This window comes from Streptomyces sp. SP18BB07 (genome assembly GCF_036322545.1).
Taxonomy (GTDB): Bacteria; Actinomycetota; Actinomycetes; order Streptomycetales; family Streptomycetaceae; genus Streptomyces; species Streptomyces deccanensis.
Map to the genome: position 1 here is coordinate 171,383 of NZ_JAQYWT010000342.1, position 55,298 is coordinate 226,680.

General features: G+C 69.6%; 62 protein-coding genes and 2 pseudogenes (2 of these 64 running past the window's edge). 49 read left to right on the forward strand and 15 right to left on the reverse strand.

What is annotated here, in order from left to right; all coding sequences use genetic code 11:
• From dndB to PUR53_RS31805, 11 genes are all read left to right on the forward strand, one after another.
• Nucleotides 1-8, forward strand: the final stretch of a protein-coding gene (gene dndB / locus PUR53_RS31755) for a DNA sulfur modification protein DndB (RefSeq protein WP_329910479.1). The gene continues 1,123 nt to the left of window position 1, outside the view; the window shows 8 of its 1,131 coding nt (coding positions 1,124-1,131); the start codon falls outside the window, past its left edge; its stop codon occupies nucleotides 6-8.
• Nucleotides 5-1,501 (forward strand): DNA phosphorothioation system sulfurtransferase DndC, encoded by a 1,497-nt coding sequence (dndC, locus tag PUR53_RS31760; protein ID WP_329910481.1) that lies wholly within the window; start codon nucleotides 5-7, stop codon nucleotides 1,499-1,501. Before dndB ends, dndC begins: the two co-directional genes overlap by 4 nt.
• Nucleotides 1,488-3,479, forward strand: a complete 1,992-nt coding sequence (gene dndD / locus PUR53_RS31765; RefSeq protein ID WP_329910482.1) for a DNA sulfur modification protein DndD — start codon at nucleotides 1,488-1,490, stop codon at nucleotides 3,477-3,479. Before dndC ends, dndD begins: the two co-directional genes overlap by 14 nt.
• Nucleotides 3,469-3,849 carry a DNA sulfur modification protein DndE gene (dndE, locus tag PUR53_RS31770; protein WP_329910483.1) on the forward strand — a complete coding sequence of 127 codons (381 nt, stop codon included), beginning with the start codon at nucleotides 3,469-3,471 and terminating at the stop codon, nucleotides 3,847-3,849. The genes dndD and dndE overlap by 11 nt, the downstream gene beginning before the upstream one ends.
• A 297-nt stretch (nucleotides 3,850-4,146) precedes the next feature.
• A complete protein-coding gene (locus tag PUR53_RS31775; protein ID WP_329910484.1) occupies nucleotides 4,147-4,617 on the forward strand; it encodes a hypothetical protein in 471 nt (156 codons plus the stop codon).
• The gene (locus PUR53_RS31780; RefSeq protein ID WP_329910485.1) at nucleotides 4,614-5,015 is read left to right on the forward strand and encodes a GIY-YIG nuclease family protein; all 402 of its coding nucleotides are present in this window, start codon (nucleotides 4,614-4,616) and stop codon (nucleotides 5,013-5,015) included. Before PUR53_RS31775 ends, PUR53_RS31780 begins: the two co-directional genes overlap by 4 nt.
• A gap of 9 nt (nucleotides 5,016-5,024) precedes the next feature.
• Nucleotides 5,025-6,755, forward strand: coding sequence for an ATP-binding protein (locus PUR53_RS31785; protein WP_329910486.1), 1,731 nt, complete (start codon nucleotides 5,025-5,027; stop codon nucleotides 6,753-6,755).
• 178 nt (nucleotides 6,756-6,933) lie between these two features.
• Nucleotides 6,934-9,117: a hypothetical protein gene (locus PUR53_RS31790; RefSeq protein WP_329910487.1), complete on the forward strand. Its 2,184-nt coding sequence runs from the start codon at nucleotides 6,934-6,936 to the stop codon at nucleotides 9,115-9,117.
• Nucleotides 9,118-9,387: 270 nt separating this feature from the next.
• Entirely contained in the window at nucleotides 9,388-10,194 is an 807-nt protein-coding gene (locus tag PUR53_RS31795; RefSeq protein WP_329910488.1) for a hypothetical protein, read from the forward strand.
• The gene (locus PUR53_RS31800) at nucleotides 10,184-11,341 is read left to right on the forward strand and encodes a helix-turn-helix domain-containing protein (protein WP_329910489.1); all 1,158 of its coding nucleotides are present in this window, start codon (nucleotides 10,184-10,186) and stop codon (nucleotides 11,339-11,341) included. The genes PUR53_RS31795 and PUR53_RS31800 overlap by 11 nt, the downstream gene beginning before the upstream one ends.
• A 120-nt stretch (nucleotides 11,342-11,461) precedes the next feature.
• Nucleotides 11,462-12,397, forward strand: coding sequence for a DUF5655 domain-containing protein (locus tag PUR53_RS31805; RefSeq protein WP_329910490.1), 936 nt, complete (start codon nucleotides 11,462-11,464; stop codon nucleotides 12,395-12,397).
• A gap of 96 nt (nucleotides 12,398-12,493) precedes the next feature.
• Here PUR53_RS31805 and PUR53_RS31810 read toward each other — a convergent pair whose 3' ends face one another.
• Nucleotides 12,494-13,240 carry a DNA-methyltransferase gene (locus tag PUR53_RS31810; RefSeq protein ID WP_329910491.1) on the reverse strand — a complete coding sequence of 249 codons (747 nt, stop codon included), beginning with the start codon at nucleotides 13,238-13,240 and terminating at the stop codon, nucleotides 12,494-12,496.
• A 578-nt stretch (nucleotides 13,241-13,818) separates the two neighbouring features.
• Here PUR53_RS31810 and PUR53_RS31815 point away from each other — a divergent pair.
• From PUR53_RS31815 to PUR53_RS31865, 11 genes are all read left to right on the forward strand, one after another.
• The gene (locus PUR53_RS31815) at nucleotides 13,819-14,964 is read left to right on the forward strand and encodes a C40 family peptidase (RefSeq protein ID WP_329910492.1); all 1,146 of its coding nucleotides are present in this window, start codon (nucleotides 13,819-13,821) and stop codon (nucleotides 14,962-14,964) included.
• 94 nt (nucleotides 14,965-15,058) lie between these two features.
• Nucleotides 15,059-15,367, forward strand: a complete 309-nt coding sequence (locus PUR53_RS31820; RefSeq protein WP_067020063.1) for a DUF6112 family protein — start codon at nucleotides 15,059-15,061, stop codon at nucleotides 15,365-15,367.
• Complete coding sequence (locus tag PUR53_RS31825) at nucleotides 15,367-16,056, forward strand: hypothetical protein (RefSeq protein ID WP_329910493.1); 690 nt, start codon at nucleotides 15,367-15,369, stop codon at nucleotides 16,054-16,056. Before PUR53_RS31820 ends, PUR53_RS31825 begins: the two co-directional genes overlap by 1 nt.
• A gap of 27 nt (nucleotides 16,057-16,083) precedes the next feature.
• Nucleotides 16,084-17,475 carry an SCO6881 family protein gene (locus PUR53_RS31830; RefSeq protein WP_329910494.1) on the forward strand — a complete coding sequence of 464 codons (1,392 nt, stop codon included), beginning with the start codon at nucleotides 16,084-16,086 and terminating at the stop codon, nucleotides 17,473-17,475.
• A 135-nt stretch (nucleotides 17,476-17,610) separates the two neighbouring features.
• Nucleotides 17,611-19,083: an SCO6880 family protein gene (locus PUR53_RS31835; RefSeq protein WP_329910496.1), complete on the forward strand. Its 1,473-nt coding sequence runs from the start codon at nucleotides 17,611-17,613 to the stop codon at nucleotides 19,081-19,083.
• 34 nt (nucleotides 19,084-19,117) lie between these two features.
• Nucleotides 19,118-19,570 (forward strand): DUF6238 family protein, encoded by a 453-nt coding sequence (locus PUR53_RS31840; protein ID WP_329910497.1) that lies wholly within the window; start codon nucleotides 19,118-19,120, stop codon nucleotides 19,568-19,570.
• A gap of 27 nt (nucleotides 19,571-19,597) precedes the next feature.
• The gene (locus PUR53_RS31845; RefSeq protein ID WP_329910498.1) at nucleotides 19,598-21,169 is read left to right on the forward strand and encodes an ATP-binding protein; all 1,572 of its coding nucleotides are present in this window, start codon (nucleotides 19,598-19,600) and stop codon (nucleotides 21,167-21,169) included.
• Nucleotides 21,166-21,687, forward strand: coding sequence for a hypothetical protein (locus PUR53_RS31850; protein WP_329910500.1), 522 nt, complete (start codon nucleotides 21,166-21,168; stop codon nucleotides 21,685-21,687). Before PUR53_RS31845 ends, PUR53_RS31850 begins: the two co-directional genes overlap by 4 nt.
• A 28-nt stretch (nucleotides 21,688-21,715) precedes the next feature.
• The gene (locus tag PUR53_RS31855; protein WP_329910501.1) at nucleotides 21,716-22,414 is read left to right on the forward strand and encodes a hypothetical protein; all 699 of its coding nucleotides are present in this window, start codon (nucleotides 21,716-21,718) and stop codon (nucleotides 22,412-22,414) included.
• Between the two features lie 143 nt (nucleotides 22,415-22,557).
• Nucleotides 22,558-23,703, forward strand: a complete 1,146-nt coding sequence (locus PUR53_RS31860; protein ID WP_329910502.1) for a hypothetical protein — start codon at nucleotides 22,558-22,560, stop codon at nucleotides 23,701-23,703.
• 97 nt (nucleotides 23,704-23,800) lie between these two features.
• Nucleotides 23,801-24,574 carry a hypothetical protein gene (locus tag PUR53_RS31865; RefSeq protein ID WP_329910504.1) on the forward strand — a complete coding sequence of 258 codons (774 nt, stop codon included), beginning with the start codon at nucleotides 23,801-23,803 and terminating at the stop codon, nucleotides 24,572-24,574.
• A 995-nt stretch (nucleotides 24,575-25,569) separates the two neighbouring features.
• Here the strand turns inward: PUR53_RS31865 and PUR53_RS31870 are convergent.
• The gene (locus PUR53_RS31870) at nucleotides 25,570-26,520 is read right to left on the reverse strand and encodes a hypothetical protein (RefSeq protein WP_329910505.1); all 951 of its coding nucleotides are present in this window, start codon (nucleotides 26,518-26,520) and stop codon (nucleotides 25,570-25,572) included.
• Nucleotides 26,521-26,832: 312 nt separating this feature from the next.
• Entirely contained in the window at nucleotides 26,833-27,015 is a 183-nt protein-coding gene (locus PUR53_RS31875) for a hypothetical protein (RefSeq protein ID WP_329910507.1), read from the reverse strand.
• 192 nt (nucleotides 27,016-27,207) lie between these two features.
• Here PUR53_RS31875 and PUR53_RS31880 point away from each other — a divergent pair, with 192 nt between their 5' ends.
• The 20 genes and pseudogenes from PUR53_RS31880 to PUR53_RS31975 all read left to right on the forward strand — a co-directional run bounded on the left by PUR53_RS31880 (nucleotide 27,208) and on the right by PUR53_RS31975 (nucleotide 42,382).
• Complete coding sequence (locus tag PUR53_RS31880; RefSeq protein ID WP_329910508.1) at nucleotides 27,208-28,485, forward strand: hypothetical protein; 1,278 nt, start codon at nucleotides 27,208-27,210, stop codon at nucleotides 28,483-28,485.
• Nucleotides 28,486-28,652: 167 nt separating this feature from the next.
• Nucleotides 28,653-29,330, forward strand: a complete 678-nt coding sequence (locus PUR53_RS31885; RefSeq protein ID WP_329910509.1) for a hypothetical protein — start codon at nucleotides 28,653-28,655, stop codon at nucleotides 29,328-29,330.
• A 114-nt stretch (nucleotides 29,331-29,444) separates the two neighbouring features.
• Complete coding sequence (locus PUR53_RS31890; protein WP_329910511.1) at nucleotides 29,445-31,229, forward strand: type IV secretory system conjugative DNA transfer family protein; 1,785 nt, start codon at nucleotides 29,445-29,447, stop codon at nucleotides 31,227-31,229.
• A complete protein-coding gene (locus PUR53_RS31895; RefSeq protein ID WP_329910512.1) occupies nucleotides 31,226-32,242 on the forward strand; it encodes a hypothetical protein in 1,017 nt (338 codons plus the stop codon). The genes PUR53_RS31890 and PUR53_RS31895 overlap by 4 nt, the downstream gene beginning before the upstream one ends.
• Before the next feature lie 259 nt (nucleotides 32,243-32,501).
• Nucleotides 32,502-32,747, forward strand: coding sequence for a hypothetical protein (locus tag PUR53_RS31900; protein ID WP_329910513.1), 246 nt, complete (start codon nucleotides 32,502-32,504; stop codon nucleotides 32,745-32,747).
• A complete protein-coding gene (locus PUR53_RS31905) occupies nucleotides 32,744-33,913 on the forward strand; it encodes a DnaB-like helicase N-terminal domain-containing protein (RefSeq protein WP_329910514.1) in 1,170 nt (389 codons plus the stop codon). Before PUR53_RS31900 ends, PUR53_RS31905 begins: the two co-directional genes overlap by 4 nt.
• Nucleotides 33,914-33,956: 43 nt before the next feature.
• Nucleotides 33,957-34,553, forward strand: coding sequence for a hypothetical protein (locus PUR53_RS31910; protein WP_329910515.1), 597 nt, complete (start codon nucleotides 33,957-33,959; stop codon nucleotides 34,551-34,553).
• A gap of 1 nt (nucleotide 34,554) precedes the next feature.
• Nucleotides 34,555-34,728, forward strand: a pseudogene (locus PUR53_RS31915) (DNA cytosine methyltransferase); the annotation flags it as partial.
• A 79-nt stretch (nucleotides 34,729-34,807) separates the two neighbouring features.
• Nucleotides 34,808-35,131, forward strand: a pseudogene (locus tag PUR53_RS31920) (DNA cytosine methyltransferase); the annotation flags it as partial.
• 10 nt (nucleotides 35,132-35,141) lie between these two features.
• Complete coding sequence (locus PUR53_RS31925; RefSeq protein WP_329910516.1) at nucleotides 35,142-35,618, forward strand: hypothetical protein; 477 nt, start codon at nucleotides 35,142-35,144, stop codon at nucleotides 35,616-35,618.
• Between the two features lie 287 nt (nucleotides 35,619-35,905).
• Nucleotides 35,906-36,496, forward strand: a complete 591-nt coding sequence (locus tag PUR53_RS31930) for a DUF4913 domain-containing protein (protein ID WP_329910517.1) — start codon at nucleotides 35,906-35,908, stop codon at nucleotides 36,494-36,496.
• Entirely contained in the window at nucleotides 36,493-37,260 is a 768-nt protein-coding gene (locus tag PUR53_RS31935) for a glycosyl hydrolase (protein WP_329910518.1), read from the forward strand. The genes PUR53_RS31930 and PUR53_RS31935 overlap by 4 nt, the downstream gene beginning before the upstream one ends.
• Complete coding sequence (locus PUR53_RS31940) at nucleotides 37,257-37,745, forward strand: hypothetical protein (RefSeq protein ID WP_329910519.1); 489 nt, start codon at nucleotides 37,257-37,259, stop codon at nucleotides 37,743-37,745. Before PUR53_RS31935 ends, PUR53_RS31940 begins: the two co-directional genes overlap by 4 nt.
• Nucleotides 37,742-38,410, forward strand: coding sequence for a hypothetical protein (locus PUR53_RS31945; RefSeq protein WP_329910520.1), 669 nt, complete (start codon nucleotides 37,742-37,744; stop codon nucleotides 38,408-38,410). Before PUR53_RS31940 ends, PUR53_RS31945 begins: the two co-directional genes overlap by 4 nt.
• Nucleotides 38,407-38,559 carry a hypothetical protein gene (locus PUR53_RS31950; protein ID WP_329910521.1) on the forward strand — a complete coding sequence of 51 codons (153 nt, stop codon included), beginning with the start codon at nucleotides 38,407-38,409 and terminating at the stop codon, nucleotides 38,557-38,559. Before PUR53_RS31945 ends, PUR53_RS31950 begins: the two co-directional genes overlap by 4 nt.
• A 22-nt stretch (nucleotides 38,560-38,581) precedes the next feature.
• Nucleotides 38,582-39,127, forward strand: a complete 546-nt coding sequence (locus PUR53_RS31955) for a hypothetical protein (RefSeq protein ID WP_329910522.1) — start codon at nucleotides 38,582-38,584, stop codon at nucleotides 39,125-39,127.
• Between the two features lie 49 nt (nucleotides 39,128-39,176).
• On the forward strand, nucleotides 39,177-40,013 hold the full coding sequence (locus PUR53_RS31960) for a winged helix-turn-helix transcriptional regulator (RefSeq protein ID WP_329910523.1): 837 nt from the start codon (nucleotides 39,177-39,179) through the stop codon (nucleotides 40,011-40,013).
• A gap of 119 nt (nucleotides 40,014-40,132) precedes the next feature.
• Complete coding sequence (locus PUR53_RS31965) at nucleotides 40,133-40,981, forward strand: DUF317 domain-containing protein (protein WP_329910524.1); 849 nt, start codon at nucleotides 40,133-40,135, stop codon at nucleotides 40,979-40,981.
• Between the two features lie 19 nt (nucleotides 40,982-41,000).
• Nucleotides 41,001-41,858 carry a DUF317 domain-containing protein gene (locus PUR53_RS31970; RefSeq protein WP_329910525.1) on the forward strand — a complete coding sequence of 286 codons (858 nt, stop codon included), beginning with the start codon at nucleotides 41,001-41,003 and terminating at the stop codon, nucleotides 41,856-41,858.
• 35 nt (nucleotides 41,859-41,893) lie between these two features.
• Nucleotides 41,894-42,382, forward strand: a complete 489-nt coding sequence (locus PUR53_RS31975) for a hypothetical protein (RefSeq protein WP_329910526.1) — start codon at nucleotides 41,894-41,896, stop codon at nucleotides 42,380-42,382.
• A gap of 4 nt (nucleotides 42,383-42,386) precedes the next feature.
• Here PUR53_RS31975 and PUR53_RS31980 read toward each other — a convergent pair whose 3' ends face one another.
• On the reverse strand, nucleotides 42,387-42,653 hold the full coding sequence (locus tag PUR53_RS31980) for a hypothetical protein (protein ID WP_329910527.1): 267 nt from the start codon (nucleotides 42,651-42,653) through the stop codon (nucleotides 42,387-42,389).
• Nucleotides 42,654-42,872: 219 nt separating this feature from the next.
• Between PUR53_RS31980 and PUR53_RS31985 the strand changes: the two genes are divergently transcribed.
• From PUR53_RS31985 to PUR53_RS32010, 6 genes are all read left to right on the forward strand, one after another.
• On the forward strand, nucleotides 42,873-43,220 hold the full coding sequence (locus PUR53_RS31985) for a DUF317 domain-containing protein (RefSeq protein WP_329910528.1): 348 nt from the start codon (nucleotides 42,873-42,875) through the stop codon (nucleotides 43,218-43,220).
• A gap of 108 nt (nucleotides 43,221-43,328) precedes the next feature.
• Nucleotides 43,329-43,601 (forward strand): hypothetical protein, encoded by a 273-nt coding sequence (locus PUR53_RS31990; RefSeq protein ID WP_329910529.1) that lies wholly within the window; start codon nucleotides 43,329-43,331, stop codon nucleotides 43,599-43,601.
• A gap of 50 nt (nucleotides 43,602-43,651) precedes the next feature.
• Complete coding sequence (locus PUR53_RS31995) at nucleotides 43,652-43,864, forward strand: hypothetical protein (protein ID WP_329910530.1); 213 nt, start codon at nucleotides 43,652-43,654, stop codon at nucleotides 43,862-43,864.
• A 93-nt stretch (nucleotides 43,865-43,957) separates the two neighbouring features.
• Nucleotides 43,958-44,287: an esterase gene (locus PUR53_RS32000; protein ID WP_329910531.1), complete on the forward strand. Its 330-nt coding sequence runs from the start codon at nucleotides 43,958-43,960 to the stop codon at nucleotides 44,285-44,287.
• A 105-nt stretch (nucleotides 44,288-44,392) separates the two neighbouring features.
• A complete protein-coding gene (locus PUR53_RS32005; RefSeq protein ID WP_329910532.1) occupies nucleotides 44,393-44,629 on the forward strand; it encodes a MarR family transcriptional regulator in 237 nt (78 codons plus the stop codon).
• 32 nt (nucleotides 44,630-44,661) lie between these two features.
• Entirely contained in the window at nucleotides 44,662-44,895 is a 234-nt protein-coding gene (locus PUR53_RS32010) for a hypothetical protein (protein WP_329910533.1), read from the forward strand.
• A gap of 14 nt (nucleotides 44,896-44,909) precedes the next feature.
• On the opposite strand, the gene PUR53_RS32015 is transcribed toward PUR53_RS32010, so the two are convergent.
• The 10 genes from PUR53_RS32015 to PUR53_RS32060 form a co-directional block, all read right to left on the reverse strand.
• Entirely contained in the window at nucleotides 44,910-45,917 is a 1,008-nt protein-coding gene (locus tag PUR53_RS32015) for a restriction endonuclease (RefSeq protein ID WP_329910534.1), read from the reverse strand.
• Between the two features lie 215 nt (nucleotides 45,918-46,132).
• On the reverse strand, nucleotides 46,133-46,537 hold the full coding sequence (locus tag PUR53_RS32020) for a hypothetical protein (protein ID WP_329910535.1): 405 nt from the start codon (nucleotides 46,535-46,537) through the stop codon (nucleotides 46,133-46,135).
• Nucleotides 46,538-46,644: 107 nt separating this feature from the next.
• Nucleotides 46,645-48,414 (reverse strand): relaxase/mobilization nuclease domain-containing protein, encoded by a 1,770-nt coding sequence (locus tag PUR53_RS32025; RefSeq protein ID WP_329910536.1) that lies wholly within the window; start codon nucleotides 48,412-48,414, stop codon nucleotides 46,645-46,647.
• On the reverse strand, nucleotides 48,414-48,872 hold the full coding sequence (locus PUR53_RS32030; RefSeq protein ID WP_329910537.1) for a plasmid mobilization protein: 459 nt from the start codon (nucleotides 48,870-48,872) through the stop codon (nucleotides 48,414-48,416). The genes PUR53_RS32025 and PUR53_RS32030 overlap by 1 nt, the downstream gene beginning before the upstream one ends.
• Nucleotides 48,873-49,075: 203 nt before the next feature.
• Nucleotides 49,076-49,384, reverse strand: a complete 309-nt coding sequence (locus PUR53_RS32035; RefSeq protein ID WP_443080382.1) for a hypothetical protein — start codon at nucleotides 49,382-49,384, stop codon at nucleotides 49,076-49,078.
• 19 nt (nucleotides 49,385-49,403) lie between these two features.
• Nucleotides 49,404-50,441, reverse strand: coding sequence for a DUF2637 domain-containing protein (locus PUR53_RS32040; protein WP_329910538.1), 1,038 nt, complete (start codon nucleotides 50,439-50,441; stop codon nucleotides 49,404-49,406).
• Nucleotides 50,438-51,004 (reverse strand): WhiB family transcriptional regulator, encoded by a 567-nt coding sequence (locus PUR53_RS32045; RefSeq protein ID WP_329910539.1) that lies wholly within the window; start codon nucleotides 51,002-51,004, stop codon nucleotides 50,438-50,440. Before PUR53_RS32045 ends, PUR53_RS32040 begins: the two co-directional genes overlap by 4 nt.
• Before the next feature lie 117 nt (nucleotides 51,005-51,121).
• Nucleotides 51,122-51,829 (reverse strand): ATP-binding protein, encoded by a 708-nt coding sequence (locus PUR53_RS32050; protein ID WP_329910540.1) that lies wholly within the window; start codon nucleotides 51,827-51,829, stop codon nucleotides 51,122-51,124.
• Entirely contained in the window at nucleotides 51,829-52,848 is a 1,020-nt protein-coding gene (locus tag PUR53_RS32055; RefSeq protein ID WP_329910541.1) for a hypothetical protein, read from the reverse strand. Before PUR53_RS32055 ends, PUR53_RS32050 begins: the two co-directional genes overlap by 1 nt.
• A 1-nt stretch (nucleotide 52,849) precedes the next feature.
• Nucleotides 52,850-53,170 (reverse strand): transcriptional regulator, encoded by a 321-nt coding sequence (locus PUR53_RS32060; RefSeq protein WP_329910542.1) that lies wholly within the window; start codon nucleotides 53,168-53,170, stop codon nucleotides 52,850-52,852.
• A 412-nt stretch (nucleotides 53,171-53,582) separates the two neighbouring features.
• Between PUR53_RS32060 and PUR53_RS32065 the strand changes: the two genes are divergently transcribed.
• A complete protein-coding gene (locus tag PUR53_RS32065) occupies nucleotides 53,583-54,482 on the forward strand; it encodes a helix-turn-helix domain-containing protein (RefSeq protein ID WP_329910543.1) in 900 nt (299 codons plus the stop codon).
• 42 nt (nucleotides 54,483-54,524) lie between these two features.
• Here PUR53_RS32065 and PUR53_RS32070 read toward each other — a convergent pair whose 3' ends face one another.
• On the reverse strand, nucleotides 54,525-55,298 hold the 3' portion of the coding sequence (locus PUR53_RS32070) for an amidohydrolase family protein (protein ID WP_329910544.1). It continues 423 nt past the right edge of the window; 774 of the gene's 1,197 nt are visible here — the last part of the coding sequence; its start codon lies off the right edge, out of view; its stop codon occupies nucleotides 54,525-54,527.

Here is a 55,298-nt window from a genome sequence, read left to right on the forward strand (position 1 = left end):
AGTCATGAGCACCCCCAAGGCGGCGGCGCCTTTCCAGGACCGGCCCCTGGCGAAGGTCGTCGAGGAGTTGACGGAGGAGATCCGCGAGCTCTACGTCGCTGATGAGGTGCCGTGGGTAGTCGGGTACAGCGGCGGCAAGGACTCCACGGCCGTCCTCCAGCTGGTGTGGCTCGCGCTCAAGGACCTACCGGCCGAACAGCGCACGAAGCCGGTGCACGTGATCAGCACCGACACCCTGGTGGAGAACCCCGTCGTCTCCGCATGGGTAGGCCAGTCCCTGGACACCATGCGCACCGCCGCGCAAGAACAGCAGCTGCCGATCGAGTCGCACAAACTGACCCCGGAGATCAAGGACACCTTCTGGGTCAGTCTGATCGGCAAGGGCTACCCCGCGCCCCGCCCGAAGTTCCGGTGGTGTACTGAGCGGTTGAAGATCAAGCCATCAAACGCCTTCATCCGGCGCGTCGTGCGCCGGCACGGCGAGGCGATCCTCGTGCTGGGAATCCGCAAGGCGGAGAGCCAAGCACGGGCAAGGGCGATGACCCGGCACGAGAGGGGGCGGGTCCGCGATCGGCTCTCGCCCAACGGCAACCTCCCCAACTCCCTCGTCTACAGCCCAATCGAGGCGTGGTCGACCGATGAGGTCTGGGCGTTCTTGATGCAGTACCCCAATCCGTGGGGCCACAAGAACAAGGACCTACTGACCATGTACCAGGGTGCGTCGGACGACTCCGAGTGCCCGCTGGTCGTCGACGACAGCACGCCTTCGTGCGGTGACAGCCGCTTCGGCTGCTGGACCTGCACGCTGGTGGAGCAGGACAAATCGATGACCGCCATGATCCGCAACGACGACGAGAAGCAGTGGATGCGGCCGTTGCTCAAGCTCCGCAACGAGCTCGACGACGTCACCAAAGAAGCCAAGACGCGGGACTTCCGCCGCATGAACGGCAACGTGCAGCTGTTCGGCGACCGGCCCATCCCCGGCCCCTACAAGCAGTCAGCCCGCGAGGACTGGCTACGCAAGCTCCTCGCCGCCCAAGCCCAGGTCCGCAAGAAGGCACCTGAGCACGTGCGCAACATTGAGCTGATCTCGATGGCGGAGCTACAGGAGATCCGCCGGATCTGGGTCTTCGAGAAGCACGAAGTCGAGGACTCCCTGCCGCAGATCTACGAGCAGGCAACCGGCGAGAAGTTCCCAGGACTGCCGCTCGACGAGCAGCTCGTCCTGGGCGCCGAGGAGATCGGCCTGCTCAAAGAGGCCTGCGAGGACGATCCGATCCACTTCTCGATGACCCGTGAGCTCCTCGCGATCGAGCGCCAGTATCGGACCATGACACGGCGGGCCGGCCTTTTCGAGGCCCTGGAGAAGGCGATCAAGAAGGGCTACTACGAGGACGCGGACGACGCGCTGCGGTTCGCCAAGCGGCTGCAGGCAATGCGCGAGAGCGACCCGACACAGACGACGGCGGACGAAGAGATCACCACCGATGCACCTGCATAACCTCACCCTGCACGACTTCGGCGCCTACCAGGGCCGGCAGAGCCTGGACCTTCGGGTGAAGCCCAAGCGCCCGATCGTCTTGATCGGCGGCCTGAACGGCTGCGGCAAGACGACCCTGCTCGACGCCATCCAGCTCGTGTTGTACGGGCCCAGGGCCCGCTGCAGCGGGCGCGGTAACCGCTCATACGACACCTACCTGCGTGAGAGCATCAACCGGGCAGCCGATCCGCAGCGCGGCGCCGAGCTGCGGCTGGAGTTCTCAATCACCGTCGAGGGCCGTCCCCGCACCTACGAAGTGGCCCGCACCTGGTTCGCCAAGGGCAAGCAGGTGCGGGAGAGCCTCGCCGTGACCGTGGACGGCAGGTACGACGACACGATCAGCGAGACATGGGCTGAGCACGTCGAGGAGATCCTCCCCCTCGAGGTGGCGTCGTTGTTCTTCTTCGACGGCGAGAAAGTGGAACAGCTCGCCGACCCCGAGCGGGCCGCCGACGTCATCGAAGCCGCCGTCCAGTCCCTTCTCGGCGTCAGGGCCGTTGAACAGCTGCGGACTGACCTGCTCGCCCTCCAGCGCCGCCAACGGCTGTCGCAGGAGGATCAGGGCATCCTGGATCAGATCCACGACCTCAAGGACAAGTCGCAGGCCGCGGCCCAGGAGGTCTCCGACCAGAGCCAGCTCCTGGCACATGCCACCTCGCACCTGGACGTCGCCCAGGCCCAGCTCGCCAAGATAGAGCGCGACTTCGAGCGCGCCGGGGGGAGGCTCTACGAGGAGCGGCGCGGGCTCGAGGCTGCGAAGGAGTCCACGGCAGAGCGTCTGGCCCAGACGCAAAAGGACCTTCGGGGCCTCGCCGAGGGGCCCCTGCCACTCCTGCTGCTGCGCGAGCAACTGGCTGCGCTGTCGGAACAGGCCGTGCGCGAGCAGGAGGCGGCCGAAGCTCGTCAGGTCATCGGCGTCCTTGAGAGGCGTGACGCCTGGCTGGTCGACCAGCTGCCGGACGGCGTGCCCGCCGCGGACCGCACGGCGCTGAAGAGGAAACTGACCGCGGACCGCAAGAAGCGCGCGGCAGCCACCGAACTGGCCCTGGACCTGTCCCTGCCGCCCGATCTCCCGCAGAAACTGTCGACGCTCGACGAGGTGCTGGAGACGGACGCAGCCCGCGCGGCGGAGCTCCTTCGCACCGCGGACAAGACCGTGCGCGAACTTCAGCAGGCCGAGCGCCAGTTGGCGGCCGTTCCCGAAGAGCAGCAGATCAAGACTTTGATCGAAGACCGCCAGCGGGCCTCCGAGGCGGTCATCGTCGCCCGCGCCGCAGTGGAGCATCACAGGGCGCTGGTCGCGGAGGCCAGGTCCCGACATGAGCGCCTCGAAGCGGACCTGGAGCGCGCGCGGCAGAAGAGGGTCAGGACGTTCGTCCGCGAGGAGGAGCTTCAGCGCGTCATCACCTATGCGGACAAGGCCCGCACCACGTTGGATCGGTTCGGCGAGGCGCTCCTGCGCAAGCACATCAGCAGCCTGGAGGTGGCTGTGCTGCGCAGCTTCCAGACGCTGATGCGCAAGAGCGGGCTGATCAAGGATCTGCGGATCGATACCGACAAGTTCACGCTCGCGCTGACCAACCGCGACGAGGAACCCATCGACCCCGCCCGGCTCAGCGCGGGAGAGCGGCAACTACTGGCCATCTCGCTACTGTGGGGGCTGGCTAAGGTCGCGGGCAACCGTCTACCCACAGTGATCGACACCCCGCTCGGGCGTCTGGACAGCCGCCATCGCGAGCACCTCGTCGACCGCTACTTCCCACACGCCGGCCGACAGGTCCTCCTCTTGTCCACAGACGAGGAGATCGACGAACACCTCCTTCAGCGGCTGAGGCCGTCCATCGCCCACAGTTACGTCCTCGTGCACGACGACACCACGTTCACCACCCGCGTCGCGGAGGGCTACTGGTGGACCGAGGGAGCCTTGCATGCCGTCTGAGATCACCATCCGACTGTCCCAGGCAGCCAAGGACCAGCTGTCCTGGCTCAAGCGCCACACTGGCCTGAGCCAGTGGAACGAGCTGTGCCGGTGGGCGCTGGCGCTGTCCCTGCGCGACCCCTCTACCCCGCTCGTGCGAGAGATCACCACCGACTCCAACGTCGAGATCGCCTGGAAGACCTTCGCTGGCCCGCACGGTGACGTCTACATGTCCCTGCTCAAGCAGAGGTGCGTCGCTGATGGGGACGAGCCCACCGACGCCGCCGTGACCAAGACGCTGCTTATCCACCTGCACCGCGGCATTGGCTTCCTCGCCGGACGCCAGGACCTGCGCTCCATCCAGAAGCTCATCGCCGTCACCGCCGAATAGGGCAACATCTGCCAGGACCCGCCTCCCTCATCGCTCGGGAGGCGGGTCCTGGCGTGTATGCCGCCGACGTTTTCCGACGGTTCGTCAAAAACCTTTGAGCCGCGCTGCAACAACTGCGTCTGCCACCCGACCTCTAGGAGTGAGGGGGCAGTTGGGCCGAAGCAGCCAGCTTCGAGCAAAACACCGTCACCTGTCAGTCCCGTCAAGTACTCTCAAGCGGACAACTCCATAACACCGCTTCACCTTTCGGACGTGTGCCACCGCATGGGGCCCACCACCAGACAATCCGGAGCGAACATGATCAGCCACCCCGTTGCCGGGGCGGTCACTGCTCTGCAGAAGCAGGCGCTGGCCAGCCGCGACACCTATGAGCTCGACCGCATCGATCGCGCCCTCGACGAGCTCCTGCGCAACCCGACGGACGCCTCCACCCCTGCTCAGCACCGCATCCGGTCGGCCATGGGGCACGCGTATGAGGCGCTGGAGCGTCGCCGCGCCATCGCCCCCGTAGTCCCGCTCAACCACGAGCGCGCCGACCACGGGTACGCCGACGCCCGCTACCTGGTCGTGGAGATCATGGCGTGGCTGCAGGCCGAGCCGGAACTCGCCAGCGCCGAGCGCGTCCTGCTCGACGACCTCGCTCGTGGCCACGACGCCGCCTCCATGGCCCGCCACCTCGATGTGCCGCTGCCGAGGATGCGCGAGCGCATCAGCCGCGCCCGCCGCCACGCCAGGACGCTCTGGCAGAATGCGGAGGCTGCGGCGTGACCCCCAGGCCCATACGGCTGCGGCCTTGGCTCGTCCGCGCCCTCATCCCGCCGCAGCGGATCGGCACCTACGTCCTGTACACGGCGGCCGGCCGCCCGACGTACATCGGCCGCAGCGACACTGACATCCGCCGACGGCTCCTTCGACACTGCACCGACCGGCACGGCGACTACTTCACCTACGACGTGCACCCCAGCGTGGCCGGGGCCTACGACGTCGAGTGCGCGCTGTTCCATCTCCTGGCGCCTCATGTGTCCAACCGCATCCACCCAGACCGGCCCGACTTCCACCCCACGCCGTGCGCGTTCTGCCTTCCCGGTCAGCGCGCCGCGAGACAGACCCGCCTCCACACCCAAGCCCAGGGACGCCATGAGTCCCTGTCCACCGACGCCAGCTAAGGACCCCTGATGACGACCCCGCTCTTCCTCTCCCCAGACGACCATCGCGCCGAACTCATCCAGGTGGACCGCGCACTGGACTCCATGCGCGACGCTGGCTTCGACCTCACCGCCGCCATCGGAGAGCCGCTGGACAACTCCATCGAGGCCGAGGCCACCTTGATGCGTGTGCTGCCGGTCTTCGGCCGCGGCAAGAAGACGATCGACAGCATGATCATCGCCGACAACGGTATCGGCATCGACCCCACTCAGATGCACCATGTGCTCTCCATGGGCTACAGCAGCCGCTACGGGAAGCGCGAGGGACTGGGACGGTTCGGCGTCGGCCTCAAGCTCGCCGGCCTCAGCCTGGGTGAGCGCATCGACATCTACAGCAAGCAGACCGGCAACCCGAAGATCTACCACAGTTACATCGACCTGCAGGAGATCCGAGACGGCAAGCAGCAGTACATCACCACCACCGAGGCAGAAGTCTGGCCCGCGGAGGCGGCCAAGCTGATGGTCGGGCGCGACGACCGGCCGTTCGCCTCCGGAACGGTCGTGGTATTCGGGAAGATTGACCGGCTATCCAGCGGCGGCACTTACGGCACCTCCCTCGACCAGAAGATCTCGGAACTGCGCAAGTTCATCGCCCGCGCGTACCGGACCTACATTGACACCGGTCGGGTGTTCGAGCTGGACGGCAAGGTCATCACGCTCCACGACCCGCTCTTCCTCCGGGACAACCCCAGGATCATCTCCCGCTACAAGCCGCTGGACCCGCGCGGCGAACTCGTCGAGGAAACCGACCTGACCATCGACGGCCACAAGGTGCACGTCGCGGTCGCCATCGTCCCCAAGGAATTCCGCCCCTGGCAGGGAGCAGGCGGCGAGACGGACCACAAGGGTCAGGACATCACCGAGTTCCAGATCAACGCCGACAACACGGCCAAGATCAGCATCCTGCGCAACGGCCGCGAGATCTACTACGACATCATCCCGCGCCTGCTTGAGGGCGGACGCAGCGACAAGGTGCTGCGCTACGTCGCGGTGGAGGTGAGCTTCCCTGCGGAGCTGGACGAGTACTTCCAGGTACGCAACGTCAAGCGCGGGGCGGAACCGGTCAGCAAGCTGCGGACCGAACTGCGGGAGTGGCTCAAGCCCCCGGTGAAGCAGGCCCTTAGGCAGGTCCGTGCTATGTGGAAGGAGACAGAGACCCAGAAGCGGTTCGAGAACGGCGAGCACAGCGGCAGCATGGACACCGCCTCCAAGGTCGTCCCCGCCCTTCCTAACGGCCTGGCCGGCCGGGGGGCAACCCCCGAGCAGGAGGAGAAGGTGGTTCAGCAAGCCGCCGCGGATATGGGCCTGGACGCCAACGAGGACGCCGCCAAGATCGAAAAGCTGCGCGAGCAGATCAACTCCAAGCCCATCACGCTGCTGGACGCACAGTGGCCAGGCAAGGAGTTCCTGGTGATTCACCACCTCAACGGCAAGTCCGTGGTCAAGCTCAACCACCGCCATGCGTTCTTCGACAAGGTGTACGCGCCGTTGAAGAAGGTCGCCGACGAGGGCGCGCAGGGCATGGAGCCGGAGGAGCTCACCGACCTGGCTCGCCGAGCGGAGGCAGCCATCGACCTGCTCTTCATGGGCTACGCACGAGCGGAGGGTATGTACGAGGACCCCGAGCGCTTCGACGATCTGCGCACCTACTGGGGCATGTTCACAGAAGCGCTGCTGCGCGAGGAATTCAAGGACCAGTGAGGCGGTGTGGGCGGGTCGCCTCCGGCGACCCGCCCACGGCGCCGCTCCCGTGCACCACCGGCCGCCGATGTTCGCGTGAGGACCCAACTCCCGGACCGCCGTACAGCCGTGCGGCCCCATGAGCACCTTCTCCTGCCGCCTGCTGCGGCACGACCGTCTTCAGAGAGGCAACGTAAGGATGTATGGCGCAGGCTCCAAGATCACTTTCCGTGACTACGTGCAGGGCACCTGGGGCAGCTTTGACACTCCCGCCGGCCGGGTCGACTACATCATGACCAAGGCCAGGCTCGGAGGAGACGCCGACGCGCCCGAGCGGCAGCTCACCAAGAGCCTGGTCCCGGTTCGGGAGGTCATGGACGCGGGAGATCTTGACTTCAACCAGCTGCTCCAACGTGACCTGGACGATCACCGGGTGGCTGTCAACCTCATCCCGTACCTGCTCAAGCAGAAGTCCACCGGTCCGGCGTTCTTCCCTCCGATCGTGGCCGTGCTCCTGCCGTTTCAGAACAAGCGGCCGACCGCCTTCCCTGCGCTGGGGGCCCCGACCTCGGTCGAGCATGACGATGCGCAATGGCAGGAGGAGCGGGCCGCCAACGCCTTCCGGGTGCACCGTCTCGTCGGCGCCGACGGACAGCTCCACGGGGCAAACCTCGGCAAACTGTGGTGGAACCAGTCGGAGTCGAGTCTTGTCGTCCTCGACGGCCAGCACCGGGCAATGGCGTTGCTGGCCATCGAGCGGACCCTGTCCCGTAGTTGGCAGGGCAGCGGCGAGCAGTTCCGCCCCTTCTACCAGCACCAGGTCGAGCACCTGCTCCACGAGTACCAGGTCTCCGAGGTGGACTTGGCGAAGATCGAGGTGCCGGTGACGGTCTGCTGGTTCCCGGGCGAGACTGGCGAGTCCTCTCGGGCGCATGAGGCGGCGCGCAAGCTGTTCGTCGACGTCAACAAGGAGGCGCGCCCGCCGAGCGAGTCCCGGATCATCCTGCTGTCCGACGGCGAGCTGTCCAACGTACTCACCCGCAGTCTGCTGAGTGCCCTGCGTGGCCGCAGCGGCACGTATCTGCCGCTGTACGCCGTGGAGTACGACAACCCCGAGGTGAACACCAGCCGCCCCGCCCGCTGGTCGGTCATGACGAACATCCACCTGCTCAAGATGGCCGTCAACCGCTGCATCTTCGGCCCGCCCAAGTACCTCACCAACCTCGCTCAGCCGATCAGCGGCAGAGAGAAGGGCGAGGAACGCGACCGCTTCATGCGCACACAGCTCGACTTGGTCAGCCTCCTGCCGGACTACCTCGACGACGCCGGCTACCCCTACGACCTGGACGGCATCGGCGACACCAAGTTTCCCCTCGGCCGCTCGGAGGCCCTGGCCAGCAGGTTCATGGACACCTGGGGCCAGGCAATCTTGACTCTCCTGTCCCGGACCGCGCCGTACGCCGCCCACGCAGCCAGCCTCACCAACTTCAAGGACAGCTGGCACACCGCGAACACCCACGCCCAGCTCGCCCATGACGCCCTGTTCGGCGGCGTCGGGATCTACTGGACTCTGCGCGACAGCTACGACCACTACCAGGCCAACCGCACGCAGGACGGCCCGAAACCGCCGAAGTCAGACGTGATCCGGGCCTGGGAGGCTCAGAAGGAGAAGGAGAACGAGTTCGACGAGCACCGCGCCCACGAATACCTCGGCTCGGTCCGCCCGGACGCCGTCAGGCGCTGCAAGATCGCCTTCGGCGTCTTCAACACGCATGCCTGCCAGCTCGGCATGATCATGACCCTCGGCTCCTTGTGGGAGATGCGCAAGAACCAACCCGGGGGCGCCGACCTCAAGGATCTTCCTGCATTCGCGGAAGCCCTGGTCACGGCATGGAACACCTTCTTCGAGATGGACCGGGGCCGCGCCCGCGACCGCAGGTACGCCTTTAGCAAGGACTGCAGCAACCCGATAAACCAGATCGCCAACATGGATACCCCCAACGCGGTGTACTTCCGGTACTTCTGGATGCAGGCCCTCACCATGCCCTCTGTCTGGCAGCACATCTCCCCGTGGCTGACCGACCGAGACGCCTTCGATGCTGGGCTCGGCGACGCCCGGCGCCTCTACCTGGACCTGTGCGTCAAGCAGCAGTGCAAGGCCCTGGAGATCAGCCAGCCCGCGCTCGACTCTGACAAACGGGAGGAGCAGGCAAAGAAGCTGGCCACCAGCGCGCTCAAGAAGGCCCTCCGCAACTGGTTCGGGGTGTCGGACCAGGAGTTCGAAGCATGGCGGGCCAACCAGCCCGTCAGGGCCATTCAGGCCGAACTGGACCTGGACGAGGAGAATCCCTCCGGCGCGGAAGAAGATCTCGACAGTCAGTAACCCCCGAGCGCGGGGCGGTCAAGCAAACGGCAAAGCCCAGCACCGTCGCAGGCCATCCGCGACAGCGCGAACCGCCCCGCAGCTCAAGACAGTCTGATGCGCTGCTCCTCCGGGCCGAGTCGCCGGCCTTGCCCGGCTGCTCCCACATCGACGGGGAGACAATACGGAGGCACTTCGAAACCACTGATGCAAGAATAGCGAGATCAACTAAAGCCCTCGTGTAGCATGCTCCCTGATAGACAAGGGTGCCGCCGGAAGAGAGCAGGTCAGATGAGCGAGGGGAACTCCCTGTGGTCGGCCGCACTGTTCGGCCAGGACACGTTGCGGATCCAGGGCGCAGTAGAGGCCGGCTTGCTCGACACCCGCGACGCGATGCTTGATGTCCACGCGGTCGCTCGGTCCGGGAAGCAGTACGCGGCAGCCGGCGCCCGGATGACTAACCAGTTCGACCGAGTCGCCGAGCACGTCCTCGACCTGGAGATCGACGGCACGCGCATGGTGCCAGTTGGCACCTTCTACGAACTGGTGCTGGTCCGCAACACCTTGCTGTACCCGTTCCGCATCGACACCCAAAAGCGCTCCGACCCCGGAGAGAAGTGGCCCCGGAAGATCACCAAGATCGTGGCGGAGCTGTTCTCCGCATTCGGCCCGCAGGCGCGTTGGGCGGAGGAGGCATTGCCGGGAATCGGAGTTGAGCCGCCTGAGCCGGATCTGCGGCGGTCGCTGGCTGAACTCGCCGAGCTCAGCCCCCGGCCGGCACTCGTACTGATCCCATATGTAATGAACCTCTCCGGGCTGCACGGCGCCTGGTGGGGGCAGGCGAACTTGCTGGACGGTGCGGGTCATCTCGACTGGGCTTCGCGGTTCACCGCCCTGTCTGTTGAACAGCCCGGCCGCCCGGCTTCGGTGCCGCATTCGCGTGCCGCGCAGCCCGTGTTCGACTCCGGCGAGCTCCCGCACGTGATGCTGGCCACCCGCTCTGAGCCAGAGCGGAACATGATTCGTAAGCTGGACATGCCGGTGAAGACCGAGCATGAGGCCTCCGAATCCGACACGGCGAAGAGTGATGAGCACTGAACAGCCCACCCTCCCAGGTGTCGACCACGCCGACCTTCATGACCTGAACCGGGGCTTCGAAGCCGCGCGGCTCACCCAGGCCCGGCACCTCGCCGGGCTTACCAAGAAGCAGGTGGCGGACGCCATCGGCGTCACGGCCGCCGCAGTCGGGCAGTACGAGACGGGGAGCAACAAGCCCCGGCCCGAACTGATCGGACGCCTCGCCACGGTTCTGGATGTTCCCGCGACTTTCTTCCTCGCCGGTAGGGCCATTGGCACGTTGAACGCGTCCATGGCCCACTTCCGAGCCCTGCGCTCTACCTCAGGTGCCCAGCGCAACCGGGCCCTGGGGTTCGCCGGTCAAGTCTGGGAACTCACCCATGCCCTGGAGAAGCGGGTACAGCTTCCCTTGGTCAATCTGCCCGGATTTGCAGGCGGGGAGGTACACCCCGGAACCGAGCTGCCCGCCGAGCCGATCGCCGCCGCCCGGGCCCTTCGCCAGCACTGGGCGCTGGGCCAGGGACCCATGGGGCACTTGGTGAGGCGGATGGAGTCCCATGGGATCGTCGTTGTCTCACCTCCGGTGGACGACGCGTTGAGCAAGGTCGACGCCTTCGCCAGCGCTGGCCTGCCCAGGCCACTGGCCGTTATCACCGCCAACCGGGCCGACGATGTCTACCGGTACCGCTTCAGCGCCGCCCACGAGCTGGGGCACTTGGTGCTGCACGCTACAGCGACGGGCGACGCCCAGCAGGAGCGGGAGGCCGACACCTTCGCTGCGGAGTTCCTTACTCCCAGGAACAGCATCCTGCCGGTACTCCCACGACGCCTGGACTTCGCGCAGCTCGCCACCCTCTCGCGTACCTGGGGTGTATCGGTGCACTCGCTGGTCTACCGGTGCCGCGAGCTCGGACTGATCTCCGATTCCACTGCCAGCCGTGCCTACCAGCGGCTACGTGGCCTGCGCCAGCAACCGGGCTTTTCCCCAGAGCCGGTCAGCCACTTCCCCGGCGAGCAACCGATCATGCTGCGCTCTGCCTTCGAACTGGCAGATCAAGACACCGGCCTGACCATCCGGGACCTGGCACGTGAGCTCGCCTGGAAACCGGCGCGAGTCCGCGAGCTGTTGGGCCTGCCAGACACCCGACCGGTCCTCCGGCTTGTCTGATTTTTGTTCGCATCCCAGTGGGAGAGAGATCCGCTTTTCAGATTGGCCATCGCAGCTGGAATACGCCGCCGTGGATTGGGATTGGCTCCTGTCGTAGAGACGGCGGGAGGGTGAGGCCAGGTGACCGACCTGAAGTTGTTCCGGGTGGACGGCGATGGCCGGGACGTCGAGGTGCGTGGATCGGCGGCGGTGTTGGAGCGCAACCTCCAGCGTCGGATCGAGGCCAGCATGGAGCAGATGCTCGGCATCCGTTTCCTTGCCTCCGAGTACCCGACGGGACCGTGGCACCGGGGCAGAATCGACTCGCTCGGCCTGGACGAGAACGGCACACCTGCGCTGATCGAGTACAAGAAGGGCTCTGACAGCGGGGTGCTGTCGCAGGCCGTCTCCTATCTGTCCTGGCTGGACTCGGCGCACCACGAGTTCGAGGCGTTGGTCCGGAAGGTGTTGGGCGCGGAGGTCGCCGAGTCCATCGACTGGCGTCGACCGCGGGTGGTCTGCATCGCGGCCGGCTTCTCCCACCACGATCGCGTGGCCGTGCAGCGACTGCCCGAGCGGATCGATCTGGTGCGCTACCGCGTCTTCGAGGGCGGCCTGCTGAGCCTGCTGCTCGTCGGCACCTCGCCCGGCTCCCCGGCTGCCTCTGCGTCTCGGCGGAACCGGGAGCGGGACGTGGCGGTCGGCAGCGCGCCGACAGCACTGGTGACTCCTCCGTCGGCGGGTGCCGGGCTCGTCCCGGCGTGCTTGCGGGACTTGTACGCGGAGCTGGACGACGCACTCACGGCGTGGGGCGAGGTCGAGGTGGCGACGCTGCGGCACTACATCGCTTACCGGCGGCTGATGAACGTGGCATCGGTGATCTTCCGTCCGAAGCACGGGGCGATCCTGGTCTATCTCAGACTCGCCCCGGACACGGTCGCGTTGGAGGAGGGCTTCACCCGGGATATGCGCGGTATCGGCCACCTCGGGACCGGCGACCTGGAGGTGCGTATCGCCTCGGCAGCCGACCTAGAGAAGGCCGTACCGCTGATCCGGTGGGCGTTCGAGGCGGCCTGACGCAAGAGGAAGGGCGGCTGGTGCGTCGGTTTCTCGATGCACCAGCCGCCCTTATCCGTCTGCGGTCCGTCGGCCCCGGTTCGTTCGCTCTCACGCTCATGCGTCCGGTCCTGCAAGCACGAAGTCGTCCTGGGTCAGCTCCGCTCGGAGCCTCGCCTCGGCAACGTCGGCGTAATGCGCGGAGAGCTCGACCCCCACGAACTGCCGGCCCTCGCGCAAGGCCGCGACGCCTGTGGAACCGCTGCCGGTGAAGGGATCGAGGACGGTGCCGCCTTCGGGGCAGATCTGCACGAGCTGCTGCATGATCTCGACCGGCTTCTGGGTGATGTGGACCCGGTCCTTGCGGGGCTGGGAGGCGATGAAGTGGCCGGGCAGGTAGAGGTCCCGGTCCTTTTCGAGGCTGCCCTTGACGCCCCAGACGATGAACTCGGCCGACTGCTTGAACCCGCCCTTGCGGGGCCGGCTGGCGGGCTTGATCCAGGGGATCGTTCCGCTCCAGGTCCAGCCTGCCATCTGCAGGGCGTCGGACGTCGTCGGCTCCTGGCGCCAGTCGGAGAAGACCATGGCGACGGAGTGCTCGGTCGCGGCCCGGTACGCCTCGGTAAGCAGTGCGGTCAGCCAGCTTCGGTAGCTCCGCTGGTCCCGGTTCTCGCCAGGGAAGTTCTGCAGGTCGTGCGCCGATCCGGCCGTGACGTACTTGGCGCGGGCGGTGCGGCCGGTGCGGTCCGAGCTGGTGCGTCCGCCGGAGTTGTACGGGGGGTCGGTGATGACGGCGTTGACGCTCTCGTCCGGGAGGTTCTTCAGCACGGTGAGGGCGTCGCCTCGGTGCAGCGTGTAGCTCATGTGCGGGGCCTCTTTCAGGGCACGACGGGACTGGGCCAGCTCCGGAGTGCGGTCAACAGCAGGCGGTCGGAGCGGGGTTGCGCCGGAGGTTAGCCGCGATTTCCGGCCGCACCTAACGAGCCTGTGCCGTGGTTCGGGCCCGGTTCGGCAGTCGTTTGGTGCGGCCGGAATCCCGGTCTACTGTCTCGCCACGTCACCGAGGCGGAGCCCGACTCCACCCCTGCTGACCTGTGCTGATCCGTGTTTCCGCGTCCAAGGACGCGGGCCGGAAGGCACGTTGGCTCCCCGTTCCCGAAGCCGTGAGGAGACCCGGTGCACCGCCTGAGATTACGAGCGCGGCTGGCTGCCGCGCATGACCTGAGCCCGGCGTCAGGGAGCTACCAACTCCCCTGACCCGGGCCCGCCCTGAGAGGCGGATTCACATCGGCGCGGTGTCGACGGCTTTGCACGAGAAGTCGGCACCGCGCCTCCTACGAACCGCGAGGAGCCGCTGCGATGCAGCACGCCCTGATACGCCCACGCCCTGACCCAACACCGTTGCCCGGCCGGATTCTCCGCCCCGGCGAACGGCGGCGGCGATGAAGAAGACCACCGGAGCGGTCGTCGGTTTCTTCGCCTCCGGTCCGCTCCTGCTGGCCGTTCCGGTCCTCGCCGTCGGCGCCGGGACTGCTACGGCCTCCTGCTCGACCGGCGGCCCACAGGCTGTGGATACCTCGGCCGTCGCCGCTCAGGTGAAGGCGATCCTGGACAGCGGCGGCAAGGACACGGTCTCCGTGCCGGGCCTGGGAGACCCGGCCGAGCAGATTCCCAACGCCAAGACCATCCAGGCCACCGGCGTCGCGATGAACATCCCGGCCCGGGGCCAGATCGTGGCTCTGGCGACAGCCCTGCAGGAAAGTGGCCTGCGGAACCTGACCTACGGCGACCGCGACTCGCTGGGCTTGTTCCAGCAGCGGCCGTCGCAGGGGTGGGGCACCGCGAACGAGATCCTCGACCCGGTGCACGCCTCGACGAAGTTCTACGAGGCGTTGGAAAAGGTCTCGGGCTGGCAGTCCCTGTCGGTCACCCAGGCCGCCCAAGCGGTGCAGAGGTCCGGCTTCCCCGAGGCTTACGCGAAGTGGGAGCCCCTTGCCACCGCCTTGCAGCAGGCGATCGAGCCGCTGTTGTCGAAGGCCGGCGGCACGTCGCCGAGCCCTTCGCCGTCCGGCTCGGACAGCACGGCCAGCGCCGCGTCGAGTACTGCGGGCGGCTGTACGGCCGACGGGGACGGCACCGACTTTGGAACCATCCCGCCCGGCGCGGTGCCGACCGGATACAAGATCCCGGCAGACGCTCCACCCAAGGTCCAGACAGCGATCCGCTGGGCGCTCGGCCAACTCGGCACCCCGTACCAGTGGGGCGGGAGTTGCACCGACTCCCACGGGACCGACCCCATGGGCCGCTGCGACTGCTCCTCGTTGATGCAGCAGGCGTACAGGGCCGCCGGGGTCACCCTCACGCGGACGACGTACACGCAGGTCAAGGAGGGCAAGCCGGTATCGGTCGACGCTCTCCGGCCCGGTGACCTCGTCTTCACCGAAGGGACTGCCGAAGTCCCGGAACACGTCGGGATGGTCGTCGGCCAAGGCCTGATCGTGCACGCCCCGCGCACCGGGGACGTGGTCCGCCTCGCGACCCTCGCGTCCTGGAAGCCGCAGATTCTCGCGGCCCGCCGAGTCGTCTGACCGGCGCTTCTCCCCCTCCCCCTCCCCCTCCTGCACTGGCGCTTCGCCCCCTCGGGGCTTTGGCGTGCACCAAATCGAACTGGAGTTCACAACTATGTACCTCGTCGACACGGTCGTCCAGCTCGCCTACGACCCCGGGATCAAGCCGAACGAGGGCGGGCTGCCGGGTCTGTCGGTCCTCAAGCAGGTGATGGGCTCGATCAACCTCTTCGGGATCATCGCCGTGGTCGGCGCGCTCGCCGTCAGTGCGGGCGTGTGGGCCTGGGGCCACCACTCCGGCGGCCACCAGGCCGAGGCCAACGGCAAGAAGGGCGTGCTGGTCAGCGCCGGCGCGGCCCTCCTGTTGGGTGCCGCGAACGGCGTGGTGGCGTTCTTCAGCACGCTGGGAAGCCAGGTCCGCTGATGTCTTCCCGCTCCACGAACCCCGGCGGCGCTTCTCGCGTGCGCCGCCGGGCGCTGCTCGGCACCGCTGTCCTGGCGGTGCTCGTCGCCCTCGCCGGCCTGACCGCCTACATCACCCGCGACGGCAGGACCTCATCCAAAACTCCCGCAACGCAGGTGAGTTCGGCTTCCCCCTCTGCCCCGACCGCTTCTGCTTCCGCCTCGTCACGACCGCACAGCAGCCGCGGCGACCTGCCGGTTCCCCCGTCCACGCACGACCCGATCGCCTTCGGCAAGGCGGCAGCCGCGGCGCTGTGGTCCTACGACACCCGCGCCTACTCCCAGCGCGAGCTGGTGGCCGCCCTGCGCGGGTGGCTGACCAGCGAGAAGAAGTACGCCGACACCGCCTCGGTCGACGCGCTTGTCCCCTCGCGCGCGCTGTGGAAGCAGATGGCCGCCAACGGCCAGTTCGCCACCGCCACCGTGAACGAGGCGCACTTCCCCGACTCGTTCACCCAGGCCCTGCAGGCGGACCCCGGGGCGATCACCACCGCGTACGTCTACGCCGTGACGGTCTCCGGCAAACAGTCGATCGCCTGGAAAGGCTCGCCGCACGGCGGCGCCGAGAACCGCGTCACCACCCTCGCGGTCCAGTGCCGCCCCTCCCAGCCCTGCGCCCTGGCCGGTGTCCTGTCGGCCGTCGCGCCCTGACCCCCAACCCAGAAAGGAGGTACCGCCATGGGAGTCTGCGACTTTCCGCTGATGGACAAGGTCTGCGGCGCCGTCGACTTCGCCACCAACCCCGCCGGGACCGTCACCGACGGCATCGGGGCGTGGATCGCGAAGTCAGCGGGCGAGCTGGCCGCCAGCGCGGCCGATCTCGCCGCCAGGGCCGTCAACGAGACCACCGCCATCGATCTCAACGCCGGTTGGTTCCGGGACAACTACGAGCTGCTGTTGCCCATTGGCCTCGCCTTGACCGTCGGCACGTTCTGCATCCAGTTGATGCTCGCGGCCTGGCGACGGGACGAACGCGCACTCGCCCAAGCCGCGATCGGCACGATGACCGGCGTCCTCTTCTCCTTCTGCGCCGTAGCCTTCACCTCCGTCGCCATCACGGTGGTCGACGCCCTGTCCGACGGCCTGTTCCAAGCGGCTAACACCTCGGTGGACGACGCGATCCGCCGCGTCATCAAGGTCAACCAGTTGGGGCCGATGTACGCCCTCGGCTGGACCATCCCAGCCCTGGTCGCCTTCGGCTGCGCGATCGGCGCGTTCATGTACTGGGGCGTGATGGTCGCCCGCAAGGTCGGCGTCCTGATCATGGTCGCCCTCGCCGTCTTCGCCGGAGCCGGTGGTGGCTGGGAGGTCGCCAAGCGCTGGCGGCGGGGTTGGATCGAGGCAACGGCCACCCTGGTCGTGTCAAAACTGCTGATGACCGTGGTCTTCCTGATCGGCGTCTCGGCCATGGGCAAGTCCGACGCCACGGACGGCATGGCCGCCCTCTCCGACGCGATGGCCGGCATCGTCGTGATGGTCCTGGTCCTGCTCTGCCCGTACGCCACCTACAAGTTCGTCCACTGGGCGAGTGACGGCGGCGGACACGACGACCTGCACCGTACCGGCGTCGCCGGCATGACGGTCGCCGCAGGCGCGGCGAAGACCGCAGGCAGCCTCGCGATGCAGGCCAGCACCGGCACTCCCGCTCCGCAGGGGCCGAGCAAGGTCCCCGGCGCGGGCAGCGACGGTGTCGCCTCCGGCATCAACCCCACCGGCGGAAACCTGAGCAAGGAGGGTATCGACGCCGGACCTCCGAAGCCGCAGACCCGCTTCCGGTACGGCGAGGACCCGAACGCCTCCGGCGACAAGGGCCGCGCCCTGATCCAGCGCCCCGGCATCCCCGCTCTGATCACACGGCCTGCCGACAGCGAAGCAGGAGGCTCCGAGGGCGCTCCCTTCGCCCCTCAGCCCGCTGGCGCGTCGATTCCGGGCAGCAGCTTGACCCGCGTGGGTGCCGCTCCGCCCGGGGGTCCCGCCGCACCATCGCCGCCCTCCACCGGTCCCTCGGCGACCGGCTCCCCGACTCCGACGAGCTGGGTCTACCCCGACCAGCCGCCGTCGGGGTCCTGACCCACCACTCGGGGGCGGGCTGCTTCCCTCCGGCCCGCCCCCTTCCCCGACCCCACGGGTGGAGTCCTGCGATGACCTCCGGAAGAGCGCCACGCCTCCGCCTCGTCCCGCCCGCTCCCACTGTCTGGAACCGCCATGTCTGACAACCGCCAGGCCGAAGCCACCACGGCCACCGTGAAGTTCCCGCACCGCAGCAGGCGCGGCATCCTGCTCGGCCTGACCGCCCCGCAGCTGATCGTCGTGAGCCTCACCGGCTTGCTCCTGCTCGCCGTGATCCTCGCCCGTGGCGTGGTCGGCGCTCTCGAACTCGTCCCGCTGTGGGCCGCCATCGCCCTGCTCGTCTTCGTCCGCTACCGAGGCCGAGCCTTGGCCGACTGGGCTCCGATCGTCACCCGGTACGTGCTCCGCCGGATGCGGGGCCAGTTGATCTGGCTCGTCCGGCCCTCCCGCCGCCCGGTCCGCGATGGACTCCTCCACCTGCCCGGTACCGCCGCCAGCCTGCGTGTGGTCACCGCACCCGACCGCCGGTACGGCGCGGTCCACGATCCCCACGCCGGCACGTTGACCGCTGTCGTCAAGGTGTCCTCCCGCGCCTACGCGCTGCTCGACCCGGGCACCCAGAACGCCAACGTCAACGGCTGGGGGCGTGCTCTCGCCGCACTGGCCCGCACCGGTCAGGTCGCCCGGATCCAGGTGATCGAGCGCACCGTGCCGGACTCCGGCGACGCCCTTCGCCGGTACTGGGAGGAGCACGGCCAGCCCGATGCCCCGGCGGCCGGGCAGGTCTACAGCGAGCTGATCCAGAGCGCCGGCCCGGCTGCGGCTCCGCACGAGGCGTACGTCGCCATCTCGCTGGACGCCAAGGCCGCGCGACGCCTGATCAACCAGGCCGGTGGTGGTCTGACCGGGTCGTTCAGCGTCCTGGCGCAGTTGACCTCGACCTTCGACCAGGCCGCGCGCACCGCCGGGCTCAACCCCACCGGCTGGCTCACCGCCCGCGAGATCGCGGCAGTCGTACGAACGGCGTACGACCCCAAGGCCCTTTCCGCACTGGACCGTTGGTCCTCTTCCGGGCGCCCCGAGGCCGACGCAGCCGCAGCCGGCCCGGTCGTGGTCGTCGAGAAGTCGGACCACATCGCGACCGACTCCGCCGTCCACTCCACGTACTGGGTGGAGAACTGGCCCCGCACCGAGACGTCAGCGGGCTTCCTGCACCAGCTGCTGTTCACCGCCGGAGTGCGGCGAACCCTGTCGCTGTCGTACGAGCCGAAAGGGCTGGACGCCGCCCTGCGTGATGTCCAGCGCAAGAAAGCCAGCGTGATCGCGGACGCCGCCGAGCGGGCGCGGCGTGGCCAGGTCGACTCCGAAGCGGACTCCATCGAGTACCAGGACATCAAGTCCCGTGAGCGGCAGCTCATCGCCGGCCACGCGGATGTTGCCCTGACCGGCCTGCTGACCGTCTCGGCCGACTCCGAGGAGGAACTTCGTTCCGCCTGCGCGGTCGTGGAGACCGCGGCGGTCGGCGCCCAGCTCGACCTCCGGCCGCTCACCTGGCAGCAGGCCGAGGCGTTCACCGCCGCCGCCATGCCGCTCGCCCTCGCCGTCTGATGCCGGCCCTCCCCCCTTCCGAAAGAGCACCGCCATGTCCCGCACCGCCAGCCCGACCGCGCAGGACTTCGTGCCCTTCGCCACCGCCGCGCTCGACTTTCACCGCGCGCTCAACGTGCCAGGCGGTCCTCTCGTCACCACCCGCGCCGAACTGGACGCCCTGCACGCCCACCTCGTCTCGCTGCACGGCCTGCTCGATGCCCACGCCGCCCGCACGGGCCAGCTCACGCCGATCGAGGGCGACCAGCTCAGCGCCGCCCGCACCCGGGTCTGGCAGGCCGCGGACCACGTCCACGTCGCCTATCACGCGGCCCCCCGGCCCGGCTCCGGTGAGGTCCCCGACCGCGAGGCGTGCCGGGCCGGCCTGCCGGAAGGCGCACCGGAGCTGACCATCTGCCAGCGCCACCAGCGCACCGCGCACCTGGTCCGACGCCGTACCACCCCGGCCGACCTCCACGCTCCGTTCACCGGCCTCGTCCGCCACTGACCCTGCCTTCCGTCTGGAGAATCGTTCATGCCCCGTACTCGTGCCAGCGCCTCCCATCTGTTCGTCCCGCGCAAGTCGTCGCGGGCCGAGCAGCGCGCCGCCCGCGCCGGTTTCGCCGAGGCCCGGCGCCAGGCCCGCCTCGCCGGAGCCCCGCCCAAGCGCCGCGACGAGGAGACCTTCGACCCGGAGCTGCGGCCGACCTATCCGCCGTCCGGACGCCCGGGCTCCTCCTCGGCACGCGGTGGCAAGCTCAGCCTGCCCGCCCACCGGATGACCACCGCCACGGTGTCCGGGGCCTATCCCTTCCTCGCCGAGGGTGGCCTGGGCGCGGAGGGCATCTTCATCGGCCGCGACGTCCACGCGGAGGCCGCGTTCTGCTACGACCCGTTCTCGCTGTACAGCAGCGGCCGGGTCGAGGGCTTCACCAATCCCAACGCGGTCCTGGCCGGGATCATCGGCATGGGCAAGTCCGCGCTGGCCAAGTCCATCGCCACCCGGGCGATCGCCCATGGTTACCGGGTCTACGTGCCCTGCGACCCCAAGGGCGAGTGGACGGCCGTCGCGCAGGCTCTCGGCGGCTACAGCATCGCGCTGGGTCCGGGGCTCCCGGGCAGGCTGAACCCCTTGGATGCTCCGGCCCGGCCCGCCTCGGTGAGCGAGGACGACTGGTCAACGGAGGTCCGCAAGCGCCGTCTCCTGCTCTTGGCCGGCCTCGCGCGAACCGTGCTGAAGCGCGATCTCCAGCCGATGGAACACACTGCCCTCGATCTCGCGCTGGACCTGGTCGTCACCGAAGCCGAGGCAGGCGGCACCGTGCCCCTGCTCGGCAAGATCGCGCACACTCTCGGCTCACCCGAGCACCTTGACCGGGCTCTCGGCGACCAGGCCGGGCGTATGGGGGCCGCAGCGCAGGACCTCGCGCATGCCCTGCGCCGTCTGGTCCACGGCGACTTGAGCGGCATGTTCGACGCGCCCTCGACCGTGGCCTTCGACCCGACCACCCCGATGCTGTCCATCGACCTCTCCCGCCTGGGCGGCGCGGGGGACGACACCGCGCTGGTCCTCGCGATGACCTGCGCGAGCGCCTGGATGGAGTCCGCGCTCGCGGACCCGGACGGCGGCCGACGCTGGGTGATCTACGACGAGGCGTGGCGCGTGATGCGGCACGTCGGCCTGTTGGAGCGCATGCAGAGCCAGTGGAAGCTCAGCCGAGGGCTCGGCATCGCCAACCTGATGGTCATCCACCGCCTCAGCGATCTACTGAGCGCGGGCGACGCCGGCTCGCGTGGCCGGGTGCTGGCCGAGGGCCTCCTCGCCGACTGCTCCACCCGCATCATCTACCGCCAGGAGCCCGACCAGCTCGCCGCAGCTGCGTCGCTGCTCGGCCTGACCGGTATCGAAACCCAGGCCGTGTCCGCCCTGACCAAGGGCCGGGGCCTGTGGAAAGTCGCAGGTCGGAGCTTCATCACGCAGCACATCCTGCATCCGGCCGAGCGCGAACTGTTCGACACGGACGCCCGGATGCATGCAGACCCCCGCGAGTTCACCGTAACTGACAAGTCCTCAGTTCTTGGACCGAGCAGGGAGGCGCGGCAGTGAGCCCCCATGAGGTCTCGGGTTCCCGGTCCGGGCTCGCCCCCGGTCTCCGGATCGGTGCGATCGAGGACGCCGCCCCGCTCCAGCGCCACCCAACGACCGGCCCGGCCGCGAGTCCGGACAGCGGCTCACCGGCAACTGACGGGAACGACCGCCTCGCCGCAGCCCGGACCGAGGAGTTCACCGACCTGTTCCGCGAGGCCGTCACGGAGGACTTCGGCGCGGTGGCCCGCCTGCACCAGATGCTCGAAACTGCCTCCGAGTGGTGTCGCACCCACGGTGCCCGAAGCAGCGCGTCCGAGCTGGACACCATCGCTTCCCGGTTGACCGACCTCGGCGAAGAGCTGCATCTCGTCGCGGACAACGTCGACCACGAGATCCACTCCCGGGCGCACCAAGCGGCAACAGCGGCCCGCTTCTCGCCAGCGGCGTCTGCCCGGGGAACCTCCCCCGGCCAGCGGAACGACGCTCCATCGCCTGTCCCACCATCCGTCGCGCGCTCGCTGCCGCGTTCGCGGTGAGGCACCCGTACAGAAACGAGTAACGACCATGCCTACCTCTCCCGACTCCTCCGCCACCCCTGATCGCCAGCCGCAAGATGCCGACGAACGGGCGGCATGGCGGGCGCGTGTCCAGGCCCTGGCCTCCGCTGCTGACGGCATCAGGCAGGCCTCGGACCAGTGGGACGCGGTCTCCGACTCGTACTGCGACGAGGACGGGTGGCCCGTCGACGAGACCGGCTACGCCGACGGCAAGGTGACCCGGGACGCCGCCGCCTGGGAGCACGTCGAGACCTTCCTGGCCCACGGCCCCGAAGTCCTCGCCAGTGTCCGGGCCGCCGCGCAACCGGCCGACTACCTTGACGGCCCGATCAGCGCCGACCTGCTGCGCCTGCGGGGGATCGACTCCGCACTGGAGCGAGCGGGCGAGATCCGCCGCGAGTGGGATCAGGTCATCGCGCTCATGGAGGGGTCCATGCCCGGGTCGCGGGAGCTCTACGAGGAACGAGCCCGCGAGATCCGCAACTCCGAAGGCTGGCACTACGCCGACGAACTCAGCTACAGCGGAGCGGCGTTGGCCAGGGCTGCCGATCACCTGGCCGACCGGATCGGCGATGACCAGTCCGCTCACACCGGGCGTGTCCAGGCGGCCCTGGCCCGATCCGCCTCCGCCCAGCACGGTGCCTCCGCCGCTTCGCCACCCGCCTCGGCGACGTCCGACCCCCCTGCCGTGCGCCGCTCGCGCTGAAACCTCTAGCACCGACCTCCGGCAAGGCCAAACCGTCCGATCGCCGGATCCTCAACGAACGCCAACACCCCTGCAGTCCCCGCCCGGCTGCGGCTTCCCGCCGCCGTCGATCGCTGGGGACGGCCGGCCACGGAGAAGCCCACATGCGCCCCGATCAGACCCTGGTCACCCTCCAGCGGGAGGGCACACGCATAACGGCGCGCACCAGCGAACCCTTCATCCAGGAAGCCGCCGCTGGCGCGTCGGAGCATGACCACCCGTACAGGCACCTGACCACGCCGCTTCGGCAACGCGGACTGTCCTGCACCGTCGAGTACGGCCTCAGCGACCACATCGTCCACGCCGAACTTCCCGACGGCAGCGCCCTGATCATCTCTCCGCCCCAGGAACCGCCCACCGACCACCCACCCGGGCATCCGGAGAGCTGGTTGGTGACGCGCGGGCATCCTGACGACTCCACGCTCCATGAAGTGATCTACGACTCGGAGCCCGACGGTCCCCACGCCCGACATGGCGGCAGCATCCCCCGCCTGCTCGCCGCCATCGACACTCGCCTGGACCAGCTCGGCCTGTCGACCCGACCGGAACCGCGGCGACCTGCCCAGGAGAGCGGCGCCGACGCGGTGCTCCACCGTGCGGGCTTCGTCCCCGTCGTGCTGTTTCGCGAGCGCTTCCACCGGCTGCCCTCCGCCATGACCGACCCGGTCGAGCAGCGGCAGATGGTGACCCGGGCCGTCGACATGCTTCAGGCCGAGGGCTTCGACGTCTCGTGCGATCCCAGCCTCCTAGACCCCAGCCTGCCGCCTCCCGGCCATCAAAGGCTCAGTCTCGGCGACCGGCTCGGCCACCTGACCCAGTCCATCCGGTCGGCGTCACACACGGGCGAAGTCGTCGCCGCGCTGAGCGAGCTGACCGCTCCCGGTGACGGCGTTCTCCAGCGCGTCGTGGAGTCCCTCAACACGACGGCCGACTGGTGGGAGGGCCTGGGCGAACCCTCCGACCCCCACTACGCGAACCGGCTGCGCTACATCGCCCAGAAGCTCGACGCCTACGCGTTGGACATTCGGTCCATGCGCGGCGTGCTCGCCGACCGGCACACCGACCACCCCGGCAAGCTCCAGGCCCGGGTGGGCCAAGTCGCCCCGGAGGAACCGGCGGCGTCCCGGGTCGCCGCCGCTCTCGCGGTCTCGCCGACCGCACGGCGCACGACCCCAGCCGCGCCGCCGTCTGCTTCAGCCGCACCTCCCTCCCTGCCTCCCGCCCGCCCCTCGTCCGCGCCCGGTCGCTGACCGCCGCCCAGCTTGGAGCCCGCCATGTCCCGCACCAGCAGAACCGTCCCCGCCCTCGACCGCCCCGCTCCCCCTGCGCCCATCGGATGGACCCGCCATGCCCACCCCCGAGCACGACCCGCTTCCCGACATCGCGGTCGGCCGCCACCCCGACTTCGGCATCGTCGCCGCCAACCCCAAGCAACTGGCGGCAAGCACCTGGATGTTGAAGGGATTCGACTTCCACCCCGTTCCCGACCACCCCAACCTGTACGCGCTGGCCAACCAGCAGAATGATGGGCAGGGCCGCACCACCCGGGCCATCGCGCTACTACGCAAAGCCGGCTACCGGGTCGGCGTGGATGCCGCGTTCGACCCCTCGCTGACCTCCGGACCAGCGCCTGTCCTCGACCGGCCCCCACGCGTCGAGCCGGACGTCGCGTTCGCCGAACACCCGCAGCTCGGCGTGGTCGCCGCCACCGCCGACGGTTCCTCTGCTCTCGGCGGCCCGCTCATCCTGGAAGAGCACGGCTGGCGGCACAACCCGGGCCTGGACATCTACATGCTGCCCGTCACCACGCACCGCAACGAGGCGCTCGACAAGGTCGCCACCGCCACGCTGGCGATGCAACGGGCCGACCTCCAGGTTGCCGTGCAGCCCCTCCTCGCCCAGGACATTGCCGCGCGCCACTCACCCGCACCCACGACGGCAGCGCGCCACCAGCGCGATCAGGGCTTCACCACTCAGAAGCTCCCCATGAGCGCCGCCGCGCTCGCCGCCAGTCCCGCCCGCGCTGGCCTGCCGGGTAAGGCGCCGGTTGCCATGCCCGCCGTCTCCGGCCCGGCGGCCCGCCCGGTGGACCCGCGCATCGCGTTCTCCCGTAACCGCTGATCCAACTCCCGTAAGGAGCAGTTCCCATGGCCGTTGCTGGTACAGCGGGATGTTCCAAGGTGCGGAATGCCCGGTGCCGCGCCGGTGTTGCCCGGCTCAGACAGTGCCCCGCCGGTGCGCACACGCCGGCGGCGAGGACGGTCATGCGACTCTCACGCTCTCGTCCGCGCGGCCAGAACAGGAATCATGTTGCGCGCCTCACACCCGCTCAGGTCGAGCCGAGCGAGGACTTCCCAGCAGGGTTGACGCCCAAAATTCCACCGCCAAAGACCCGCCGATTCGGGCAAGAAGATGGAGCCACTCAGTGGGAGAGTCGGGCTGGCGGTCCACCCTCAAGTAGAAGCCTTGACCGCGGACTTCATGGACTCGGTCCGAATCTGAGGGTGCGGCGCCGCCGCTCACGTTCTTGGCCATGGAGGCAGGACACCGCAGTCTCAGGCAATGCGCCAAATCCACAGACACCGGGACACACGAATGAGTGAAGAGTACGGGAGCGACCACCCTCCCGCACTTCCCTATGCACTGCTAAATACGATCCCTGCCCCGAAGGCGCCACCCCGTACCTCTTGGCCCGCCTTCCGGGATCAGCCCTCGGGCTCACCCTGCTTGTTGTTGCCGGGAGGAAGCCGCCGAAGCGCCCGCTCACGCTGCCCTTCTTTCGCACGGCCCGGTCGTTCGCGACGATGGGGTCGCGCGAAGGCGATCCATCCGCACAGGACGAGTCCGAGCGCAGCGACGAACAGCGCGGCACCCCACGGGCCCGTCTGGAAGTTGAAACACGGTGACACACCTTCCGACCTTGAACGGCCAGCGGGCAGTCAGGCAGCTAGTACGGCGCTCCACAGACCATCAGTCGGACGGAGTGTCGTTGCGCTCTGGGTTCGTCTGAGCGGGGCTCCTGCAACGGCGGCAGCGTATGAACCAGCCCACCACCCCAAGAACCAGCCCGCTGACCAAGCTGCCAAGGAACTCGGGCAGCGCGGCGGAGAGCACGTTCACCGCATTCTCCGTGTGGTGCGCTCTGCCTCCGCAGCCCGGTCGGTGTGGCGTTTACCCAGTCTGCTGAGCTTGCAGCGCACCCTCTCCCCGAACTTCCGTTCCCGGCCTAGCTCGTTGGCTACTACAGGCCAGGGACCACCATGCTCAGCCCACGCCAGCGCCATCGCCAGCTCTTCAGCACTCAGGTACTTCAGCACCGTGGACACCCGCGTATCTCTCTCCTTGGACAGGAGATCCTGCTCGGGCGTCCGGTACTCAACCAGCAGGTCTGCGATGGTTCTCGCATCGCCTACAGGCTGCGATAGAAGAACCGTGTGCTCCCCCTTGATTCTTCCCTCCCACACCGGCTGTAGATAGCGGTGCTGAACATAAGCATGGCGCCGTAACTGGTCATGGACGTACGTCTTGGTGGCCGTACCCGTGCCCAGCAACGCCACCCAGTCCCCAAGCAGCGCCATCTCGACAGCTTCACGCCAGCGGGCGGGGTGCTTCAAGCCGAGCACCTTCCTGCTGAAAGCATCAACAGTGTCGCGGTCTCCTTCGATGACAGCATTCCGTGCAATCAGCGCCGCGGCCTGCGCCTCAACTGGGCGCACCAGGAACGGCCGACAGAGCACCCTGTTCAGCTTGAGCAGCATGCCGACAATCAGTCCTGAAGCCAGTGGAGCGAGGACAGTCCTCTCAAAGTCCTCCACACGTAAGGGGCCAGTCTCATCCCCGACAAGGCGGCCCCCTTCGACGATGGCACGCAGGTCACAAATGCACTCCCTGACCTTCTCAATCATGCGGAAGGTCAGGGAAGCAAGGTGCTCACGCCAGACGACTCTGAACCCGTCACTACTTTCGAACTCTGCTTCAAACGACTCCATGGCCCGCGCCAGGGAGTCAAACACGGCATCAACGTCCGCTTGGACCGTGGCGGCTTCTGATGTGACCCGACTGCTCACTCGGGGCTCCTCCTGAGCTGAGGTAAATGGGGCTTCTCTACCTAGGCTCGGGATCACCCCAGTCCGGCAATAAATCTTGCAACCGGCACCGTGATGTGCGCCACACTCGTTGGTCGAGCCTCCCCGCGCCTCTGCGACTGGCTTCGGGCGTAGGTGACAGCCGCCATCTCGCCATTGCCGGATTCCGGCGGGTGTCTACCGGGTAGGACTATTTGCTTTTGGGCCCCCGGTGATCGGCTCCCCCTCAAAGTTGATCGAGCGCCCGGCCTGGCTCATCGACAGCCAGCCGCTCGCTGAACTTCCCCACTCACTTCATAACTTGATCAAGTGACGCGAGGAGTAGCTCTGGCTGCTTCCAAGAATCCCCATCAGCGTCACCGGCATCGAGCCGTACGACGATCCCGCGGCCTGCGGATGGGCGGCCCTGCGCGACACGACGGGCTCGACATCGCCGACAGCGTCATCCGACAGGACGGCCGCTGCGCCCGGCTGCACAAGGACGCCTCCTTTGCGCGCTCGGCCTGCGCGGACTCTCCGCCTACGACCAGGGCCTCGACGGGCCGCAGTGACCTCAGGCGTCTACCACCCATCTCCGGCCAGCCCAAATCGCGGATTCTGCGGATCCTCTCTCCCTGACGGCCCGACCACCCGGGCTCCCGTTCACCACTCCCCTTCGAGGTAGACGCCGTGATCGCCCACCTGCAGCGTGCCAGCCATACCGCCGGCCTCCTTGAGTACCTGTACGGGCCAGGCGAGCGCGGCAACCACACCAACCCCCGCCTGATCGCGGGGGCCGGCCACGGCGCCCCGATCGAGATGCTCGCCCAGACCGACGCGCCGGCGTACCTGGCCCACGCCCTCGACGCACCCGTCGAGCGCCTCGGGGCCCGAGCTCCTGAGCGGCCAGTGTGGGTCTGCTCGGTCCGCTCCGATCCCCGGCACCCCGACCTGACCGACTCGCAGTGGGCCTGGGTGGCCCGCCGGGTGGTGGCGGCCACCGGTATCGCCCGGGAGGACGATCCGGACGCCTGCCGATGGATCGCCGTGCGCAATCAAGCACGGCAAGTGCACGTCGTGGCCACCCTCGCCCGCGAGGACGGCAGCCTCCACAACACCTACCGCGACGCCTTCCGTCTCCAGACCGAGTGCCACCGCATCGCCACCGAACTCGGCCACCTACCCCCGGCCCCGCGCCCAACCCCCCGCGCCCAGGAGACCCACGTGCCTGCCCTCTACATCACCATCAGCGCAGAGCCCAGCGGCAGTGTCTCAGCGAAAGGCGCCAGCGACGCCCTGTCCGCCACGCTCCTCAAGCACGCCGGTTTCCAGCAGATCGAGGACTGGTACGGCCGCCGCCACCGCCTGGCCACCACCACCCCGCAGGCAGAGCGCGTCGCCATCGCCTCCCACGCAGCCGAGATGCTCCGCGCCGCCCGGTACAGCGTCGACCTGGACCCCGACCTCGACACGAGCCGGTTGACCACCCTGGCCAACCCTCTCGGGCTCTACACCGCCGGAGCCGAAGTCCTCCGGCTGACCGACCAGATCAGGGCCGCCGAGAACGGTGCCGGCCTTGCCCAAGCGGTCGATCACCTCCTTCATCCCGAGCACGGCGTCCTGGAACGCCTCCGGGAAGCTCTGGAGACGGCAGGCGAACAGATCACCGACCTCGACGACGAGGCATACGCGCTCGCCGACCGGTTCGGCTTCGCTGCGGAGTTCGTCAGCGCGGCGCAATCGGAACTCGTCGGAGCGGGACGCGAACTGCACCGTGTCAACGACTCGCGGCAGGACCACGCCGGGGCGCAGACGCAGTCCCCAGCCCCGCCCGACGCACGAAGCGCGGCTCTCGCCACGTCGCCCGCGGCGGACAGGGCCAAGGCGTCATCGGCGCTTGGAACTCCGTCTCCGGAAGTCGGTACCGCCGTAGGTGCGCCTCAGGTCGCCAGCCCTCGGACCCGTTGATCCCGATCCTCTCCTCTCGTGCCCCCTCCGGCGGTCTGACGCGCACCTACCTCATGCAGACAGCCGTCGACGCTCTGGCCAGCGCGTCCGCCGTCAGACCGACCAAGGTCCGAGAGGTCTGTCCAACCCGCCCGGCACCGACCCAACACCGCGCCCAAGGAGGAACAGTGCCCGAGTTCTACCCGAGCATCGGCGAGGCCGTAGGCGCCGCGATGCAGCACAACATCCGGCTTGCCTACGGTGGCAAGGCGCCTGGCTCAGACACGCCCCTGCAGGTCCGACACCCGCCCCACCCGTCGGCTGACTCGTACTCCGTCCCGGGGATGATCGCCCGGCTCACCGAGACAGCAACTCCCCATGAGGTCGCCGGAATCATCGAAGAGGTCAACGCAGCGCTGGTCGGAGCCCTCCCGCAGCTGACCGAACTCGTGGCCGCAGCGGCCGACTGGACCCGAGCCCGGCTGACCTTCGAAAACCCGCACCACAACCCGACCTTCGAGACGTGGACACGGCTGGCCGCCGCCACCCGCATGCTGCGGGACGTCCAGGAGGAACTGGCGGTCGCCGAGGACATGATCGCCGCGTGCCCTGTGCAACTCAGCGACCCCAAGTACCGCGACGAGGTGCCTTCACTGCGGACCAGGGAGCAGCTCAGCGATGTCCTCGGCAACGGCGCGGTCGCGGACAACAAACCGCCCGCCACCCAGAAACCGGAAGCGGACCGATGCCGAGCCGCCCGCGCCTCCTCCCCACACGCCGGCACTCAGCGGACCGCGCCCTCCGCCAGCGCGGCATCCGAACCACCCACCGGCGCCCTACCACCCCAGTCGCCACGCACCCGATGACCTCGGCTTGACCCCCAACTGCCGTCCCCTGCCCCGACAGGAGCTGCTGATGACCACCAGAAGAGCGCCGCGCGCCCCGCCTCGCCTTGTCCGCTCTCCCTCCTTGGACCCGCCATGCCCGCACCGCGTACCAGCGCGCCCTCGACCACCACCGGCTCCGACGCGCTCCTCTACCTCCTGTTCGGCGTCCTCGGCGTCGGCATCGCCTTCGGCTCCCTCGCCTGGCTGACCGGCAACCTCACCAACTCTCTCGTCGGCACCGGCACCTGGGCGCCGTTCGAGGCCACCAACGCGCTGTTGCACCCCGACGTGCTGTGGCCGCACCTGAGCCCCACCGCTCTGCTGGTTGGCGCGCGGCTCGTCCCCGGGCTGCTCTCCGTCTGCCTCACCGTCACCGGCCTGGTTGTGTGGCTGCGGCTGCGCGGCGGTGCGAAAGACGGCCTCGCCCGCAGGCGGGATCTCGCCCCGCTGCTGGACAGGGAGATCGCCGCCAAGGCGAAGAGTCTGCGGCCGAGCCTCTCCGGCCTCAAACCGAAGGAGGTCGATCCCGCGGACCGCGGGATCCTCGTCGGCACGCACTTCCCGGGCCGGGCCGAGGTCCGCGCTTCCTGGGAGGACGTGATCGTCGCGATCATGGCCCCGCGCTCCGGCAAGACGTCCGGGCTGGCGATCCCCGCGATCCTCGCCGCTCCCGGCCCGGTACTGCTGACCTCGAACAAGGCGGCGAACGACGCCTTCACCGCGACAGTGGACGCCCGTGCCAAGGTCGGCACGATCTGGACGCTCGACCCGCAGCAGATCGCCCACCACCCGCGCGAGATGTGGTGGGACATCCTGGCCGACGCCCGCGACCTGGCCGGGGCGAAACGTTTGGCCGGGCACTTCGTCGCCGCCAGCGTCGACGAGTCCAGCGGTGCCGACTTCTGGTCCACCGCCGCGAGCAACACGCTGGGCGCGCTGTTCCTGGCCGCCGCGAGCCACCGGCGCCCGATCACCGATGTCCTGGCCTGGCTCGCCTCCCCCGCTGACCGCACTCCGGTGGACCTGCTCACCGATGCCGGCCACGAGGCGGTGGCCGCCCAGCTCCAGGGCACCGTCAGCGGGGCCACGGAAACGCGGGACGGCATCTATGAGACCGCGCGGCAGTACGCGAGCTGTCTGCTCGACCCGGACATCGCCGCCTGGGTCACACCCGACAAGCGCCTTCCCGAGTTCAAGCCCTCCGCGTTCGCCACCTCCCGCGACACGTTGTACCTGCTCAGCAAGGACGGCGGCGGCTCGGCATCGGCGATCATCGCCGCGGCGGCCGACGCGGTGATGCGCGCGGCCGTGGTCGTCGCCGAGCGCTCCGGCGGGCGGCTCGACCCGCCTGCCCTGTGCGTCCTCGACGAGGCCGCCAACGTGTGCAAGATCTCCGATCTCCCCGACCTGTACAGCCACTTGGGCTCACGGGGCGTGATCCCGATGACGATCCTGCAGTCCTACCGGCAGGGCCAGCGATGCTGGGGCGAGGCCGGCATGGACGCACTCTGGAGCGCCGCCACGGTCAAGATCGTCGGCTCCGGCATCGACGACATCGACTTCGCCGACAAGCTGAGCCGCGCGATCGGGGAGCACGAGGTACGGACCGTCTCCGTCTCCCACTCCGACAGCGGCAAGTCGACGTCCGTGTCCATGCGCACCGAGCGGATCCTCGCCCCCGACGCGATCCGTGCGCTGCCCAAGGGCAAGGCACTCCTCCTGGCCACCGGCCTACGCATCGCGCTGCTCGACCTCAAGCCCTGGTACAAGGAGCCGTCGGCGAAGACCATCGCGCCTGCCTCCGCCGCCGCCACGGCCACCATCACCGACCGCGCACTCGCGAAGGCGAACAACTCCGGCCTCGGGCGTGCGGCATGAGCGGGGTCTGGGACGTCCCCGCCGCCGAACGCGTCGCCGCCCTCCGGCACGAAGCAGCCCGCCACCCCGAGTCCGGAGCGCGGGAACTGTCGGATCTGGAACTCCTCAACCGAGCCTACGAGTCCGTCGTCCGCGACCGGATCGACATCCACGACGCCTACATGAGCCTGCTCACCGATCTACGCCACCACGACGACCAGGTCCGCGCCGGGGCCGTGGCCGGCTTCCGCCCCCAGATCGACCGCATCGCCCGCCACGTCGTCAACGAACACCTCAAGCCCTACTGGCAGTTGGTCCACCGCGTCGAACACCTGCCGGAACGGCTCTCCCCCAGGGACATCGAGTCGCTGCGGTCCCAGGCGGCGTCGGTGCGGCACTGGCTACGCCAGGACGGGCCCGCCGAGGACCGGCTCGACTCCGGCGACGCCCGGGAACACCTCAGCACCCTGCGCACCGTCCTTGCCGCGCTCAAGGGACGCCGGGACGTCTCCACGGACGACGCGCTGCGGCTCATGGACGCGGCTCTCAATGACGGACCGCTGCTCGACCTGTTCGAGGTCGGCACACCCGAACCGCTGCCCGAGCCAGCCCCACCCGCCTTCGCCGGACCCGGCTGGACGGTCCACGCCCACATGTGGACCTACCAACCGGCACCCGACGACGGCTTCGTCACCGCCGTCCGGCTCGGCGACGAATGGCGCATCGACCTGTGGTCCCCCGCCGGCCCCCTCCTCGCACGCGGCACCGCACCCGAGAACGACGTCGCCGCCCTCTCCGAAGCCCTCGTCGCCCGGGCGCCGGCCTGGACCGCGGACCGCTCCGACTACGCCTGGCGCCGCTTCACCGACACCGCCAACGCCCTCCAGCACACCGACGACGCCTCCCCACGAGTCCGAGCCGCCATCGCACGCACCACGACACCCCACCGCCCCACACCGCACACTCCACCGCCCGCCACGTCGTCCCTCCCGGCGTCCGCGCAGACGGCTCTCGACCGCGGTCGTCGCCGCTGAAGGAGGGCACGCCGCTGCCCGGCCAGGCGTATCCGCACCGCAGCCGTCGGCCTCTGGACCAGGCACCGATCGACCGGGGCACCACCCACGAGTGGTCCGGACGTCAGGGCGACATCTTCGACGCGCTCGCGGACGCCGAACGGGAGAACGGCGATCCGGATGGCTGCCCGCCCTGGTCCTGCCGCTCCGGCACCCCCGTCCGGGCCGACGTTCGACCTCACAGCCTGCCCCTCCCCTCTACCTGCTCAGGAGTCCCCTCGTGTCCTCGCGCACTCCGTCCTCTCCTCTGGCGCGTTCCGAACGCCTCGCCCGGTCACCGGTCGTCCGACGCGGTGGCCAGTGGTGGCTGGTCACCGGTTCCGGATCGATCCTCGCCACCGATTTGACGTTCATCGGCGAGCTGGACCGCTTCGCCGACGCGATGACCGCCGCCGACCAGGCCGTCGCCGATCTCCGCTCGCAGCAGGACGACCCGCCGGCTCCCCGCCCCGGGAGGCAGCGATGAACCCGCTGCTGAGTGCGGAGCAGGCGGTGCTCGGCTCGGTGCTGCTCGACCCAGGCCAGCTCGCGCACCTGGACTGGCTCGCGCCCGATCACTTCTACCGGCCCGTCCACCAGGCGCTGTTCGCCGCCTTGCGCAAGCTCCGGACCGAGAGCCATCCCGCCGTGGCAACCGGAGAACGCGTGCCGCTGTCCTGGGTGACGGACGCCGTCGCCGAGGCCAGCAACCACGTCCGAGGGCTGACCGCCGTGTATCCCCACATCCTGATTTCGGCCTGCCCGCGACCCGAGCACGCCCCGATGTACGGCCGGATGGTGCTGGAGGGAGCGATCCATCGCAGCGTGACCGCGCACGCGATCCGCCTCCACCAGGCGGCCCGCGCCGACGCCCTCCGCGGTGAGGTGGAAGGAGCGCTGCACCATGCGGACGTCCTGGCCGGGGTGCTCGAAGACCTCGCGCGCCGCTGGGGGTCCGAACCGCGCCCGGTCGCCCCGACGACACCGCCGTCCACAGCTCCCGTCTCGCCGCCGCCGACACGAGCGGACCATGTCGCCGAGGACGAGCAGTTCCTGCTGGCGGTCCTGGTCGAGCAGCCGAAGGCGATGGACGAAGTCGTCGGCTGGCTGCGACCCGACGACTTCGCCGACCCCGCCCACGGCCAGCTCTACCGCTGCCTGGGAGCGCTGCACCACCGCGGCGAACCCATCGACCGGATCACCGTGCTGTGGGAAGCCCAGCGGCGCGGTCTGCTCGCCGACGGCACGCTGACCACCGAACAGCTCACCGCCCTCTGCGACGGCGTTGGCTCCGGCAGCGCCGAGTGGCTCGGCGAACAGATCATGCGCTCCTCCGTCGCCCGTACGGCCGCCGCCTCCGCCCGCGCCATCCGCGCCCTGGCCGAGAACGAGACCCTGGCCCCCGGAAGGCTCATCAGCCACGCCCTGCACGCGCTCGGGCCGCTCGACGAAGTGCGCGCCCGCTGGCAGACCGCGAACGGCCTCCCCACTCCGGCGCCGCCCCCCGCGCCGGCGGCCGAGGGGCCCCCGACGGCGCAGGTTCACGCCGCCCTCGCCCGCAGCACGGCGCGACCGGCCGCACGGCCCTCGGAATGCCCAGGCTCTACCTCCACATCATCAGCCGCACGACCGCCCTCGCGCACCCACGGCTGAGCCATCCTCGCCCACCAACCCAGCCCATCCGACTGTCCCCACCTTGGAACGCCCCGTGGACAACACCCCGCTCTCCGACGCCCTGGCACTGCGCGCCACGGCCTCCGCCTTCGACGCCCAGCGCGGCAAGCTGCCGGTGCCGGGAGACCCCCACCGCTCACCCGATGTCGTCGCCGTCGCACGCCAGATCTCCGAACTCGGCAAGCTGATCACCGATCTGGGCGACGAGGCCCTCTTCCGTGCCGCCGACCAGGACCAGGCGCCCCACACCGCTCGCGTGATCACCAACTTCGCCGCCGCCGTCGAGCCCGCGAGCGAAGCAGCTTCCGCCCTGGGAGCGGTGGCCCACCAGCTCGCCTTCCTGAACCAGACCGAGAGTATGCGCGACCAGCCCGACGCCAGGGATGCCCGGGAGGCAGCAGTACGGGTGATGGAGGAAGCACTCGGCACCGCTGACGCGGCCCTGCACGACGGGGCCAACTCCCTGCACGCCGCATCGGCGACGGTCTCTCCCCCGTCCGCGCGGCTCCATGCTGCCCGCAGCCGGTCCGTGACCACCGCGCCCGCTCCGGGGTCGCCACCTCCCGACGTCACCACGGCGGTGGCGGCCCCCTCGGACCGAATCGCACGTGGCCGGTGACATGGAGACCACCACCGCGCGACCGCCGTTGATCGGCTCGCTCTGCTCGGGTTACGGCGGTCTCGACCTCGGAGTCCAGACTGCCCTCGGCGGCACCCTGGCCTGGCACGCCGAGATCAACCCCGACGCCGCACGCATCCTGGCCCGGCACTGGCCCGGCGTGCCCAATCTGCAGGACATCGCCGCCGTCAACTGGGCCGACGTTCCTCGGGTGTGCGTCCTGACGGCCGGCTTCCCCTGTCAAAGACGTCTCCGTGGCCGGCCGCCGGGCCGGACTCAACCCCCACACCCGCTCTGGGCTGTGGCTGCACGTCGCCCGTGCGGTCGAAGCCCTCCGCCCCTGCTTGGTGGTGATCGAGAATGTCCGAGGTCTCCTCACCTCGCCCGCCGGTTCCCCTGGCGACGTGGAATTCTGCCCGTGGTGTCTGGGAGACGACCCAACCCAGCCTCCTGTGCGGGCACTTGGTGCCGTTCTCGGATCCCTGGCCGATCTCCGGTACGACGCGCGGTGGCTCGTGCTTCGTGCCTCCGACGTCGGAGCCCCCCATCGTCGCGAGCGGACCTTCCTCACCGCCTGGCCCGCCGAGCATGCTGCTCAAGACCCCGACGAGCAACATCGGCAAGAACGGCGGCTCCCAGCACCCGTCGAAGAGGAAGAGCGGCGGCCACGGCCCGAACCTGGCCGACGAGGTGGAGTGGCTGCTGCCCACGCCGAAGGCGTCGGACGGGATCAAGGGCTCGCCGAACCAGCGGCACGGCAACGGGGACATGACGCTGCCGAGCGCGGCAGCGTCGCTGCTGCCCACCCCGAGGGCGAGCGACACCGGCACCCCGGGCCGCCGTCCGGGCAAGGGCTGGCGTCCGCCCCTGTCGGCGGTGGTCCTGCCGCTGTGGGCGGAGGCGGCCCCGGAAGCGGAGGGATCGACGGGCGATGGGGAGCGTACGCCTCCGCCATCGCCCGATGGGAGAACCTCACCCGGCCGGCGCCGCCGCCCACCGACGCTGCCGGACGCCTGCGCGCCGACTTCGTGGAGTGGATGCAGGGCCTGGCCCCTGGCTGGGTGACCGCCACTCCGGGACTCGGTCGACCGGCTCAGCTCACCGCACTCGGCAACGGCGTGGTCCCCCAACAGGCCGCCCGGGCAGTGCGGTTGCTGTCACCGCCTTTCCCGGGCTGCCCCCGCTGCACCGCGCCGTAGCGCCCCATTACCCGGTTTCCCCAGCCGCGCCAAATCGCGGAATCTCCGCATCCTCTTGCCCATGCCGACCTGCGAAGGGAGCACCGCCGTGACCTCCAGAAGAGCGCGCCGCACCTCGCCCCCGCCCTGCTCGCTCACTCCCTTGGATCCGCCATGTCCGACCCCAGCAAGGCCACCCCCGAGCCGTTCCGCGTTCCCGACGGCGACCTCGACGATCTCGCCAGCACCCTCGCCAAGACCATGGCGGAGGTACGCCAGCACGGCGTCATCCTGGACCGCCTCGGCTCCGAGCCCGTCTCCACCCCTCAGCCCACCGCAGGCACCTCCACCGCAGGCGCTGCCGGCGCCGACAAGGCCGCCGCCCCGGCCTCGGTGTTCATCCTCGCCCTGGGCGGTGAGGCGTACGCCGTCGAGCTGGCCGCTCTCAGCGACTGGGTGAACCACCTGTTCCTGCCCGTCTACGGACGGGAGATCAGCACTACCCGACCGTGGTGCGACCAGTGGCACGAGCACCCCGAGGCCGTTGCCCGGCTGCACGCGCTCTGGCTCGCGTGGCAGCAGCTCACCGACGCCGAGGCCGGCCTCACCGGCCCCTCGACGTGGCACCGCGACCACCTCGACCAGGCCCTGGTTCATCTCCGTGCCCCCGACGGCCCCTTCGCCGCATGCACGACGAGCCCGACCCGGCCCAATCACCGAGTGCTGGCCACCCCGGCGCCCGAGCTGACGGGAGTCACCCGGTGATCGCCGAACCCGACTTCCGCCTCGCCGACTTCGAGCCTGCCGACGCCGCCTCCGAACTCGCCGAGAGCAGCGTCTGGGCCGGAGACCTGACCGTGCTGACCGAGCACCACACCACCCCGGAGGGGACGCACAGCTACATCGTCGCCCACGACAGGTCGATGACCTGGGGCGTCCCCGGTGATCCGGCGCTCGTCGCCATCAAGATCACGCGGGACCTACGCGAGCGCACGTTCACCTTCGAGACCGCGAACCACGCCAGCCTGGCGTTCGCCCAGAACTGGCTGATCGAGCGTGGCTGCCCGCCCGAGCGGATCGCCCAGGCCAAGGGTGACTCCCTGAAGCCCGCCGACGATCTCACCCTCTGGGTCGAGCGGCAGATCCGGGAGTCAGGCTCTCGATACAAGGTCCTCGACAGCTGGACCTCGGACTACGCCCCGTCCGAGACGTGGACGTTGACCCGTGACTCCAGCGCCGCTCAGGCACCGATTCGTGTCTTTCTCGAAGAGGGAAACCCCGACGCCCACACGTACACGATGCGCGAGGGCGCCTTCGCCGACGAGGCCGCCGCCCGCCACTGGCTGGAACACCGCGGTAGTCCGCTGCCACAGCCGCCGGACTACCGCGGTGAGGCCGCCGCCCGGCTGACCCGCGCCGCCCTCACCCGGTCATCGGGTGCCTCCGCGATCCCGAAAGCCGGCCTCGACACGGGCAACGCGCCGTCGGCAGGAACGGGTCAGCGCCCGAACCCCCGGAGGCCGATGTGAGCCGCGCCCGCTTCGCCTTCGCCGCCCACCCGGACGCCATCGCGGACCTGCGTCAACTCCCCGACGAGATCCGCGACCTGGCGCTGCTGGAACTGCAGAACCTTGTCCACGGCAGCGACGACTGCCTGCCGCTGACCGGCCGCCTCGCCGGCTTCCACAAGGTCTACGTCGACCCGGCCATCTCCTACCGGATGGTCATCCAGTTCCGCCCGGCCCCACCCACCTCGACCCACAAGCGCGAGATCTACCTCGTCGCGGCCGGTGCCCGGGAGGACTACGCGGTCTACCGCACGGCCCAGCTCCGCACCAACCGCACCGGCCTCAACCGGCACGAGGACACCGACGCGGCGGCCGAGGCCCGGGTCCAGGCGGCCCGGTCCCGGTCCCCCCACGCGATCGACCCGACCGCGTCCCTCCCGGCCACCGCACCGGCGGCAGCCAGCCCCGCCGCCCCGGCCCCCTCCCGAAAGGCCTCCATGCGATGACCGCCGACCGTGCGTCCCTCGACCGCACCGAACTGGCCGGGCTGCTCACCGACGCCGCGCGCAGCGTCTCGGAGGTCCTCACGACCGAGTACCCCACCTCCGCCGGCCGCTCCTACCTGCATCCCGTCCTCGGCGCGCTGTCCGCCGGTCCCCGAGTGATCCGCGAACTGAACGACCGGCTCGAAGAGTTCGTCGTCGAGGAGCCGCTGCCTTCCACCCCCGCCGGTCTGTTCACCCTGGCGTCCTACGCTTCCGCGCTCGGCTGGCTCACCGAGTCCCTCGCCGAGCTGACCGCCGCCGTGGACCAGATCTGCACGCGCGTCGGCATCCCGGCCGAGCCGCCGGACCCGGCCTTCGTCGCGCCCTCGCCAACGGACCAGGACGACGAGTTCGACTTCGCGTTCAGCGCGCTGGAGTTGGCCGCCATTCGCACAGCCGCCAAGGCTGCCGACCTCAGCCCCGGGGACTACGTCGAGGTGCTCTCGCGGTCCCTGCTCGCCGCCTCCCGGATCACCGACGCCTGCATGGAGATCTCCAGCGGCCTGCTCGAAGACGCCGCGTACGTCCTCGGCGAGGCAACCGATCATGTCCGAACCGGCGAGGGCCCCGACAGCCTGCCCACTCTGGTGCGCTCCCTGCTCGCCCGGATGGACGCTGCCGAATGAACCCCCACGACATGGCGAAGCGGCACGGCGCGCACCCGGTCGCCGAGGAGTTCTGCGTCAAGGACCCCTTGGCGCTGAGCGACGACCATCCACCCCGCGACCCGCGTTCCCCCGCCGGCACGACTGCCAAGCCCTCTCGCTCCCGCTGAAATCCCCAGAAGGAAGACGTCCATGTCCACCGTGATCTACACCCGCCACCTGGTGGAGCACCGGTACGGCCGCCCGTTGGAGGACCTCCAGCGCCACAGCGCGCATGGCGGTTCGGGAGATCCTGTTCTGCCGATCGTGCTGCGGCGGCTCGACGGCCTGGCCACGACGAACGCTCGTGCCCGCGCCGCGCGCCGCAATCTCGACGCGGCCTGGCAGCGCTGCCGCTCCGGCGAACACGCGCTCGACGACCTCGTGCTGCGGTATGCGGCCGAAGTCGTCGACCTCGAACGCCGGGAGCAGTCGGAAGCCGAGGCAGTCTGGGACTTGCTGGACGTCCGCCTCCTCCTGGACCAGCCTGCCGCCCGCCGGCCTTCGGCCGCCCGGCGATCCAGCCCCGCGCCGGGCGATGAGGACCTCATAGCCGTAGCCCGCCAGGTCGCCGCCCGTCTGCCCCGGCTCAACCGCGAAGCTCTGCGCCAGGGCCTGCGCGCTCGCGGCATCCACGTCAGCAACCGCCGCCTCGGCACGGTGCTCCAGCGTCTCCGCGCCGAGCACGACCTCCACTGATCCGCACCCCGCCGTTCGATTCGCCCATCGTCATAACGGAGTTACCGCCATGTCCGCCCCCGCACAACCCGCAACCTCCCAGATCGGCTTCGTCGACGCCCGGGGCGTCGAGGAGGCACTGTCCCTGATAGCGCCGAAGTGGACCACCTGGTCGGCACAGACCCTGGCCCAGCAGGGCGGCCCCATGCGTGTGCGTGACGTCGCCGCCCACCTCCCCTTCGTCAGCGAACAGTTCGTCGGCAAGCGGCTGGCCCAGATGCACGATGACGGGCTGGTAACCCGAGCCAGTCATCGCCACGGTGCCCCGTACCAGCTCAGTGGGTTCGGCATCGCACTCTCCCCGGTACACCGGGCGCTGTCCGACTGGTCCCACGCGCACCTGTCGCTCGGCAAAGTGGCCGGTGCCGAGCGCATCGAGGACGCCGTGCGCCGGCTGCACCTTCGCCACTCGACCGCCATGATCCAGGCCCTCGACGCGGGCGGGCCCATGCGGTTCGTCCACATCGCCGAACAGACAGGACTGGACAACAGCTTCACCCGACAGCGCCTGATCCGGCTTCAGCTCGACGGCCTGGTCACCCGCACCGGACCGCGCCACGGCGATCCGTACGTCCTGACCGCTGCCGGACGGGCGCTGGGCCCGGTCTACGCAGCCGTCGAGCACTGGAGCAACCCCGTCGCCGCACCGCTTCCCGCCCCTGTCCAGGTCGCGGCGGCCACGCGCACCCGCACGGGCATCCCGCCGAGGTCGGACGGCATCCGGACCGCAGCCGCCCTGCGTCGCAGCACCGCCGCGCCGAACTCCCTGTTCAGCCATGCCCCGCAGCCACAACCGCGGGTGCCAACGACCGTCACTGCCCGGTCCGCCCCCTCTCCTGGCCGGTGATCCGCATGGCGTCCAACACCAGATCCCCCTCACCTCCGCCCTCGTGCCCGCGTGCAGCCGAGCAGTCCGCTCCCGGTCGCACGCGGGCCCGTTCCCCACCTCCTCCAGGAGCCGTTCCCGTGATTGCGACTTCCCGACCGGGCGACCTCCCGCCCGACACCGATCTGCTGGTCCACCCCGTCTATCTCGCCGGGCGCGGCGACACCGCCACCGTCTACGAAGCCCTGTGCGACGCCCGGGGCTGGGGCAAGGCGACCACCGCCACCGGCCTGATGTTCACCAGTCCGCGCCAGGATGCGCAGGTGGCCTACATGCCCGAGAGCCGGTACGGCGGATGGAAGGCCGTCCAGTACGGCGAGCCGCTCGGCACACCTATCTGGTGGGCAACCTTCAGCAGGAACACCCCGGCAGAGATCACCTCTGCTTTCACCACCGCACTCGCCGAGGGCCTACCCAGCAACCATCGCGACTTCCTGCACGGCGACCCCCACCACCGGCCCATCAGCCCCGCCGGGGCGTTGGCCGAACGCGGATGGCAGACCGACGACACCGCCATGTACGTCTACCAGCGTTCCCCGGACAGCCACGCCTATTTCGCTCTACGCAAGGGGCATCTCGACGACTACATGGAGCTGGAGGGCGAAGGGCCGGCGCAGTGGACGATGTACGGCTGCGTGGACCACGTCAACGGCGAACGCTGGCACGCCGACTTCACCAGCGCCACCCCGCTCTACCTGGTACAGGCGGCCGTGATCGCGCTCAGCAGCACCGAGCCCGTCGAGCGTCCTCTGTCGGGCATCCCCGAGCGGAATCTGCCGTACGTCACCGTCACGCCCGTCGGCGCGGACACCGACCAGCTCCGCTCGGCCGCGCTCGCCCGCACGCCCCACACACCGCAGGCCGGAGCGACTCCGCCCATTTCCTCGGTCGCCAGCCTGCCCGCCCCCGGCCCCTCACGCCGCCGCTGACCACGCGCTTGGAGGAGCCGTGCCGTACGACCCGAACGAGCAGTGGCGCGAGTACCACGTCACCCCGCGATACCTGGCCGGATCGACCTTCACCGGCGATCCCGCCCTCCAGCCCCTCCTCGACGCGGGCTGGAAACTGAATCACGACGAGATGGGTAACGCGTACGTCAACGCACCCGACCAGACGGTCCGCCTGGGCTACCTGCCCGAAGGCGACGACGACGCGCTGTGGAAGATCACGGCGTACTCCGATCCTTTCGCAATGCCCCGCTGGCTCGTCACCTTCCAGGACAGCACCCCCACCGAGATCGTCCAGGACTTCACCACCGCGCTCGCCGCCGCCTACGTTGAGGGCCCCGACTCCTACCTCTCCTACGGCAACAGTGAGCTGGCGGCCCTCGACGTCGGCACACCTCTTGCGGCAGCAGGCTGGAGCCACCACTACGGCGCGACCGACCTCTCCTTCGAATCCCCGGACGGCCTGGCCAAGGTCCACCTACGCCGCAACCGCCTCGACCACGCCGCCGAGATGACAGGCCATCAAGAGCGCTGGCTCATGCTGGCCGGACCGCCCGGCAACCAGTGGTACGCCACCGCCTCATCCTTCACCCCGGAGGGCCTGGTCGCCGCGATGAACACCGCGCTCACTGATCCGGCACCGGTCATCCGCTACGGCGACGACCTGCGCCGCCTTCCCCCGCAGGCAACGGCGACCCCGGTCAAGCCCCCGGTGCCGACTCCTCTGGATGTCCGCCGTGCCCAGGCTGCCAACTCGCGTTCCACCGTGACGGCTTCGCCTGCCGGCGCGCGGCCGTTCATCCCGGCACCGCGCCCGCCGTCGGCTCCGCAGGTCCCGCGCCCGGGGCACAGCCGCTGACCACCGTTTCCCTTTCTCTCCCTCGGGAGCCACCCGTGTCCGACGCCACTGCCCTCAACCAGGCCGACGCGATGATCGAGAAAGCCTGGGGCCGCCCCATCGACGCGCTGGAAAGCCTCGCTGTCCGCCGCCCCGTCGAGGACCCGCTCCTGCGCTCGGCGATGCATATCCGATCAAGCCTCGTCGTCTCGAACAACGCAATCGCCGTCCACCAGGACCGCTTGCACGCCCTCACCCGGCCCGGCCATGTGCCGGCCTTCTACGACCTGGACCGGATCACCAACTCGGCAATGGCCCTGCGGGTCGCGCAGGCCGAGAGCCGCACGGCCCTGCAGGCGATCAGCCACGTGATAGAGGCTCGCGAAGCCGCCGTGACCTCGGACCAAGCACCGGCGCTCCGCCTGGCCCAAGCCGCTGTCGCCCGCTCCGCGCACGCACCGCGCGCCCTGTGCCAACCACCCGACCAGCCCGCCCCGTCGGCCGCTGTCGGCCCGACGGTGGCCGCGACCGGGCCACGCCGCTAACCGGTTACTCCGCGTCTTCGTCGCGGTGGGCGTCCCCGAGCCGGGAGCCCACCGCGCGGGCCAGCTCCTCCAACGTCAGCTCGACGCATCGCCCGCCTGTGACCTGGCGCTCCACCACGGCTTCCCCATCACGTTGCCCTTCGGCCTGGGTACCCACGGCCCACTGGCCGTCGGCCACCATCGCGATGTCGCCCACCGTCCACGGCCGCCCGGCACTGCGGATCTTGCGCTCCAGCCCGGCACCGTCCCAGTACCTGCTCGACTCCGCCACTCCTGCTCCCCCTCCGGCTCCGTACAGCCCTGCGCCATAACCGGATTACGACAACCGGCCGCGCCGAGCCATTCCCCGGCCCGCCGGTCTCTCGCCCTCGAAGGCCAGTTCGCCCTCGGCAGACGGCACCTTCCCGGAAACGACTACGTACTTCGGCACACCGCATGCCAACGTACGGGTGTCGGTAAAACCGCAGGTCAACGAAGGGACCGTCCACCCGTGAGCGCCTCCAGCACCCTCCTGCCCGCTGTCGTCCGCCCCACCGTGGAGGAACGCGCCTGGCTCTCCAGCGACCACTGCGCGGGCTCAGTGCTCGAGCTGCTCGGCGCACTCGGCTGGGCGATCGTCGACACCCCGGAGGCCAACGTGCACTGCACCAGCCCGGACGGCCGCGTCTACGTCGGCTGGCTCCCCGAGGACACCGCCGCCTGGAAGCGAGGCATCGTCTGGCAGATCCGGGTCATCCCCGCCGACGCCGAGCCCTGGGTCCAGGAGTTCGGCCACTACACCCCCTCCGAAGCCGTCGCCGGGTTCATCGCCGCCCTCGTGGCACACCCCTCCCGCTGACCGTGCGGCGGCCGGGACGCCCTCCCTGCCGCCGCACACACCGCACCCCCCGCTGATCGGCTCATACATCGAGCCGACCGGCCCCTATACCACCGAGAGGAACGCGTCTTGACCTTCCGCGCCCCGCTGACCAACCACCATGCCGATGACACCGACTGCCCGGCGGACCACAAGCACACCAGCTCCGGCAAGCCGCTCCACCCCGACTGCCCCGGCCGCACCTACACCCAGGCCGTCTGCTCCTGCGGTGACTGGCAGATGAAGAACCCCGGCAAGGGCTACGTCAACGAGTGTCGCAAGCGGCACCTCGCCAGCCACCCCAAGCCGGAGGCGACCGGCCCGAAGGTCCTGCGCGACCTGCTCCGTCTCGACGCCCACTGACGCTCCACCAACACTGCTTCGCCCAACCGGTCCCGCTTCCGGAGGTTCCCGTGCCCCACTACCTGACCGTCGGCCACCTGCTCCGCCAACTCCAGAACCTCGACCCCAACCTGCCGATCCGCCTCGCCGTCAACCCCGACTGGCCCTTCACGCACTACCTCGGCACCGACGTCGTCGTGCGTGACGGCGTCGCGTTCATCGCCGACGACGGCCAAGAGGACTACCTCCCGCCAGCAGTCCGCGGCGCCCTCGCCTGGTCCTGACGCCGGCGCACCGACCCCGACAGGAGGGGCTCCATCTCACCGCGACTCCACACTCGCCCCGTCCGCCCGCTGCACGGCCTCGCCCTGCGGCCCATGCCATCCGGAGTGCGCGGCGCACTCGTCCACCGCGTCTCCGCCCTTCCCAACGGACCACTGGACGTCTCCTGGCTCCCGGCCGACATCCCCAGACTCCCCCTCGGCCACATCCGACTTCACTGGGAACCCGCCTCCCTGTCGGGCTGGGACGTCACCGCCCACCTCGGGCTGGCCAATGCCGAGGTCCATCTCGCCTCCTGGCCCGCCGCACCCGACGACTGGCCGCACCTGGTCCGCCCGACCATCCACGAGGTACGCGGCCTGTGCGCTGCCCTCGCGGTGGCCACCGCCGCCCTCGACATCTCCAATCGCCTCGCCGAGGTCTAACCGCAACCGCAAAGGCCGCCCCGCGCCGATCAGACAGGGGCGGCCTTGCCGTGCGTCCAGCCGCGCGTTGCGTACGCTCGTCCGCCGACGAACGAGGAGGACACGGTGGCCGACGACCAGCAACTCTGGGGGTATCCGGAGGCCGCCGCCCACCTGGGCATCAGCGTCCGAGCAGCCCGGAGCCGCAAGAGCCGGGGCAGTCTGCCGGAACCCGACGACACTAGCGTGCCGGACCGGCCGCGCTGGAGGCCCACCACCTTCCAGGGCTGGAAGCCCGTCGGCCGGGGGTTCCGCAGCGACCTGCACGACACCGCTCAGCACGACGGCACCGCATCCGGCTGACCGACGGTCGGACCCGCCCGTAGGCTGCGGCCATGACGACCGACTCGCCGATGCCGTCCCCGCCGTTCCCTGCGCCCGACAACGCCGTGCTCCGGCTGATCGTCGGCAACGCCATCGCATCGGTCCGCAGCGGCGAAGCCTCGGTGGAGGAGGCGATCCTCCACGCAGCCGTTCACGGCTGGTACGAGGGCCACGTCCAGGGCGAGGACGAGTGCCCTGGCTGCGACTTCCGGGGCGCGCTACCCAAATACAGCAACCGAAGCTGACTGGCGCACAATGGTCAGGCCGCAGCGCCTACAGCGGCAGAGGGGCGAGCGATGCCCACGACTTCGTAGAACGAATCTCCCCAAGTGGCCCATTTCCGCAACTGTTCGGCGTCCACGAGGTGGATCGCGTGATCACTGGCGAAATCGCGGGCCGGTTTGGAGAAGGTCCCGTTCGTGACCATTACAGCGATGTCAGCCTTGTGCACTGGCCGAGCCGTTCCATTGAACCGTTGGACAGGCTCGCTCCCGATGGCCCGTCCGGGCAGGGTGTTGATCTGCTTGCACTGCGCCACGACTCGGCGGCCGTCCGGCGTCAGGAATATGCCGTCCGCACCCAAGTCCCCGGCCCCGCCGTTCCTCCGGAGGACCTTCATTCCGTCCCGGTTCGCCAACCATGCGACGAGAATCTCGAAATTCTTGGAGTCGAACCGCAGAATGCGCTCCGGTGAATAGCTCTTGCCACTCTGGGAGAACGCCACTCTTCGACTATCGAGGTCGGCCAGACGGTCGACCTCCGCTATCAAGTCGGCGACAAGGGTGCTGTGCCTCTTGTTGATCGGCTCGATTTGGTTCCTACACTCGATGATCGTGTTCAGCGGGGAGTTGTTGCTACCCGGCAAGTATCGAGGCGCCAGATCCTCGTCGGGCAGACGGCGCAAGTCCTCAAGGGCCTCAGCCGAAACCCGCAGTGCCTCTTCGAGGTGAGCGACTTCCTCACCAATAGCGACGCTGGCGCTGTCGAACGCGGCGTCGAGTTCGACTCGTGTGCACTCCCACGACAGCCCCTGGAACTCAGGGTCGGACTTGAACTTCCGGAGCCTTCCAATGTCTCTGAGGAGGCCGTCTCTCATGCTCTCCAAATCGGAGTGGGCTTGCCTGCCTATCATCCCTTCCTGCACCCACAAGTAGGCGGCGAGAAGGTCGGCTTGGTCAGCCTTTCCCAAAGCGTCGCCCATCAGCGCGCGTACCTCGCGATCATGGTATCGGGGAGGGACGACACGGGCGTTACGGTCTATGATCACCGCAGGATATTAACCATCGCCTCTGACAAACCGGACGACCAGGGCAAGGTCGGCCTGTCCGCTCACAACCAGTCAGCCAAATTCAGCTGCTGCCCGATCGTGCGGCCAGGGACTGTTTTCTCTGGGACCGGACCGCGTCCCCAAGTAGAGTCTGCACGCACCGCCTGCTCTACGTACTGCCGCGCTGGAGCAAACTTGTTCATCGACACCGCTCATCACTCCAGATAGATGCCGGTGAAGGCGCCGTCGAAGCCGAGTGCGGCCAGGCCCTGCTCGACGCTGGCGTAGGTTGTCCCGTCCGGGATGACGATCATGGAGTCGAAGTCAGCGCGGCTGATCTCAGGCTCGAGCCACTGGTTGCTACAGCGACAGCGGACCCAGACGTTGCGGCCATGGTTGATGAGCAGCCAGTCGCGCCGGGCGCGGCAGGCCGAGCACATCACGGGGATCCCACGCAGGGACAGCTCGGGCGGGTGGCTGAGGCAGCGCGTCGCGCCGGGTCCACTGGGGGACTGCGTCTCGAACTGGAGCTGCAGCAGAGGGGCGCTTCCGGCGGGGATGGCGGGCAGGACGGGGGGCGGCTCTACGTGGTGGTCGGTCGTTCTGAGCACGAGCGTCATCTCCCGGTCGAGGGCCTTCTCTGTTCATCCGTAACAGCCGGTGGAACCGGTTGTCCATAGGTTTCGCGCAGTCTGGCAGGCCGGTGGTGGGCCTGCCAGACTGCTGGTCAGCGGCGCGGCGGCCGGTTGCGCGGGTCCGGTGCAGCGGGACGGGTCGCCATCGGAGGTGCGGTCCGAGTGCCAGTTCGGTTGGGCGCAGGCTTGCTTCGGCCAGTGCCGTCCTGCGGGGAGCGGACGGCCTCGCCCGGGTGCGCGGGAAGCTGGGCGAGCCGGCGCAGTCGCCAGACCAGGACGTCGTTCACGTCCTCGGCCGTGTCGAGTTCACGCATGGCGATGGCCTCCTGCAGGAGGGCCTTGGGGTCGTGGCCTGTCTGCTCGGCCTGGGCCAGGGTGGCGGCCAAGGCGTCGTTCTTCGTGTTCGTGCCGGGGCGGGTGCTGTTCTCGGGCAGGGCCGCGCGGATGGTGGTCTCGTAGGTGCGGCGCTGGGCTTCGGGCAAGGCTCGGCCCTGGTCGCGCAGGGCCTGCATGGGTGCGGCGGCGGCCTGGCGGTAGGCGGCGCGAAGGTGCTCGGCGGCCTGCCGGGAGGCTTCGGCCTGCTGGGCGTGACCGCGTGCGGAGTGCCAACGGGCGGCGGCCAACGCCACCAGGACCAGGGTGGAGACGAGCATGGCGGTGGTTCCGCCGTCTTCTCCTCGGCCGAGCGCGCCGCTGGCCTGGATGATGCCCCGGGCCGCCGAGCGGATCGCCCGGGTGTCGGCGCGTTCGGCTCGGACGTGGCTGCGGGTGGCGCGTTCGAAGGAGCGGGCGGCGGCGCCAAGTTCGGCGCGGGTGGTGGCCGGGGAGGTCTGGGCGACGGCGTCCAGGAGTTCGCCGACTCCGACGAGTTGGGCTGCGGCTTCGTCGTCGTCGCTGTCCAGGAGGATCGCGGCGCGCTCGGCGATCCCGGTGGCGGTGCGTCGCCCCCATGCGGGCGGCGACCAGTCCGAGCGGACGCTGTCGGCTTCCGGCAGCGGGCCCGTCTCGGGGGTTCCGTCGGCAAGGCGGCGCTGGATCCTGGGATAGGAGAGGTCGGGGGCCAGGGTCGAGCCCGCGAACCAGACCGGCTCGCGATCGCGGTTGCGGTCTCCGGGCAGCGCGACCGTGTAGCCGAGGATGTCGCCGGAGGGGGCGTGCCGGAGCTTGACGCGCAGGCCCGCCTCGCGAAGGCGGGTGAAGAACTCGGCTTCGCTGGCGGCTCCGGCGACGGCCTGGCGGACAGCTTCGCGAAGGGTCTCGCGCGGTGTCTCGGGTCGGCCGGTCCGCTCGGCTTTGAAGCGCTCGGCGCTGGTGGGCGTCTTGGCTCCGGTGCCGTCGCCGGGCTTGAGCCGGCGCAGGCCCATCTCCTGTTCGATGCGACGGCATTCGGCCTGGGCCTTCTTGAAGTCGTAGTTCATCCTCGGACGGCGCAGGTCGCCTCGGACCATGGTGGCCAGGATGTGGATGTGGTCGTCAGCGTGGCGCACCGCGACCCAGCGGCAGCCATCAGGATCGCCCTCGGGAGCGAGGTTGACGGCGTGAACCAGGCGGCGGGCGACGGTGTTCCACTCGTCGTCGGTCAGGGTCCGGTCGCCGGGGTCGGTACGGACCGAGCAGTGCCAGACGTGCTGGGCCGGCGCCTTGTCGCCGGCCTGCTTGACCCGCAGGTCCAGGGCGGCAGCGAGCCGGGCGAGGGTGACCTTGGGGTCGGGGTCGGCGCTGGTGTCACGGCCGGGGTCGGGGGCGAAGCCGTCCCAACTGCCGACGAGGTGGGGATCTGTGTGCTCGTCGCGCTTGCCGGGGCCGTACAGGTAGACGAGCAGGCCGTGGGTGCGCGAGCCGCGTCGGATCTTGGGGACCATCAGAGGCGCTTCTTCACCAGGGTGTCGGCCGCGTCGTCCACGCGGGTCAGGACGCGGTTCACGGTCATCAGGGCGCGGTCGAGTTCGCCGGGGAGGGGCTGTCCTCCGGCGTTGTAGACGAAGGCGATCTGGTTGATGTTGTTGCCGACACGAGAGATGGCGGTGCGCAGGGCGGCCAGCTCGTCGATGGCGGCGTCGAGCTGATCGTTGGTGTGCACGATGGTCGATCCGCGGGCGACGGCGAGGCCGGCGGAGGCGAGGAAACGGGCGACGGTGACGGCGCGCTGCTTTGCGGCGGCGGCGATCTCGGTCTTCTCGGTGTCGGACAGGCGGGTGGTCGTCTTGTGGGTGCGCTGGCTCGGGTCGCGGGTGCGTCGGCGCGGCTTGCGGTCGGGGAACGCAGGTTGGCTCGGGCTTTGCTGTTCGCGCGGGGCGCGGTCGTCTGCTTCTCCTCCCACGACCGGCGCCCCCTGGTGCCGGGAGTCCGGCCGGTCCCCGTGCGCCCTCGCTCGGGGAGCAGCCGGACTTCCCCCGCTCCCCTGGGCGGGGGCAAGTGCGTACGACGGGCCGTAGGACCGTCGTACGCGACAACTTGCTCCGCCTGGAGCCGAGTTGGAGTCACGGTGCGGTCCGGACGTGGTGGCCGCCGGGTCGTTGGCGGTCACCGGCCCGCCTCCGCGTCCTGCTGACGGATGTCGCGGACGATGTTCTCGATCCAGTCCATAGCCAGGACCGGGTGGTGCAGAGTCCAGGGGCGGTTGTGTCGACACCGTTGCACGGTCCAGGTGTTGTCGGGACCGGACTCGGCGCGGTGAATGTGGCCGCGCTGGTGCAGGACGGTCAGCCAGGTCTCCACCTCGGCGGGTGTCGCGGGCTTCGTGCGCATGGCGGTGCTCTCCGGTTCACGGGAGGACGTCGTGGGGCTGGCCGTCCGGGGCGGGTGACCGGCCGAGGTATCCGGCTCGGTCACCGCCCCATGGGGTGTGCGGTCAGTTCCGGGAGGTGGTGACCGACTGGCCGTGCTGCTGGCGCAGCTGGACCATCAGGGCGGTCAGCGTGTCGCTGGAGAGCGGGATCTGCTGACCGCGGATCGCCTGGGCGACCACCTTGCGGGTCAGTTTGTCCTCGGCCCTGACCGCTGACCGGGCGATCTCCAGCAGCTCCTCGGTGTCCGGGTCAGGCCGCCGACCACCGGTTGTCCGAGGGGCACGGTCACTGACCGGCGGGAGGTTGTCCGGGTGACCGGTGACCGGCTCGGTGACGGTGTGTCGGTCACTGACCGCCGAGGTGGTGTCCGGCTGTCCGCCCAGGTCAGCAGCCTTGGTCTCCCTGTCACGATGGCTGCTGTCCGGGCTGCCACTGTCCGCTGGGGCACTGCCCCCAGCCAGTGTCCGGGCAGCCGGGGCCTGCTTGTCCAGGGACGGGCGGGGCCGGTCGGCCAGGGCGGTGGCCGACTGTCCGGCGCCCACCTGACCGGGCTGCGGTTGCTGCTGACCAGCCCGTTCAGTCCGAGTGACCGGGATACGCACGCGCTGACCGGGGTGACCGGCCTGACCGAGTCCATCGCGGTCACTTCGGTCACTGGACTTGACCGGCCCCCGGGCGATGAGGATGTACAGGTGCACCGCTCCGGCCAAGGCCAGCGGGGCGATGGTGGACAGCACCGCGACCACCGTGTCTCCGAGCCGCAGCCCGGTGGCCGAGGTGTTCTCTTCGTTGAGCCTGACCGCGTGCAACGCGTTGGCCCAGATGCTGGCAGCAGTGGCCGTGCCGAAGAGCGTCCAGACGTAAAGCCGGGCGCGCAGCGGTGCGTCGCGCAGGACCAGCAAAGCGCGGATGCCGTACGCGATGAACCCATCGATCACCAAGGGGAAGAGGTAGGTCAGCAGCCCCCGGACGTGGATGGCGACGGCCATCTGCTGCAGGGCGTCGTACGACAGGGCGCATCCCGCCCCACCGAGGGCGATGACGACCGCGCGGTCCCACCCGGTGACATGCGCCGTGCTCGGCGCGCTCGCGACACTCACGCCGCCGTCCCGAAGTCGTCGCGGCCCAGCTGCTTGCTGTCGGTCTCAGGGGGTGGGGTGTTCTGCGTGGTCTGCTCCAGGTCTCGGTTGCGCAGGGCTCGGCGGGTTTCGCGGTACAGCTTCTGGGCGTGCTCCTCGCTGATCTTCAGGAGCCAGGCCAGGCGCTGTTCGGTGAGGCCGTGGCGGTAGGCGGCACGGACGACCGCGCGGCGCTCGGCCTTGGTGAGGTGGACGTCGCGCCCGGCGACGGTGGCGTTGACCCGGCTGTAGTCGAGGCGGCCGGCGATGTTCTCGTGCAGCGGCTCGCGCTCCTCCTCGGTCATCCCGCCCCGTATGCCGTGGGTGTCGCCGCCTTCCAGGGCGGCGTCCAGGCAGGTACGGCGGACCGGGCACTGGCCGCACAGCGACTTCGCCGCAGCGATCTTGGCGGTCTCGTCGGGCTCGGGGAAGAACATGTCGGGGTCCACCGGGTTGTACTCGGTGCTCTGGCAGACGGCCTGGTCCTGCCAGGTGTGGTCACCGAGCGACCGGTGGCGGGCAGGGCTGATCGTCGTGGTGGTCATGCGGGTTGCTCCGATCGCTCTCCGCGCGCAGGGGCGTCGGCGGAGGGGTGCGCTGGGTCGGGAGGTGCATGGGGCGGCGCGCTGCAGGCGCGGCCCGGCGGTACGGCCGGCGGTGGGTCAGGCGGCGGGTCGGTGGCGTCTGCGGTCGACCGGCTCGAACTCGACCCGGGTGGTCATCTGCGCGAGTCGGGAGGTGACGCGGTCGCCGAGGTAGGCCCGGAGGTCCTTGATCGCCAGGTTGGTGGTGATCAGCGTCGGGAGCATGTGGTTGTACCGGCGGTTGATCAGCCGGTAGGTCACTTCCTCGACCCACTCGGACGCCTTGGCCGCGCCGAGGTCGTCGATGATCAGCAGAGGACATCGGCTGACGGCCGCCAGCTCCCGCTCGCTGTCCACCCCGGGGCGAGGGCGCAGGTCGGCGTACAGGTCGGCGGCCGTGGTCGCGCGCCACCGCACGCCCACTCCGGTCTGCACCAGCTGTCGGACCGCCCCGTACGCCTGGTGGGTCTTGCCCGCGCCGACCACGCCGGCCATCAGCAGGCTTGGGCCGGTTGTGACCTGCCGCCGGGCTCCCAGACTGGGGGCGACAGCCTGCTGGGCGACGTCCTTGGCCCAGGCCAGGACCTGCGGGTGGTCAGCGACCGCACCCTGGTAGCGCGGGGGCATCGCGGTCAACAGGGCATCCAGCGGGGAGAAGGATTCGGGCTCGTCGACCAAGGCGGCGGCGGCTGCCGGGTCGATGTTGCGGGCGGCCAGGATCCGTGCCATCCGGTCCAGGGTTCCTGCGCCGCCGAGAGTCTGCGGGTCGCGGGTACGGGTGCGCATCACAGCTCCTCGGCGTAGGCGGCGGCAGCGTCGACCGGGTTGGTCCACGCCTGGTGAGCGGGCACGGTAGGCCGAATTCCCGGCCGCGCCAAACCGGACGCTCGTGCGTTCATGGCGTCGTTGACCAGGCTCGGCAGGCGGCTGGGGTGGCCCTGGATCTCCGCGAAGCGCTTCAGTCCGGCGCGGACGTGCTCCGACGCGATGCCCTCGCCGAGGAGATTCTTGGCGATGCGGCCGAGGTGTCCGATCACGTCGCTGGGCGGTCGTTCGTCGCACGCGGCGACGTACTCGCCGATCAGGTCGTTGACCGAGACGGTGGTGGCGGGCGCTGTGCGCCCCGTAGGGAATGAAGATCCAGGATCCAAGATCCTAGATCCAGGCACCGAGCCCTCTCGGAGGCTTCGGGGAGGCTTCGGGGAGCCCTCGGCGAATGCCTCCCGACCTGCGGCTTTCTCGTCACTGTGATCAGGGGTGCCGTCGAGGCCGACCAAGGGTTCCTGCCGTGCGGCCGGGGCCCCGCTCGGGGGGATGGGAGGCGTCGGGGCGGGCTGCGCGGGCGGATCGAGGGTTCGGGGAGCGTTCGGCGAAGTCTCGGCGAGTCCTCCGGTAGGGGTGGGCGACGTTTCGGGGTGCCGAGTGCAGGTCCCCTTGCAGGGACCGCACCGGGCTGCCGCGTGGTGCTGCGGGCAGGAGGGCAGCCGGGACTGGCTGGCCTTGTCGATCTTCTGGTGCTCGGACCAGGTCACGACATGGAGGTAGCGGCGGCCGTCGCAGCCGGTGTACCGGCAGAGCAGTCCCGCGTTGGCGAGCTGCTGGAGGTCGTCCTCGACGTGGACCGACGTGTGCTCGGCCCGCAGGGGCCAGAGCAGCCCCGCGATGATCGCGGCGTTGTCGCGATGGCGGCCGTGGTCGTCGGCCTGGGTGAGGAGTCCGAAGAACGTCCGCTCCGCCTCGACGCTCACCTCGGCGAGCGACTCGGAGAAGAACGCCTCCGGCTTGATGGTCCGGATCCGTGCCATGTCAGCGGCCTCGACCGACGAGATCGCTGCGGGTGAGGGTCGCGGTGGTGAGGTCGAAGGTGTGAGGGCGGGTCCAGTCCACGTCCGGCCAGACCCGCATGATCCAGCGTGCCGCGACCCTGGCGGTCGTCCGGCTCAGCTCGACCGTGGCCCCGCCCGCGTCCTTGGCGACGGTGTGCGGGTGGGGCCACGTCTGCGCGGGATCGGTGAGACTGACGCGGATGGTGGCCGCCCCGGGGATCATGTCGGCGAGCTGGGCCGCGAGGCGGTGCTGGCGGGCCGTGTCCGGGCATGCCGGGGTTTCGCTCGGCATGGCGAGCATGTGATACTCCGTTGTTCGTAGGAGTGCGGTGCGGCGGTTCTCGTGCAAAAGCCCCGCTGCCCGCGAGATGTGAATCGGCGCCTTCGAGGTGCCGGCCCGGCGTCCAGGAGTTGGTAGCTCTTGGGCGCCGGTGCAGTTTCCCGGGCTTACCCGGCCCGGTCGGTCTGCCTGTCTCGTATACGTGCCTCCTTCTTGCCCTCGCTCCCCAGGCAGGCTGCCCGGCGAGCGACGACGAACATATGCGCAGGTCGCGCCAAGATCCAGCCCTATCCGGAGGCGCCGCAGAGAGGCCGAAGGCGAAGATCGAGCAGGGGTGCGGAGCACCCCGTCTTTCGCTAGGCTGAAGCTATTCCGACTCAACGAAAAAGTCAACGCACCGATGTTCCTTCGGTTTGACGAAAACGAGGGTGAGATGTCTGCTCGTCACTTCGACCGACACCGCGTGCGCACGGTGCGGCGAGCTGCCGAGATCTCGCAGGCCGAGGTGGCTGCAGCCGTCGGCGTGGCCGACTCGACAATCGCCGGCTGGGAATCGGGAGACACGGTCCCTGACGCGGAAAAACTGCCCGCGCTGGCCCGCGCGCTCAAGCGGGGGCTGGACGACATGTTCCCGCGTACCGGACTGCCCGATCTGACGGACCTGCGGTGCGATGCCGGCTACTACCAGTACGAGACGGCAGCACTGATCGGCACCAAGAGCGCCGGGCCGGTGGCGGGAGCCGAACGTGGGGAGCGGCGACTCAAGGACAAGTACGTCCCGGCCCTGGCAGCGGCGTACCGGGTGAGCGAGGAGGAGCTGCGGCGGGCAGAGGACCGGTCGATCGCCAAGGCCCAGGAGACACAAGCCGGCCAGTCCGCCGAGGATGGCGGCACCGTCCCGGCCTCCTCGGGGCCACCCGGCACGCTGGGCGAGAAGATCACTCTGATCCTGGAGCGCTCGTACCCCGGGCAGCAGGGGCCGCCGACGGACTCGGAAATCGCCGACGCCGTCAATGCTCATGCCGGGTCGAAGGTCATCACCGGGGAGGGCGTCCGGGATCTCCGGACCGGTGCCGCGGAATCGGCTTCGCCCGTCGTTCTTGAGGGCCTGGCCGCCTTCTTCGGTGTGTCCGCGATGTACTTCCAGCCGGACGATGCCGTGGCCCGTCAGGTCTACGAGGGCCTCCGACTCCTGTCAGCGTCGAGGAGCGGGGCCGTGGGCCGGGTCAGGGGTCGGGGGACGGGCTCCCAGGGATTGCCGGCGAATGTCATGGAATTCGTCAACGACCTGGTCACGGAGCTGGAGCAGAGAGCACCGGAGGCGAACGAGTAGCACCCTGTCCGGGACTCAGAAGAGCCCCGGACGTGCTGTCACCTACGGCTGCGCGGTCGTCTCGCGCGGCTCGTGCCGCTGCCCTGCGGCCACCACCGTCCGGACCGCCTTCAACGCGGCGAGATCCTCAAGGGGGTCTCCGTCGACCACCAGCAGGTCCGCCCGGAACCCGGGAGCGATTCGCCCCGTCGTATCGCCCAGCCCCAGTGCGCCAGCCGCGTCGGCGGTCGCCATATCGAGGATCTTGCTGTTCGGCAGGCCCAGGTGCGCGTAGAACGACAGGGCGGGCACCAGTCCGTCGAACCCCGTGCGCTGGACTCCGGCGTCGGTTCCGGCGATGAGCTTGGCGCCGGCCTCCGCCATCTGCCGTACGAGGTCGAACATGGCAGCCGCCCGCTCCTCGCCGAAGAAGCGGGGGAGCATCTGCCAGTGAGGGCTGACGGCAGGGCAGACGGCGATGCCCCGGTCGATGATCTGCTTCAGGACGTCCTGGCGAAGGTCGAAGCCGTCGTTCGTCATCCACGTGCAGTGCTCGATCGTGTCGACGCCTGCTGCCACGGCCGCGACGATGCCGTCCGTACCGTGCGCGTGGGCTGCCACGGGCACGCCTGCTTGATGGGCCTCGTCCACCAGGGCCTGGAGTTCCTCCAGGGTGAACTGGCTCTGCCAGCTCTTCGGCCCGTCCTTGGTCAGGCCGCCTCCGGTAACCATCGCCTTGATCACCCCGGCGCCCGCCGAGATGTTGTACCGCACGAGGTCACGGACCTCAGCCACACCGGAAACCTCACCTCCGAGGAAGTGGCAGTGCCCGCCGGG

What these genes read in the sequence shown, in the direction of transcription:
- dndC (WP_329910481.1), top strand. Translation starts at nt 5, where the DNA reads ATGAGCACCCCCAAGGCGGCGGCGCCTTTCCAGGACCGGCCCCTGGCG.
- dndD (WP_329910482.1), top strand. Translation starts at nt 1,488, where the DNA reads ATGCACCTGCATAACCTCACCCTGCACGACTTCGGCGCCTACCAGGGC.
- dndE (WP_329910483.1), top strand. Translation starts at nt 3,469, where the DNA reads ATGCCGTCTGAGATCACCATCCGACTGTCCCAGGCAGCCAAGGACCAG.
- PUR53_RS31775 (WP_329910484.1), top strand. Translation starts at nt 4,147, where the DNA reads ATGATCAGCCACCCCGTTGCCGGGGCGGTCACTGCTCTGCAGAAGCAG.
- PUR53_RS31785 (WP_329910486.1), top strand. Translation starts at nt 5,025, where the DNA reads ATGACGACCCCGCTCTTCCTCTCCCCAGACGACCATCGCGCCGAACTC.
- PUR53_RS31790 (WP_329910487.1), top strand. Translation starts at nt 6,934, where the DNA reads ATGTATGGCGCAGGCTCCAAGATCACTTTCCGTGACTACGTGCAGGGC.
- PUR53_RS31795 (WP_329910488.1), top strand. Translation starts at nt 9,388, where the DNA reads ATGAGCGAGGGGAACTCCCTGTGGTCGGCCGCACTGTTCGGCCAGGAC.
- PUR53_RS31800 (WP_329910489.1), top strand. Translation starts at nt 10,184, where the DNA reads ATGAGCACTGAACAGCCCACCCTCCCAGGTGTCGACCACGCCGACCTT.
- PUR53_RS31810 (WP_329910491.1), bottom strand. Translation starts at nt 13,240, where the DNA reads ATGAGCTACACGCTGCACCGAGGCGACGCCCTCACCGTGCTGAAGAAC.
- PUR53_RS31815 (WP_329910492.1), top strand. Translation starts at nt 13,819, where the DNA reads ATGAAGAAGACCACCGGAGCGGTCGTCGGTTTCTTCGCCTCCGGTCCG.
- PUR53_RS31820 (WP_067020063.1), top strand. Translation starts at nt 15,059, where the DNA reads ATGTACCTCGTCGACACGGTCGTCCAGCTCGCCTACGACCCCGGGATC.
- PUR53_RS31825 (WP_329910493.1), top strand. Translation starts at nt 15,367, where the DNA reads ATGTCTTCCCGCTCCACGAACCCCGGCGGCGCTTCTCGCGTGCGCCGC.
- PUR53_RS31830 (WP_329910494.1), top strand. Translation starts at nt 16,084, where the DNA reads ATGGGAGTCTGCGACTTTCCGCTGATGGACAAGGTCTGCGGCGCCGTC.
- PUR53_RS31835 (WP_329910496.1), top strand. Translation starts at nt 17,611, where the DNA reads ATGTCTGACAACCGCCAGGCCGAAGCCACCACGGCCACCGTGAAGTTC.
- PUR53_RS31840 (WP_329910497.1), top strand. Translation starts at nt 19,118, where the DNA reads ATGTCCCGCACCGCCAGCCCGACCGCGCAGGACTTCGTGCCCTTCGCC.
- PUR53_RS31845 (WP_329910498.1), top strand. Translation starts at nt 19,598, where the DNA reads ATGCCCCGTACTCGTGCCAGCGCCTCCCATCTGTTCGTCCCGCGCAAG.
- PUR53_RS31855 (WP_329910501.1), top strand. Translation starts at nt 21,716, where the DNA reads ATGCCTACCTCTCCCGACTCCTCCGCCACCCCTGATCGCCAGCCGCAA.
- PUR53_RS31860 (WP_329910502.1), top strand. Translation starts at nt 22,558, where the DNA reads ATGCGCCCCGATCAGACCCTGGTCACCCTCCAGCGGGAGGGCACACGC.
- PUR53_RS31865 (WP_329910504.1), top strand. Translation starts at nt 23,801, where the DNA reads ATGCCCACCCCCGAGCACGACCCGCTTCCCGACATCGCGGTCGGCCGC.
- PUR53_RS31890 (WP_329910511.1), top strand. Translation starts at nt 29,445, where the DNA reads ATGCCCGCACCGCGTACCAGCGCGCCCTCGACCACCACCGGCTCCGAC.
- PUR53_RS31895 (WP_329910512.1), top strand. Translation starts at nt 31,226, where the DNA reads ATGAGCGGGGTCTGGGACGTCCCCGCCGCCGAACGCGTCGCCGCCCTC.
- PUR53_RS31905 (WP_329910514.1), top strand. Translation starts at nt 32,744, where the DNA reads ATGAACCCGCTGCTGAGTGCGGAGCAGGCGGTGCTCGGCTCGGTGCTG.
- PUR53_RS31925 (WP_329910516.1), top strand. Translation starts at nt 35,142, where the DNA reads ATGCTGCTCAAGACCCCGACGAGCAACATCGGCAAGAACGGCGGCTCC.
- PUR53_RS31930 (WP_329910517.1), top strand. Translation starts at nt 35,906, where the DNA reads ATGTCCGACCCCAGCAAGGCCACCCCCGAGCCGTTCCGCGTTCCCGAC.
- PUR53_RS31945 (WP_329910520.1), top strand. Translation starts at nt 37,742, where the DNA reads ATGACCGCCGACCGTGCGTCCCTCGACCGCACCGAACTGGCCGGGCTG.
- PUR53_RS31950 (WP_329910521.1), top strand. Translation starts at nt 38,407, where the DNA reads ATGAACCCCCACGACATGGCGAAGCGGCACGGCGCGCACCCGGTCGCC.
- PUR53_RS31955 (WP_329910522.1), top strand. Translation starts at nt 38,582, where the DNA reads ATGTCCACCGTGATCTACACCCGCCACCTGGTGGAGCACCGGTACGGC.
- PUR53_RS31960 (WP_329910523.1), top strand. Translation starts at nt 39,177, where the DNA reads ATGTCCGCCCCCGCACAACCCGCAACCTCCCAGATCGGCTTCGTCGAC.
- PUR53_RS32000 (WP_329910531.1), top strand. Translation starts at nt 43,958, where the DNA reads ATGCCATCCGGAGTGCGCGGCGCACTCGTCCACCGCGTCTCCGCCCTT.
- PUR53_RS32010 (WP_329910533.1), top strand. Translation starts at nt 44,662, where the DNA reads ATGACGACCGACTCGCCGATGCCGTCCCCGCCGTTCCCTGCGCCCGAC.
- PUR53_RS32020 (WP_329910535.1), bottom strand. Translation starts at nt 46,537, where the DNA reads ATGACGCTCGTGCTCAGAACGACCGACCACCACGTAGAGCCGCCCCCC.
- PUR53_RS32025 (WP_329910536.1), bottom strand. Translation starts at nt 48,414, where the DNA reads ATGGTCCCCAAGATCCGACGCGGCTCGCGCACCCACGGCCTGCTCGTC.
- PUR53_RS32045 (WP_329910539.1), bottom strand. Translation starts at nt 51,004, where the DNA reads ATGACCACCACGACGATCAGCCCTGCCCGCCACCGGTCGCTCGGTGAC.
- PUR53_RS32050 (WP_329910540.1), bottom strand. Translation starts at nt 51,829, where the DNA reads ATGCGCACCCGTACCCGCGACCCGCAGACTCTCGGCGGCGCAGGAACC.
- PUR53_RS32055 (WP_329910541.1), bottom strand. Translation starts at nt 52,848, where the DNA reads ATGGCACGGATCCGGACCATCAAGCCGGAGGCGTTCTTCTCCGAGTCG.
- PUR53_RS32060 (WP_329910542.1), bottom strand. Translation starts at nt 53,170, where the DNA reads ATGCTCGCCATGCCGAGCGAAACCCCGGCATGCCCGGACACGGCCCGC.
- PUR53_RS32065 (WP_329910543.1), top strand. Translation starts at nt 53,583, where the DNA reads ATGTCTGCTCGTCACTTCGACCGACACCGCGTGCGCACGGTGCGGCGA.